Origin of the sequence: Cypionkella aquatica (assembly GCF_030161095.1) — a bacterium.
GTDB classification, from domain to species: Bacteria; Pseudomonadota; Alphaproteobacteria; order Rhodobacterales; family Rhodobacteraceae; genus Cypionkella; species Cypionkella aquatica.
In genome coordinates this window covers 1-54,912 of the sequence record NZ_BSPP01000013.1, presented here as the reverse complement: position 1 = coordinate 54,912, position 54,912 = coordinate 1, and the positions used below count along the sequence as shown (strand labels likewise).

General features: G+C 58.5%; 64 protein-coding genes and 1 tRNA gene (1 of these 65 only partly in view). 44 read left to right on the top strand and 21 right to left on the bottom strand.

Annotated features, from left to right (window positions below; genetic code table 11):
- The 12 genes from QQJ98_RS17630 to rpmD form a co-directional block, all read left to right on the top strand.
- Window positions 1–765, top strand: the 3' portion of a protein-coding gene (locus tag QQJ98_RS17630; RefSeq protein ID WP_284326659.1) for a trimethylamine methyltransferase family protein. It extends 768 nt beyond the left edge of the window; the window shows 765 of its 1,533 coding nt (coding positions 769–1,533); its start codon lies beyond the left edge, outside the window; it ends in the stop codon at window positions 763–765.
- A 372-nt stretch (window positions 766–1,137) separates the two neighbouring features.
- Window positions 1,138–1,341, top strand: coding sequence for a 50S ribosomal protein L29 (gene rpmC / locus QQJ98_RS17625; RefSeq protein ID WP_284326658.1), 204 nt, complete (start codon window positions 1,138–1,140; stop codon window positions 1,339–1,341).
- A gap of 10 nt (window positions 1,342–1,351) precedes the next feature.
- Window positions 1,352–1,585, top strand: a complete 234-nt coding sequence (rpsQ, locus tag QQJ98_RS17620; protein ID WP_284326657.1) for a 30S ribosomal protein S17 — start codon at window positions 1,352–1,354, stop codon at window positions 1,583–1,585.
- Window positions 1,586–1,654: 69 nt separating this feature from the next.
- Window positions 1,655–2,023 (top strand): 50S ribosomal protein L14, encoded by a 369-nt coding sequence (gene rplN, locus QQJ98_RS17615; protein WP_013066055.1) that lies wholly within the window; start codon window positions 1,655–1,657, stop codon window positions 2,021–2,023.
- Window positions 2,023–2,328, top strand: a complete 306-nt coding sequence (rplX, locus tag QQJ98_RS17610; protein ID WP_284326656.1) for a 50S ribosomal protein L24 — start codon at window positions 2,023–2,025, stop codon at window positions 2,326–2,328. Before rplN ends, rplX begins: the two co-directional genes overlap by 1 nt.
- Entirely contained in the window at window positions 2,328–2,888 is a 561-nt protein-coding gene (rplE, locus tag QQJ98_RS17605; protein ID WP_284326655.1) for a 50S ribosomal protein L5, read from the top strand. Before rplX ends, rplE begins: the two co-directional genes overlap by 1 nt.
- Window positions 2,889–2,907: 19 nt before the next feature.
- The gene (gene rpsN / locus QQJ98_RS17600; protein ID WP_284326654.1) at window positions 2,908–3,213 is read left to right on the top strand and encodes a 30S ribosomal protein S14; all 306 of its coding nucleotides are present in this window, start codon (window positions 2,908–2,910) and stop codon (window positions 3,211–3,213) included.
- 12 nt (window positions 3,214–3,225) lie between these two features.
- The gene (rpsH, locus tag QQJ98_RS17595; RefSeq protein WP_284326653.1) at window positions 3,226–3,624 is read left to right on the top strand and encodes a 30S ribosomal protein S8; all 399 of its coding nucleotides are present in this window, start codon (window positions 3,226–3,228) and stop codon (window positions 3,622–3,624) included.
- A gap of 10 nt (window positions 3,625–3,634) precedes the next feature.
- Window positions 3,635–4,168, top strand: coding sequence for a 50S ribosomal protein L6 (rplF, locus tag QQJ98_RS17590; RefSeq protein ID WP_284326652.1), 534 nt, complete (start codon window positions 3,635–3,637; stop codon window positions 4,166–4,168).
- Between the two features lie 11 nt (window positions 4,169–4,179).
- Window positions 4,180–4,539: a 50S ribosomal protein L18 gene (rplR, locus tag QQJ98_RS17585; protein WP_284326651.1), complete on the top strand. Its 360-nt coding sequence runs from the start codon at window positions 4,180–4,182 to the stop codon at window positions 4,537–4,539.
- A gap of 11 nt (window positions 4,540–4,550) precedes the next feature.
- Window positions 4,551–5,129 (top strand): 30S ribosomal protein S5, encoded by a 579-nt coding sequence (gene rpsE / locus QQJ98_RS17580; protein ID WP_284326650.1) that lies wholly within the window; start codon window positions 4,551–4,553, stop codon window positions 5,127–5,129.
- A 2-nt stretch (window positions 5,130–5,131) separates the two neighbouring features.
- Window positions 5,132–5,329 (top strand): 50S ribosomal protein L30, encoded by a 198-nt coding sequence (gene rpmD, locus QQJ98_RS17575; RefSeq protein WP_284326649.1) that lies wholly within the window; start codon window positions 5,132–5,134, stop codon window positions 5,327–5,329.
- A 336-nt stretch (window positions 5,330–5,665) separates the two neighbouring features.
- Here the strand turns inward: rpmD and QQJ98_RS17570 are convergent, their stop codons facing one another.
- On the bottom strand, window positions 5,666–6,169 hold the full coding sequence (locus QQJ98_RS17570) for a hypothetical protein (RefSeq protein WP_284326648.1): 504 nt from the start codon (window positions 6,167–6,169) through the stop codon (window positions 5,666–5,668).
- 426 nt (window positions 6,170–6,595) lie between these two features.
- On the opposite strand from QQJ98_RS17570, the gene rplO reads away from it, so the two are divergent.
- From rplO to QQJ98_RS17480, 18 genes are all read left to right on the top strand, one after another.
- On the top strand, window positions 6,596–7,090 hold the full coding sequence (gene rplO / locus QQJ98_RS17565) for a 50S ribosomal protein L15 (protein WP_284326647.1): 495 nt from the start codon (window positions 6,596–6,598) through the stop codon (window positions 7,088–7,090).
- 216 nt (window positions 7,091–7,306) lie between these two features.
- Entirely contained in the window at window positions 7,307–8,668 is a 1,362-nt protein-coding gene (gene secY, locus QQJ98_RS17560; RefSeq protein ID WP_284326646.1) for a preprotein translocase subunit SecY, read from the top strand.
- A 64-nt stretch (window positions 8,669–8,732) separates the two neighbouring features.
- Window positions 8,733–9,317: an adenylate kinase gene (locus QQJ98_RS17555; protein WP_284326645.1), complete on the top strand. Its 585-nt coding sequence runs from the start codon at window positions 8,733–8,735 to the stop codon at window positions 9,315–9,317.
- Window positions 9,318–9,503: 186 nt separating this feature from the next.
- Complete coding sequence (gene rpsM / locus QQJ98_RS17550; protein ID WP_284326644.1) at window positions 9,504–9,872, top strand: 30S ribosomal protein S13; 369 nt, start codon at window positions 9,504–9,506, stop codon at window positions 9,870–9,872.
- 15 nt (window positions 9,873–9,887) lie between these two features.
- Window positions 9,888–10,283, top strand: coding sequence for a 30S ribosomal protein S11 (rpsK, locus tag QQJ98_RS17545; RefSeq protein ID WP_284326643.1), 396 nt, complete (start codon window positions 9,888–9,890; stop codon window positions 10,281–10,283).
- Window positions 10,284–10,398: 115 nt separating this feature from the next.
- The gene (locus QQJ98_RS17540) at window positions 10,399–11,415 is read left to right on the top strand and encodes a DNA-directed RNA polymerase subunit alpha (RefSeq protein WP_284326642.1); all 1,017 of its coding nucleotides are present in this window, start codon (window positions 10,399–10,401) and stop codon (window positions 11,413–11,415) included.
- Between the two features lie 143 nt (window positions 11,416–11,558).
- A complete protein-coding gene (gene rplQ / locus QQJ98_RS17535; protein WP_284326641.1) occupies window positions 11,559–11,978 on the top strand; it encodes a 50S ribosomal protein L17 in 420 nt (139 codons plus the stop codon).
- 232 nt (window positions 11,979–12,210) lie between these two features.
- A complete protein-coding gene (locus QQJ98_RS17530) occupies window positions 12,211–12,822 on the top strand; it encodes an autoinducer binding domain-containing protein (RefSeq protein ID WP_284326640.1) in 612 nt (203 codons plus the stop codon).
- Between the two features lie 51 nt (window positions 12,823–12,873).
- On the top strand, window positions 12,874–13,464 hold the full coding sequence (locus QQJ98_RS17525; protein ID WP_284326639.1) for an acyl-homoserine-lactone synthase: 591 nt from the start codon (window positions 12,874–12,876) through the stop codon (window positions 13,462–13,464).
- A gap of 243 nt (window positions 13,465–13,707) precedes the next feature.
- A complete protein-coding gene (locus QQJ98_RS17520; protein ID WP_284326638.1) occupies window positions 13,708–14,250 on the top strand; it encodes a hypothetical protein in 543 nt (180 codons plus the stop codon).
- 157 nt (window positions 14,251–14,407) lie between these two features.
- The gene (locus tag QQJ98_RS17515) at window positions 14,408–15,721 is read left to right on the top strand and encodes a replication-associated recombination protein A (RefSeq protein WP_284326637.1); all 1,314 of its coding nucleotides are present in this window, start codon (window positions 14,408–14,410) and stop codon (window positions 15,719–15,721) included.
- 98 nt (window positions 15,722–15,819) lie between these two features.
- Window positions 15,820–16,167, top strand: coding sequence for a fluoride efflux transporter CrcB (gene crcB / locus QQJ98_RS17510; protein ID WP_284326636.1), 348 nt, complete (start codon window positions 15,820–15,822; stop codon window positions 16,165–16,167).
- Window positions 16,164–17,204 (top strand): RluA family pseudouridine synthase, encoded by a 1,041-nt coding sequence (locus QQJ98_RS17505; protein ID WP_284326635.1) that lies wholly within the window; start codon window positions 16,164–16,166, stop codon window positions 17,202–17,204. Before crcB ends, QQJ98_RS17505 begins: the two co-directional genes overlap by 4 nt.
- Window positions 17,201–17,908 carry an ATP12 family chaperone protein gene (locus tag QQJ98_RS17500; RefSeq protein WP_284326634.1) on the top strand — a complete coding sequence of 236 codons (708 nt, stop codon included), beginning with the start codon at window positions 17,201–17,203 and terminating at the stop codon, window positions 17,906–17,908. The genes QQJ98_RS17505 and QQJ98_RS17500 overlap by 4 nt, the downstream gene beginning before the upstream one ends.
- Window positions 17,909–18,140: 232 nt before the next feature.
- On the top strand, window positions 18,141–19,157 hold the full coding sequence (locus QQJ98_RS17495) for an amino acid ABC transporter substrate-binding protein (protein WP_284326633.1): 1,017 nt from the start codon (window positions 18,141–18,143) through the stop codon (window positions 19,155–19,157).
- Window positions 19,158–19,301: 144 nt separating this feature from the next.
- Entirely contained in the window at window positions 19,302–20,561 is a 1,260-nt protein-coding gene (locus QQJ98_RS17490) for an amino acid ABC transporter permease (protein ID WP_284326632.1), read from the top strand.
- Window position 20,562: 1 nt separating this feature from the next.
- Entirely contained in the window at window positions 20,563–22,002 is a 1,440-nt protein-coding gene (locus QQJ98_RS17485; protein WP_284326631.1) for an amino acid ABC transporter permease, read from the top strand.
- Between the two features lie 16 nt (window positions 22,003–22,018).
- A complete protein-coding gene (locus tag QQJ98_RS17480) occupies window positions 22,019–22,798 on the top strand; it encodes an amino acid ABC transporter ATP-binding protein (RefSeq protein ID WP_284326630.1) in 780 nt (259 codons plus the stop codon).
- Between the two features lie 191 nt (window positions 22,799–22,989).
- On the opposite strand, the gene QQJ98_RS17475 is transcribed toward QQJ98_RS17480, so the two are convergent.
- From QQJ98_RS17475 to argB, 3 genes are all read right to left on the bottom strand, one after another.
- Window positions 22,990–23,493 carry a SixA phosphatase family protein gene (locus QQJ98_RS17475; RefSeq protein ID WP_284326629.1) on the bottom strand — a complete coding sequence of 168 codons (504 nt, stop codon included), beginning with the start codon at window positions 23,491–23,493 and terminating at the stop codon, window positions 22,990–22,992.
- On the bottom strand, window positions 23,490–24,125 hold the full coding sequence (locus QQJ98_RS17470; protein WP_284326628.1) for a ferredoxin: 636 nt from the start codon (window positions 24,123–24,125) through the stop codon (window positions 23,490–23,492). The genes QQJ98_RS17475 and QQJ98_RS17470 overlap by 4 nt, the downstream gene beginning before the upstream one ends.
- 104 nt (window positions 24,126–24,229) lie before the next feature.
- A complete protein-coding gene (gene argB / locus QQJ98_RS17465; protein ID WP_284326627.1) occupies window positions 24,230–25,108 on the bottom strand; it encodes an acetylglutamate kinase in 879 nt (292 codons plus the stop codon).
- A 225-nt stretch (window positions 25,109–25,333) separates the two neighbouring features.
- Between argB and QQJ98_RS17460 the strand changes: the two genes are divergently transcribed.
- Complete coding sequence (locus QQJ98_RS17460; RefSeq protein WP_284326626.1) at window positions 25,334–26,065, top strand: SDR family NAD(P)-dependent oxidoreductase; 732 nt, start codon at window positions 25,334–25,336, stop codon at window positions 26,063–26,065.
- A gap of 153 nt (window positions 26,066–26,218) precedes the next feature.
- Here QQJ98_RS17460 and yihA read toward each other — a convergent pair whose 3' ends face one another.
- The 7 genes from yihA to rpmH all read right to left on the bottom strand — a co-directional run bounded on the left by yihA (window position 26,219) and on the right by rpmH (window position 32,129).
- Window positions 26,219–26,875: a ribosome biogenesis GTP-binding protein YihA/YsxC gene (gene yihA / locus QQJ98_RS17455; RefSeq protein ID WP_284326625.1), complete on the bottom strand. Its 657-nt coding sequence runs from the start codon at window positions 26,873–26,875 to the stop codon at window positions 26,219–26,221.
- Window positions 26,872–27,618: an MOSC domain-containing protein gene (locus tag QQJ98_RS17450; RefSeq protein WP_284326624.1), complete on the bottom strand. Its 747-nt coding sequence runs from the start codon at window positions 27,616–27,618 to the stop codon at window positions 26,872–26,874. Before QQJ98_RS17450 ends, yihA begins: the two co-directional genes overlap by 4 nt.
- Window positions 27,615–29,429 (bottom strand): membrane protein insertase YidC, encoded by a 1,815-nt coding sequence (gene yidC / locus QQJ98_RS17445; protein ID WP_284326623.1) that lies wholly within the window; start codon window positions 29,427–29,429, stop codon window positions 27,615–27,617. The genes QQJ98_RS17450 and yidC overlap by 4 nt, the downstream gene beginning before the upstream one ends.
- A gap of 137 nt (window positions 29,430–29,566) precedes the next feature.
- Window positions 29,567–31,054 (bottom strand): putative bifunctional diguanylate cyclase/phosphodiesterase, encoded by a 1,488-nt coding sequence (locus QQJ98_RS17440; RefSeq protein WP_431307835.1) that lies wholly within the window; start codon window positions 31,052–31,054, stop codon window positions 29,567–29,569.
- Window positions 31,055–31,269: 215 nt separating this feature from the next.
- Window positions 31,270–31,527 carry a membrane protein insertion efficiency factor YidD gene (gene yidD / locus QQJ98_RS17435; RefSeq protein ID WP_284326621.1) on the bottom strand — a complete coding sequence of 86 codons (258 nt, stop codon included), beginning with the start codon at window positions 31,525–31,527 and terminating at the stop codon, window positions 31,270–31,272.
- Complete coding sequence (gene rnpA, locus QQJ98_RS17430) at window positions 31,524–31,937, bottom strand: ribonuclease P protein component (RefSeq protein ID WP_284326620.1); 414 nt, start codon at window positions 31,935–31,937, stop codon at window positions 31,524–31,526. Before rnpA ends, yidD begins: the two co-directional genes overlap by 4 nt.
- Window positions 31,938–31,994: 57 nt before the next feature.
- Window positions 31,995–32,129 carry a 50S ribosomal protein L34 gene (gene rpmH / locus QQJ98_RS17425; RefSeq protein WP_008032609.1) on the bottom strand — a complete coding sequence of 45 codons (135 nt, stop codon included), beginning with the start codon at window positions 32,127–32,129 and terminating at the stop codon, window positions 31,995–31,997.
- A gap of 279 nt (window positions 32,130–32,408) precedes the next feature.
- Between rpmH and QQJ98_RS17420 the strand changes: the two genes are divergently transcribed.
- From QQJ98_RS17420 to QQJ98_RS17405, 4 genes are all read left to right on the top strand, one after another.
- On the top strand, window positions 32,409–33,140 hold the full coding sequence (locus QQJ98_RS17420; RefSeq protein WP_284326619.1) for a TVP38/TMEM64 family protein: 732 nt from the start codon (window positions 32,409–32,411) through the stop codon (window positions 33,138–33,140).
- Window position 33,141: 1 nt separating this feature from the next.
- The gene (locus QQJ98_RS17415; RefSeq protein WP_284326618.1) at window positions 33,142–34,551 is read left to right on the top strand and encodes a dihydrolipoyl dehydrogenase family protein; all 1,410 of its coding nucleotides are present in this window, start codon (window positions 33,142–33,144) and stop codon (window positions 34,549–34,551) included.
- An 84-nt stretch (window positions 34,552–34,635) separates the two neighbouring features.
- Complete coding sequence (locus QQJ98_RS17410) at window positions 34,636–36,039, top strand: sensor histidine kinase (RefSeq protein ID WP_284326617.1); 1,404 nt, start codon at window positions 34,636–34,638, stop codon at window positions 36,037–36,039.
- A 108-nt stretch (window positions 36,040–36,147) separates the two neighbouring features.
- Window positions 36,148–36,224: transfer RNA gene (locus tag QQJ98_RS17405), tRNA-Arg, on the top strand.
- A gap of 353 nt (window positions 36,225–36,577) precedes the next feature.
- Here QQJ98_RS17405 and QQJ98_RS17400 read toward each other — a convergent pair.
- Both QQJ98_RS17400 and QQJ98_RS17395 read right to left on the bottom strand, forming a co-directional pair.
- Entirely contained in the window at window positions 36,578–37,183 is a 606-nt protein-coding gene (locus QQJ98_RS17400; protein WP_284326616.1) for an alpha/beta hydrolase, read from the bottom strand.
- Window positions 37,184–37,211: 28 nt separating this feature from the next.
- Window positions 37,212–38,144 (bottom strand): ring-cleaving dioxygenase, encoded by a 933-nt coding sequence (locus QQJ98_RS17395; protein ID WP_284326615.1) that lies wholly within the window; start codon window positions 38,142–38,144, stop codon window positions 37,212–37,214.
- Between the two features lie 112 nt (window positions 38,145–38,256).
- Between QQJ98_RS17395 and QQJ98_RS17390 the strand changes: the two genes are divergently transcribed.
- A complete protein-coding gene (locus QQJ98_RS17390; protein ID WP_284326614.1) occupies window positions 38,257–39,174 on the top strand; it encodes a LysR family transcriptional regulator in 918 nt (305 codons plus the stop codon).
- Between the two features lie 29 nt (window positions 39,175–39,203).
- On the opposite strand, the gene QQJ98_RS17385 is transcribed toward QQJ98_RS17390, so the two are convergent.
- Entirely contained in the window at window positions 39,204–40,121 is a 918-nt protein-coding gene (locus QQJ98_RS17385; RefSeq protein WP_284326613.1) for a helix-turn-helix domain-containing protein, read from the bottom strand.
- Between the two features lie 363 nt (window positions 40,122–40,484).
- Between QQJ98_RS17385 and QQJ98_RS17380 the strand changes: the two genes are divergently transcribed.
- Window positions 40,485–41,321: a helix-turn-helix domain-containing protein gene (locus tag QQJ98_RS17380; RefSeq protein WP_284326612.1), complete on the top strand. Its 837-nt coding sequence runs from the start codon at window positions 40,485–40,487 to the stop codon at window positions 41,319–41,321.
- 23 nt (window positions 41,322–41,344) lie between these two features.
- Here the strand turns inward: QQJ98_RS17380 and QQJ98_RS17375 are convergent, their stop codons facing one another.
- The 7 genes from QQJ98_RS17375 to QQJ98_RS17345 all read right to left on the bottom strand — a co-directional run bounded on the left by QQJ98_RS17375 (window position 41,345) and on the right by QQJ98_RS17345 (window position 47,949).
- On the bottom strand, window positions 41,345–42,016 hold the full coding sequence (locus tag QQJ98_RS17375) for a YoaK family protein (protein ID WP_284326611.1): 672 nt from the start codon (window positions 42,014–42,016) through the stop codon (window positions 41,345–41,347).
- Between the two features lie 20 nt (window positions 42,017–42,036).
- The gene (locus QQJ98_RS17370) at window positions 42,037–43,647 is read right to left on the bottom strand and encodes an MFS transporter (protein WP_284326610.1); all 1,611 of its coding nucleotides are present in this window, start codon (window positions 43,645–43,647) and stop codon (window positions 42,037–42,039) included.
- 80 nt (window positions 43,648–43,727) lie between these two features.
- A complete protein-coding gene (locus tag QQJ98_RS17365) occupies window positions 43,728–44,549 on the bottom strand; it encodes an alpha/beta fold hydrolase (protein ID WP_284326609.1) in 822 nt (273 codons plus the stop codon).
- 26 nt (window positions 44,550–44,575) lie between these two features.
- Window positions 44,576–45,001 (bottom strand): DoxX family protein, encoded by a 426-nt coding sequence (locus QQJ98_RS17360; RefSeq protein WP_284326608.1) that lies wholly within the window; start codon window positions 44,999–45,001, stop codon window positions 44,576–44,578.
- Window positions 45,002–45,003: 2 nt separating this feature from the next.
- A complete protein-coding gene (locus tag QQJ98_RS17355; RefSeq protein WP_284326607.1) occupies window positions 45,004–46,881 on the bottom strand; it encodes an amidohydrolase in 1,878 nt (625 codons plus the stop codon).
- A gap of 98 nt (window positions 46,882–46,979) precedes the next feature.
- Window positions 46,980–47,240 (bottom strand): DUF1427 family protein, encoded by a 261-nt coding sequence (locus QQJ98_RS17350; protein WP_284326606.1) that lies wholly within the window; start codon window positions 47,238–47,240, stop codon window positions 46,980–46,982.
- 55 nt (window positions 47,241–47,295) lie between these two features.
- The gene (locus QQJ98_RS17345; protein WP_284326605.1) at window positions 47,296–47,949 is read right to left on the bottom strand and encodes a hydrolase; all 654 of its coding nucleotides are present in this window, start codon (window positions 47,947–47,949) and stop codon (window positions 47,296–47,298) included.
- 430 nt (window positions 47,950–48,379) lie between these two features.
- Between QQJ98_RS17345 and QQJ98_RS17340 the strand changes: the two genes are divergently transcribed.
- The 7 genes from QQJ98_RS17340 (at window position 48,380) to fusA (ending at window position 54,768) form a co-directional block, all read left to right on the top strand.
- Entirely contained in the window at window positions 48,380–49,120 is a 741-nt protein-coding gene (locus QQJ98_RS17340) for a glycosyltransferase family 2 protein (RefSeq protein ID WP_284326604.1), read from the top strand.
- Complete coding sequence (locus tag QQJ98_RS17335; RefSeq protein ID WP_284326603.1) at window positions 49,117–49,425, top strand: lipid-A-disaccharide synthase N-terminal domain-containing protein; 309 nt, start codon at window positions 49,117–49,119, stop codon at window positions 49,423–49,425. The genes QQJ98_RS17340 and QQJ98_RS17335 overlap by 4 nt, the downstream gene beginning before the upstream one ends.
- Window positions 49,412–50,824 (top strand): ArnT family glycosyltransferase, encoded by a 1,413-nt coding sequence (locus QQJ98_RS17330; RefSeq protein ID WP_284326602.1) that lies wholly within the window; start codon window positions 49,412–49,414, stop codon window positions 50,822–50,824. The genes QQJ98_RS17335 and QQJ98_RS17330 overlap by 14 nt, the downstream gene beginning before the upstream one ends.
- Before the next feature lie 4 nt (window positions 50,825–50,828).
- Window positions 50,829–51,500 (top strand): phosphatase PAP2 family protein, encoded by a 672-nt coding sequence (locus QQJ98_RS17325; RefSeq protein ID WP_284326601.1) that lies wholly within the window; start codon window positions 50,829–50,831, stop codon window positions 51,498–51,500.
- Window positions 51,501–51,780: 280 nt separating this feature from the next.
- Window positions 51,781–52,152, top strand: coding sequence for a 30S ribosomal protein S12 (gene rpsL, locus QQJ98_RS17320; protein ID WP_054008058.1), 372 nt, complete (start codon window positions 51,781–51,783; stop codon window positions 52,150–52,152).
- Window positions 52,153–52,164: 12 nt separating this feature from the next.
- Window positions 52,165–52,635 (top strand): 30S ribosomal protein S7, encoded by a 471-nt coding sequence (gene rpsG / locus QQJ98_RS17315; RefSeq protein WP_284326600.1) that lies wholly within the window; start codon window positions 52,165–52,167, stop codon window positions 52,633–52,635.
- Window positions 52,636–52,644: 9 nt separating this feature from the next.
- Complete coding sequence (gene fusA / locus QQJ98_RS17310) at window positions 52,645–54,768, top strand: elongation factor G (protein WP_284326599.1); 2,124 nt, start codon at window positions 52,645–52,647, stop codon at window positions 54,766–54,768.
- Window positions 54,769–54,912: the final 144 nt, after the last annotated feature.

Here is a 54,912-nt window from a genome sequence, read left to right as displayed (position 1 = left end):
GTGATCACGCCGTTCACGTTGGCAGGCGCGATGAGCCCGGTGACGCTCGCGGGCGCTTTGGTGATGCAGCACGCCGAGGCAATGGTGGGCATCGCTTTAACGCAAATCGTGCGGCCCGGCGTGGCGGTGATGTATGGCGGATTTACGTCGAACGTCGATATGCGGTCGGGTGCGCCTGCGTTCGGCACGCCGGAATATACCAAGGCGGCGCAAGCCTCGGGCCAGTTGGCGCGGCTGATCGGGGTGCCGTTCCGCTCTTCCAACGTCAATGCGGCCAATGAGGTCGATGCACAGGCGGCTTACGAGGCGCAGATGTCGCTCTGGGGCGCGATGATGGGCGGTGCGCATCTGATCGAACACGCGGCAGGCTGGCTGCATGGCGGTTTGACCGCGAGTTTTGAGAAGCTGATCGTCGATGCCGAGATGCTGCAGATGATGCAAGAGTATTTCAAACCGCTGGTGGTGGATGAGGCGACCTTGGCCTTTGACGCTATCCGCGAAGTTGGCTCTGGCGGGCATTTCTTCGGCGCGGATCACACCATGCGCCGCTACGAGCAGGCGTTCTACACGCCGCTGGTGTCAAATTGGGATAATCATACGACATGGCTGGGCAAAGGCGGAGTGCAGACGCGGGAACGCGCAAATGTCATCTGGAAACAAATGCTTGCAGAGTATGAACAGCCACCGCTTGATGCCGCCATCGACGACGCACTGGCGGATTTTGTGGCGCGGCGCAAACAAGAAGGCGGCGCTCCGATGAATTGAAGCCGCAACGCGGCACGTCTTTTGCGCCAATGAAGATGGTGTAGAATCTTGAGGTCGGTGACGACCCCATTCCAATTCGGCCATTTTGTGCATATCATTTCCGATGATACGCCGTGCGCGGGACGGCTTGCGGCTGCGTGACGCAAGATCACCGCAGGCAATGGCGACCTCATCCGTTCGACGCATGATCAGTCTAAAACTACCACACAAGCGGTGATCTCTCCCCTTGCCAACCCCTTCCCCCTAACCTATACGACCCCATCCACGGCTCCGAGGCGACTCGGAATCGGTGGTATTACATTGATCCACCGGGTTCAGCGTGACCTTGCCGCAAGGCATGGGCGCTCTGGTGATTGAAAAAGGAACAGGCGCATGACCGCCAAGGAACTTCTGGGCAAATCGCCCGAGCAGCTGCGTGAGAGCCTGATCGCTCTTAAGAAAGAAGCGTTTAACCTGCGCTTCCAGGCCGCGACCAACCAGCTTGAAAACACCTCGCGTATGCGTGCCGTCCGTCGGGAAGTGGCGCGTATCATGACCGTGTTGAACCAGAAAGCCGCAACCGCGGCTGCGAACTAAGGAGCGCACTATGCCTAAACGTATCCTGCAAGGCGTCGTGACTTCTGACAAGAACGAGCAGACCATCACCGTTCTGGTGGAACGCCGCTTCAAGCACCCGCTGTTTCACAAGACCGTGCGTAAGTCGAAGAAATACCGCGCGCATGATGAGAACAACACCTACAAGACCGGCGACTCGGTTCGCATTGAAGAATGTGCTCCGATCTCGAAGACCAAACGCTGGACGGTGGTCGTGGCTGCGTAAGCCACGATTTTCGTCTTTTTCTGAATACGAAACCCTGGGCAATGATGCCCAAAGGTCGGGAGAAACCAAATGATCCAGATGCAGACCAATCTGGATGTTGCTGATAACTCCGGCGCTCGCCGGGTTCAGTGCATCAAGGTTCTGGGCGGCTCGCATCGCCGCTATGCATCCGTGGGCGACATCATCGTGGTGTCGGTCAAGGAAGCAATTCCGAAAGGCCGTGTGAAAAAGGGCGACGTGCGTAAAGCCGTTGTTGTTCGCACTGCCAAAGAAGTTCGCCGTGAAGACGGCACCGCAATCCGTTTTGACCGCAACGCCGCTGTCATCCTGAACAATCAGGGTGAACCCGTCGGCACGCGTATCTTCGGGCCAGTGGTGCGTGAGCTCCGCGCGAAGAACTTCATGAAAATCATCTCGCTGGCTCCGGAGGTGCTCTGATGGCTGCTAAGCTTAAAAAGGGCGACACCGTCGTCATCCTGACCGGCAAGGACAAGGGCGCAAAGGGCGAGATTTCGTCCGTGAACCCGACCGCCAACAAAGCCGTGGTTGAGGGCGCCAACATGGCGATCCGTCACACCAAGCAATCGCAAACCTCGCAGGGTGGCCGTCTGGCGAAAGCTATGCCGATCGACTTGTCGAACCTCGCATTGCTCGACTCCAAAGGCAAAGCAACCCGCGTGGGCTTCCGTATGGAAGGCGACAAGAAAGTGCGCTTCGCCAAAACCACTGGGGAGGCGATCTGATGCTCGACCAAGCCACCTACAAGCCGCGTCTGAAGGCTGAATACCAAACCCGCATCCGTGCGGCGCTGATGGAAGAATTCGGCTACAAGAACGCGATGCAACTGCCCAAGCTCGACAAAATCGTGCTGAACATGGGCGTTGGTGAAGCCGTCAAGGACACCAAGAAGGTCAAGAAAGCCGCCGAAGAGATGACTCTCATCGCTGGTCAAAAGGCTGTTATCACCCACGCAAAGAACAGCATCGCTGGCTTCCGCGTCCGTGAAGAAATGCCGCTTGGCTGCAAAGTGACCCTGCGCGGCGACCGGATGTACGAATTCCTCGACCGTCTGATCACCATCGCACTGCCGCGCGTCCGCGACTTCCGCGGCGTGAAGCCGACGTCGTTTGACGGCCGTGGCAACTATGCCATGGGCCTGAAAGAGCAACTGGTGTTCCCGGAAATCGAATTCGACAAAGTCGATGAAGTGCTCGGCATGGACATCATCATCTGCACCACCGCTAAGACCGATGCGGAAGCGAAGGCACTGTTGAAGCAATTCAACATGCCCTTCACGTCCTGATCGCGCGAGGAACCTGACAATGGCAAAAAAATCCATGGTGAACCGCGAAGTGAAGCGCGAAAAGCTGGTGAAGCAACATGCTTCCAAGCGCGCAGCACTGAAAGCGGTGATCAACGACCAAGCGAAACCGGTGGATGAGCGCTTCAAAGCGACCATCAAACTGGCAGAGCTGCCCCGTAACTCGTCGGCTGTCCGTTTGCACAATCGTTGCCAACTGACCGGCCGTCCGCATGCGTATTATCGCAAGCTCAAACTCTCGCGCATCATGCTGCGTGATCTCGCCTCGTTCGGCCAGATCCCCGGCATGGTCAAGTCGAGCTGGTAAGGAGGTCGCCAAATGATGATGAACGATCCTATCGGCGACATGCTTACCCGTATCCGTAACGCGCAAATGCGTGGCAAATCGACCGTGTCGACCCCTGCCTCGAAACTGCGCGCTTGGGTTCTGGACGTGCTCGTAAGCGAAGGCTACATCCGCGGTTTCGAGCGCGCCACGACCGATAACGGTCAGGGCGAGCTGGTGATCAGCCTGAAGTACTTCGAAGGTGTGCCTGTGATCCGCGAAGTGAAGCGCGTATCCAAGCCCGGCCGTCGTGTGTACATGTCGGTCAAGGAAATTCCGTCGGTCCGTAACGGCCTCGGTATCTCCATCGTGTCCACGCCGAAAGGCGTGATGTCAGATGCAAATGCGCGCGCAGCCAATGTTGGCGGCGAAGTGCTTTGCACAGTGTTCTGAGGAGGGTGGCATGTCTCGTATCGGCAAAAAACCCGTAGACTTGGTCAAAGGCGTTTCGGCGACTCTGTCCGGTCAAACCATCGAAGTGAAAGGTCCGAAAGGCACCCGCAGCTTCACCGCAACCGACGACGTGACGCTCACGATCGACGAAGGCAGCGTGAAAGTGACACCGCGTGGCACTTCCAAGCGTGCACGTCAGCAGTGGGGCATGGCGCGGTCGATGGTTGAAAACCTGATCACTGGCGTCACGACCGGTTTCAAAAAAGAGCTTGAGATTCAAGGTGTGGGTTACCGCGCCGCGATGGCTGGCAATGTTTTGAAGCTGTCGCTCGGCTATAGCCATGAAGTCAACTTCGCTGTTCCCGCTGGTGTGACCGTCACATCGCCGAAGAACACTGAAATCGTTGTGGAAGGCATTGATCAACAGCTCGTTGGTCAAGTCGCTGCGAACATCCGCGAATGGCGCAAGCCCGAGCCCTATAAGGGCAAAGGCATCCGCTATAAGGGCGAGTTCGTGTTCCGCAAAGAAGGCAAGAAGAAGTAAGGGACACAATCATGGCAAACACCAAGAGAGACCTGTTCCTGAAGCGCCGTCAGCGCGTTCGGAACAAAATCAAAGCGACTTCGCATGGGCGCCTGCGCCTGTCCGTTCACCGCTCGAACAAAAACATCAGCGTGCAGCTGATCGACGATGTGAAGGGCGTCACCATCGCCTCCGCCTCCACGCTGGAGAAGGAATTCGGTGTGGTCGGCCAGAACAACGTCGAAGCAGCGACGAAAATCGGTTCGGCAATCGCCGAGCGGGCCAAAAAGGCCGGTGTTGAAGTGTGCTACTTCGACCGCGGCGGTTTCCTCTTTCACGGTAAGATCAAGGCTTTGGCCGACGCTGCCCGTGAAGGTGGATTGCAGTTCTGAGGAGTTGAAAAATGGCAGAACGTGAAAACCGTCGGGACAATCGTGGTGGCAATGATCGCCGCGATAACCGGCCGGAAGAAACCCCGGAATTCGCTGACCGTCTGGTCGCGATCAACCGGGTGTCGAAAACCGTCAAGGGCGGCAAACGCTTTGGCTTTGCTGCACTCGTCGTAGTTGGCGATCAGAAAGGCCGTGTCGGCTTCGGCAAGGGCAAGGCAAAGGAAGTTCCGGAAGCGATCCGCAAGGCGACCGAGCAGGCCAAGCGCCAGCTTATCCGCGTGCCGCTGAAAGACGCCCGCACTTTGCACCACGACATGGAAGGCCGTCATGGCGCCGGTAAAGTGGTGATGCGGACGGCTGTTGCCGGTACCGGGATCATCGCCGGTGGTCCGATGCGCGCTGTGTTCGAGATGTTGGGCCTGCAAGACGTGGTGGCAAAGTCCATCGGGTCGCAGAACCCCTACAACATGATCCGCGCCACCATCGACGGGCTGAAGTCGGAAACCTCTCCTCGTCAAGTCGCGGCACGCCGTGGCAAGAAAGTGGCAGAGATCCTGAACAAGCCTGCTGCTGAAGTTGTGGAGGCCTGATCATGACCGATACCAAGAAAACCATCGTGGTTAAGCAGGTGGCTTCGGCTGCCCGCCGCCCGGCGATCCAGACCGCGACCCTGAAAGGTCTTGGCCTGAACAAAATGAACCGCACCCGCGAACTGGAAGATACCCCTTCCGTGCGCGGCATGGTCAACAAGATCTCGCATCTTGTGCAGATCATCGAAGAGCGCGGTTAAGCATAAGCCAAAGGTGCGTGAGATCACGCACCCTGCGCTACTAAAAACGCCCCGCCGCAAGGTTGGGGCGTTTTGCATTTTCTGATGTCCGCTTCCATTTAGGACGACGCCAGCCGCTCTTGCCCGATTTGTCCCGCGACAAATCGGGCCTCGCCTGCCTGCCCATGGGCAGGCGCGTTACCGCGCCCACCCCAGACAGACGCGCCCCGATTTCCAAACGTGGGTCTCAGCCCACCACCGCTTGCTCGACGGCCTTCGACCTTACGAGCAACTGACTGGAAAACGCTGCCCCGCAGCATTTTCTTTCGGCTCGCGCCAAATGGCAGCGGTTCCGCGCTACTGCGTAAACCGAAACGCTTCACAAAACCGCACCAACCGCGCGTTGGCCTTGTCCTGCAAAGCCCAACCCCAAGCCTCATCCAGCACCGCCTGCGCAGCTTCAATTCGTTCGCCATCCCGCTCGCCATGCACCTTTGCATCACCGTGGAATAGGCTGCCCCGCACGTCTTGAATGACCAAAAAGAAATCTGAAACCGAATTTACCGCCCGCGCCTTCTTCCACGACACTTCCCGGTCCCGGTCCACCTTCAACAGCCGAGGTGGCGCGTTGAAAAGCACCTGAACCTCTGGCAACCCCCGGCAATGCGCCAGAAACCCATCGCCCAGATCAGCGGCAAACCCCGCCCAACCCGCCTCGGCCGAGGTGCCGGGCTTTTCATATTTCAGATACCCCGCCAGCTTCAGCGCATACTCAAACCGCGCAAAGGTCGCGACCAAGCTGCCCCATTCATTCTTGAACAGCAGCTTAATCCCCGCCCGATAATTGGTATCCACCGCCATCTGATAGCCCCCAGAGCAAAACAGCCCGCAGATACGCAGGATAAAGCCGTTCTGTCCAGACAGTGCCGCCTTGCCCGATCTGTTCCCAAACAAATCGGGGCGCGCCTGCCTGCCCCCGGCAGGCGCGAGTCCGCGCCAGCCAAGGCAGCCGCGCCCCGATTTCATACCCCACAGCTTGCGGCATCAGCCTCCTTGCTCAACGGCTTCCAGCCTTATGAGCAACGAACCGAAAAACGCTCTCCCAGAGCGTTTTCCTTCGGTTCGGCGCAAACCCCTCAGCGCATTGCTCTCTGGTAAGCCCCTTGATCCCCAACCCCATCCCCTCTATACGCCCGCAATGCCCCACCTATCGGCATAAGAATCATGAAACAGCCGCGTTGCCCTCCCCGTCGCAGGGAGAAGCTTTCCGGCATAGGAGTATGCGACATGAAATTGAATGAACTGCACGACAATCCCGGTGCAACCAAAAAGCAAAAGCGCGTGGCACGTGGTCCGGGTTCGGGCTCGGGTAAAACCGCTGGCCGCGGTATCAAGGGTCAGAAATCGCGTTCGGGCGTCGCTATTGGCGGCTACGAAGGCGGCCAGATGCCACTGTATCGCCGTCTGCCGAAGCGCGGCTTCAACAAGCCGAATCAGGATCGCTTTGCGGTGATCAACCTCGGCCTGATCGAGAAATTCATCGGCCTTGGCAAACTCGACGCGAAAGCTGAGATCACCGAGGATATGCTAGTTGACGCAGGCCTGACCGGCCACAAGCGCGACGGCATCCGTATCCTGAACAAAGGGTCGATCACCACTGCGGTCAAACTGAACGTGACCGGCGCTTCTGCTGCGGCTGTTGAAGCTGTGGCAGCCGCTGGCGGCACCCTGACCGTGGCACCTGTCTTGGAAGCTTTCACCAAAGCGGTCCGTAAAGCATAAAGCAGCGGGTCTGGTTCGGATAAAAACTGCCTTATCGAAAAACGCGTTCGAGCGAATACGAGAGGCAGCGATTTTCGATGCAATCCAAACCAGACACGCTTTAACGCCTTGTGAGCGGTTGCTAGTCCGCTTACATCGGCTTATGTTTCCCGCGCCGCCGACCGGAAACGGTTTGGCGGCGCTTCCCATATTGGGCTTACGCAGAAAGAACTGGGCATGGCTTCAGCTGCCGAACAGATGGCCGCGAACCTCAGCTGGGGTACGCTAGGCAAGGCGACGGATCTCCGTAGCCGGATTTTCTTCACCATTGGTCTCTTGATGGTCTATCGCCTTGGCACTTATGTGCCGGTTCCGGGCATTGATGGCACCCAGCTGCGCAACTTCATGGATGAAGCCGGGCAGGGCATCGGCGGTATGCTGTCGATGTTCACCGGTGGTGCGATCAAGCGCATGGGGATCTTTGCGCTGGGGATCATGCCGTATATCTCGGCCTCGATCATCATTCAGCTGTTGGCCTCTATGGTTCCGGCGCTGGAGCAGATGAAGAAAGAGGGCGACCAAGGCCGCAAGAAGATGAACCAGTGGACGCGCTACGGCACCGTCGCGCTGGCAGTTCTGCAGGGCTTCGGCATTGCCAAATCCATTGAGGCGGGCGGCCTTGCGCACAGCCCGGGCATGTATTTCGTGATTTCCTGCGTCGTCACGCTGGTCGCGGGCACGATGTTCCTGATGTGGCTGGGTGAACAGATCACCGCGCGCGGGATCGGCAACGGCACCTCGCTGATCATCTTCACCGGCATCGTCGCCGAAATTCCGCATGCTTTGGCGCAATTCTTCAGCCAGGGCCGGGCGGGGGTGATCTCTACCCCGGTGATCCTTGGAGTGTTGGTGATGGTCGTCGCCGTGATCGCCTTTGTGGTGTTCATGGAGCGCGCTTTGCGCAAAATCCACATCCAATATCCCCGCCGTCAGGTTGGCATGAAGGTCTATGATGGCGGTTCCAGCCATTTGCCGATCAAGGTCAACCCAGCGGGCGTGATTCCGGCGATCTTCGCCTCGTCCTTGCTGCTGCTGCCGACCACGATTGCGACATTCTCGGGTGCCAATACCGGCCCGGTGATGTCGACGATCCTTGCCTATTTCGGCCATGGTCAGCCGCTGTATCTGGCGTTCTTCGTCTTTATGATCGTGTTCTTCGCGTATTTCTACACCGCGAACGTGGCGTTCAAGACCGATGAAGTCGCTGAAAACCTGAAGAACCAGAACGGCTTTATCCCCGGCATCCGCCCGGGCAAAAAGACCGAAGAATATCTGGATTACGTCGTCAACCGGATCCTTGTGCTCGGGGCTGCCTATCTGACCGCCGTGTGCTTGCTGCCTGAAATCCTGATCAGCCAGTTTTCGATCCCGTTCTATTTCGGCGGCACCTCGGTGTTGATCGTGGTCTCGGTGACGATGGATACGATCAACCAGATTCAATCGCATCTGCTGGCGCATCAATACGAAGGCCTGATTGAAAAGTCGCAATTGCGCGGCAAAAAACGCAGCACCGCCAACCGTCCGCCTGCGCGGCGCTGAGTGGGGCTATGACTTCAGGCCCGGCGTGTTCCGCCGGGCCTTTTCTTTGACAGAAAGGTGCGACATGGCAAATATCATCCTCCTCGGCCCGCCCGGTGCAGGTAAGGGCACTCAAGCCAAGCGCTTGGTGGATGAACGCCAGATGGTGCAGCTTTCGACCGGCGACATGCTGCGCGAGGCCAAGACCTCGGGCACCGAAATGGGCCGCCGTGTTGCCGAAGTGATGGATAAGGGCCAGCTTGTCACCGATGATATCGTCATTGGCCTGATTGCCGAAAAGCTGGCCGGACCTAGCGCTGGTGGCTTCATCTTTGACGGGTTTCCACGCACTTTGCCGCAGGCCGATGCCTTGGCAGAGCTGCTGGCCAGCCACGGCCAAACCCTTGATGCGGTGATCGAGCTGGTGGTTGACGATGCAGCGCTGGTTGGCCGCATCACCCGCCGCGCCGAAGAGACCAAGGCCAAAGGCCAGCCAGTGCGCCGCGACGACACCCCCGAGGTGTTCGAGCTGCGCCTGCGCGAGTTCTACAAGAACACCGCGCCGCTGATCGGCTATTACTGGGCGAAAAAAGACCTGCGCCAAGTCGATGGTATGGCGGAAATGGACACGGTTGCAGCCGAGATTGCCAAAGTTCTTGACAAAGCGTGATTACTGCACCCGCTGGCCTTGACGCTCTGGGAAAAACCCCATAAAGCACGGCGTCCCGCAGCGGAATCGCTTGCGGGATTCCTTATTTGTTAAGGATTCGAATCGCCCTCCGGCTTCTGGCTTTGGGGCGGTGTTGTGAAAAAAGGTTCTGGCGTTACGGAACCGCAACCATGAAGGAATACACGTTTGGCACGTATTGCTGGCGTTAACATCCCGACCGCGAAACGGGTTCCGATCGCGCTCACCTATATCACCGGCGTTGGCCCGCATATCGCAGAGCAAATCTGCGAAAGCGTTGGCATCGACCGCGCCCGTCGCGTCAACCAGCTTTCGGATGCCGAAGTGCTGCAGATCCGCGAATACATCGACGCGAACGTCACGGTTGAAGGCGATCTGCGCCGCGAAACCTCGATGAACATCAAGCGTTTGATGGATCTGGGTTGCTACCGTGGTCTGCGTCATCGTAAGGGCCTGCCGGTCCGCGGTCAGCGCACCCACACGAACGCTCGCACCCGCAAGGGCCCCGCAAAAGCCATCGCTGGCAAGAAGAAATAAGGGGAGCGTTTAGATATGGCACGCGATACCAAATCGACCCGCACGAAGAAAAAAGAACGCAAGAACATCGCCGCTGGCGTGGTTCACGTGAACTCTTCGTTCAACAACACCAAAATCCTGATCTCCGACGTTCAGGGCAACGCGATTTCCTGGTCGTCTTCGGGCACCATGGGCTTCAAAGGCTCGCGGAAATCCACGCCTTACGCGGCTCAGATGGCTGCTGAAGATGCGGCCCGCAAAGCACAAGAGCATGGCATGAAGACTGTTGAAGTCGAAGTGCAAGGTCCGGGTTCGGGCCGCGAGTCTGCTCTGCGCGCACTGGCTGCTGTCGGCCTGAACGTCACTTCGATCCGTGACGTGACGCCGCTGGCACACAACGGCTGCCGTCCGCCGAAGCGCCGTCGCGTCTAAGACATCACTACAGGTCGGGTCGTGCGATGTCTGCACGGCCCGATTTCTGCATTTCTGAACCTCGGGCGTCCTTTGCTTTCGGACATGAGCAAAAGACAAGTATGGAGGCGGTCACATGATCCACAAAAATTGGCTTGAACTGATTAAACCGACGCAGTTGGTTGTAAAGCCGGGGGCCGATGCACAGCGCACCGCCACCGTCTACGCTGAACCGCTGGAGCGTGGTTTCGGTCTGACCCTTGGCAACGCGCTGCGCCGCGTGCTGATGTCGTCGCTGCAGGGTGGCGCTATCACCTCGGTGCAAATCGACAACGTGCTGCACGAGTTTTCCAGCGTGGCTGGCGTGCGCGAAGATGTCACCGACATCATCCTGAACCTCAAGGGTGTGTCGATCAAGATGGACGTTGATGGGCCGAAACGCCTGTCGATCTCGGCCAAAGGTCCGGGCGTTGTCACCGCTGGCGACATCTCGGAAACCAACGGCATCGAAATCCTGAACAAGGAACATGTCATCTGCCACCTCGACGATGGCGCAGATGTGTTCATGGAACTGACCGTCAACACCGGCAAAGGCTATGTTGCCGCTGACAAAAACCGCCCGGAAGATGCGCCGATTGGCCTGATTCCGATCGACGCGATCTATTCGCCGGTCAAGAAAGTGTCCTACGAAGTCACCCCGACCCGCGAAGGTCAGGTGCTGGACTATGATAAACTGACCATGCGCATCGAAACCGACGGCTCGCTGACGCCAGAAGACGCGGTGGCCTATGCCGCGCGTATTCTGCAAGACCAGCTGGCCGTGTTCGTCAACTTCGACGAGCCGGAAGCAGCTGGCAAAGGCGTCGAAGATGCTGGCCTCGAATTCAACCCGCTGCTGCTGAAGAAAGTAGACGAGTTGGAGCTTTCGGTGCGTTCGGCAAACTGCCTGAAGAACGACAACATCGTCTATATCGGCGATCTGATCCAGAAAACCGAAGCAGAAATGCTGCGCACCCCGAACTTCGGCCGCAAGTCCTTGAACGAAATCAAGGAAGTGCTGTCGGGCATGGGGCTGCATCTGGGCATGGAAGTCGAAGATTGGCCGCCGGAAAACATCGAAGATCTGGCCAAGCGTTTCGAAGACCAGTTCTAAGAAATTGTAGGGTGCGTGCTTGCACGCACCTTCAACCAAATGCCCGGACTGCCGGGGAAAATATGGGCAACAACGCCCCAAGGTGAGCGGGACCAATCGTAGGCCCTGCCGGACAAAGCAAAACACGCGAATAGGAGATTCCAATGCGTCACGCCTCTGGTTACCGTAAGCTAAACCGCACCCACGAACACCGCAAAGCGATGTTCGCCAACATGGCGGGTTCCTTGATCGAGCACGAGCAGATCAAAACCACCCTGCCGAAAGCCAAAGAACTGCGCCCGATCATCGAAAAGCTGATCACTCTGGCAAAGCGCGGCGACCTGCACGCCCGCCGTCAAGCGCATTCGCAGCTGAAGCAAGACATCCACACCGCGCGCCTGTTTGAAATTCTCGGGCCGCGTTACCAGGATCGTCAGGGCGGTTACGTCCGCGTGCTGAAAGCCGGCTTCCGCTATGGCGATATGGCTCCGATGGCGATCATCGAATTCGTTGATCGTGACCCGAACGCGAAAGGTGCAGCAGACCACGCCCGCACCGCCGCAGAAGACGCGTTCGAGGCGTAAGCCCACCGCGCATTCCCTTAGAAAACCCGCCCTAACCGGCGGGTTTTTTTATATCTGCCTTATCTTTACGTGACGTCAACGGAATGAAGAGCCCGGACTCTGCATCAGGGCTTTCAATTAAGTAAATTCTTGTAATTGATGGTAAACAGGAAACGCACTGTTGCCGATCCGGGTATAGTAGCCATCCCGCGAACTGCCTAAAGTTGTAAATGAATCGAGAGATCGAATAAACATGTCAGTAAAGCTAGGTATAGATGTCGAGTTACACCAACTTTCGCTTATGGCCCCGGCGGGTTACTTCGTCGGCCTCCATATTCGTTTCACCGCTCCTCTGGTCACCTACCAAACCTACGATCAGCGTTGGCTCGACTACTACACCGAAAAAGGCTACGTCCTGCGTGACCCAATGGTAGCCTGGGGCTTCAGTGCCACTGGCACCATCCGTTGGAGCGATCCCGCCCTGCCAGACCCGTTTGGCCTGTTCGTAGAGGCCGCAAGATACGGCCTGAACTATGGCGCCACAGTTGCCTGTGGCCCGGTCAAATCACGATCCATTGCCTCTTTTGCGCGGGCGGACCGCGAATTTGAGGACCATGAAATTGCAGCCATCGCCACCATCGTGCATCGGCTGCATGACGTGACAGAGCCACCCGAAGAGCTGACGAAGGCTCAGATAGAGGCTCTGCGCTGTATCGCTGGGGGGGACCGGTTTACTGCCGCTGCGGCGAAACTGGGCATATCAGAAAGCGCGCTTAAAGCCCGCGTAACATCGGCGCGCATCCGTTTGATGGCGCGCACCACAGCCGAAGCCATTCAACGCGCAAAGGATTATCGGCTGATCTGACAACCCCCTCCGCGATGTTCTGACTGCCATCTGAACATAATGGAGACCACCATGCTCACCACCACGCTTTCTTTTGCCAACCTCCACAACCATGGAGAGCTGTTCGCGAACATGCTTCGCGCCCGGCGTGAACTTTTTATTGTCCACAACAAGTGGGACCTGCCCGAGGCTTTGGGCATGGAATACGACCAGTACGACACTCCGGCCAGCCGCTGGGTGGTTGTGCATGACGATAATGGCCGCGTTATGGCAGGAAATCGTCTGACTCCGACCACCGCGAAATGCGGCATCTACAGCTACATGATCCGTGACGCACAGCGCGGTCTGCTCGATACGATCCCGGCCAACCTGCTGACGGATGAAGCCCCGGTCGGTGATCATATCTGGGAATCGAGCCGCCTGTTCGTCGCCCATGACGTGCCGTCCTCGATCCGCCGCCGCGTGCATGCCCAGCTGATCGCGCAGCTTGGCGAAACCGTCCGCAGCCTGAACGCCACCCACTGCCTGACCCTCTTGGCCGCCACCTGGCCCCGCTGGGCCGACCGTGTGGGTGTGAAGATGCGCGCGATGGGCCCGGTGATGGAGATCGACGCCATCGACAACCAAGTGGTCGAGATGGATTTCAGCCTGACCAAGCACTAAGGCGCAACCTGCGGCGGCCTATGGGGAGCAGGGCCGCCCGCAGACTCCGAAATCGCTCTATGAGGACAGCCACTTGTGCTTGTATGGCACCCGAAGGGTGGGCCATTGCACGATATGGTCGGCCGCCTTCTGGGTCTTTTCGATCAAATCTGTGTAACGGAGTGATCTTGATCACTCCAGAATGTTAAAAGAGCATCCAAAAAATGTTAGAGGAACGTCAAGCGCTACAGGAGGAACTTGATTTTGGATTTTTTCTCATGTGATGCTGGTCAGTGTGCCATGATTGCCAAACAATGTCCCGAGGGTGCCGTGGTCTTGGATAAAGAACAGGGTAGCACTGGGCGCATACTTTTTCGACCTACGCTCATGCTTGCAGGTCATGGTCTAGAGTTATTGCTCAAGGCATGCATGTACTGGAACGGAAAACCTCCAAAAACAAGTGGGCCGCAAGGACACGATATCCTTGCTCTCTGGAGCGAAGAAATTTGTGAACCAATCCGAGGCAATGTCTTTGCAAATGCCATAAAGGTCGCAACCGCCGCGCGCGAAACCCATGATTATCCTGACAATCCCCGCGATGAAGAGGTTCTACCGCTTATCGAAGAGTATGTTCTTGCGCTTGGTAATCTGCATGGCGTGCGCGGCTATCCGTTGCGGTATCCATCCTCGCGTGAGCACTTGGCGCCACGAACTCCGTTTCTCGTAAAATCGCTCCATGCCACTGCCGATGATTTTGTGAAACGGCCAAATGAGTTCAAATTGATACGTTTTCGGGGTGAAGATTGAGGCGATTGCACCTGAAAATCTCAGTGACTGCGCCAAAACTCCGCTTTTCGATCTGCTGTCCATAGGCGAATGGGCCGGTGTTCATAAGTTTTTATGGGCGCCGCTCTCACACGCAATCCGCCTTCCCCCGCCCCGCTTTGCCGCGTAAACTCCCCGCATGTCAGACCTTTTCGACACCCCCGGCAAACCGCAGCCAGAGGCACCGCGCCCCTTGGCCGATCGTCTGCGCCCGCGCGCGCTATCCGAGGTGATCGGACAATCCCACGTCCTCGGCCCCGATGGCCCCTTGGGCGCAATGCTGACCGCCAACAGCCTGTCCTCGCTGATCCTGTGGGGCCCGCCCGGCGTTGGCAAAACCACCATCGCCCGGCTGCTCGCCCACGAATCCGACCTCGCCTTCGTGCAAATCTCGGCGATTTTCACCGGCGTCCCCGATCTGCGCAAAGTGTTCGAGACCGCCAAGATCCGCCGCCAAAACGGTGGCAAAGGCACCCTGCTGTTCGTCGACGAAATCCACCGCTTCAACAAAGCCCAGCAAGACGGCTTCCTGCCCTATATGGAAGACGGCACCATCCTTCTGGTCGGGGCCACCACCGAAAACCCCAGCTTCGAGCTGAACGCCGCTCTGCTCTCCCGCGCGCAGGTCATCATCCTCGAACGCCTCAACCTGATCGATCTCGAACTTCTCGCCCAACGCGCCGAAAAAGACCTCAACCGCCAACTCCCCCTCAACGGCGACGCGCGTGAGGCGCTGATCGAGATGGCCGACGGCGATGGCCGCGCTTTGCTGAACCTGATCGAACAAATCGCCGCATGGAAACTCGACAAACCCCTCGACCGGGCGCAGCTTTCCACCCGCCTGATGCGCCGCGCCTCGAAATACGACAAATCGGGCGAAGAGCATTACAACCTGATCTCGGCCCTGCACAAATCGGTGCGCGGCTCTGATCCCGATGCGGCCCTCTACTGGTTTGCCCGCATGCTGGAAGGCGGCGAAGACCCGCGCTTTCTCGCCCGCCGCATCACCCGCATGGCGGTTGAAGACATTGGCCTCGCCGACCCGCAAGCGCAGGCCATCTGCCTCGAATCCTGGAACACATACGAGCGCTTAGGCTCCCCCGAAGGCGAACTGGCGCTGGCGCAAGCCCTCGTCTACCTCGCGCTCGCGCCCAAATCAAACGCGGTCTATACCGCCTACAAAGCCGCCCGCGCCGCCGCCCGCGAAACTGGCAGCGAACCACCGCCTTTGCACATCCGCAACGCCCCCACCAAACTGATGAAGGAAATCGGCTACGGTGCGGGCTACGCTTATGATCACGACGCTGAAGACAGTTTTTCGGGCCAAAACTACTTCCCCGACGCGATGAAGCGCCCGATCTATTACAATCCACCCGAACGCGGCTTTGAACGCGAGCTGAAAAAACGCATCGACTATTTCGTCAAACTGCGCAGCAAACGCAACGCGACCTGATCTGCACGTTTCAGACTGGCCTAAATATCCCGGGGGTTTCGGGGGCTGGCCCCCGTGCGCCAGTTGACAAACCGCGCCCTACGGATCAATGAAAACCCATGTTCTACACGCTGTCCCAAGTCGCCCTCGGCGGCGCCATTGGCTCTGTTTTGCGCCACCTGTGCATCTCGACCCTCGGCGCACCGATTGCCACGCTGCTCGTCAATGTCGCGGGCAGTTTTGTCATGGGCGTGCTTTACATCACTCTCAGCCGCAGCCTGTCGCCACTGGTGATGACGGGTATCCTCGGCGGCTTCACCACTTTCTCTGCCTTCTCTCTCGACACACTGAAACTCTGGCAATCCGGCCAGATCGCGCAGGCCGCGCTTTACACCGCCGCCTCCGTCACCCTTTCGCTTTCCGCCGTCGCCCTTGGCGCAGCCCTAGCCCGTGGAGCCCTCGCATGAGCGACGTTCAACTGATCACAGTAACCGACAATGATGGCGAACAACGCCTTGATCGCTGGTTCAAAAAGCGCTTTCCGCAAGTCACCCAAGGCCATGTCGAAAAGATGTGCCGCACCGGCCAAGTCCGTGTCGACAGCGCGCGCGCCAAGGCATCCGATCATGTCATGCCCGGCCAAACCATCCGCATCCCGCCGCTGCCAGATGCCGCAGCCCCAGTCCAGCGCCGCGCGGGCAGCTATTCCGCCGCCGATGAAAAGATGATCCAGAACGCGGTCTTGTGGAAGGATGAGCATATGATCATCCTCAACAAACCCCCCGGTCTGCCGTCGCAAGGTGGGTCTGGCCAAGGGGATCGCCATGTCGATGGCCTGACCGATGCGCTGAAATTCGGCTACAAAGATCGCCCAAAACTGGTGCACCGGCTTGATAAAGACACCTCGGGCCTGTTGATGCTCGCCCGCACCGACCGCGTGGCGCGGGCTTTGTCCGAAGCCCTGCGCCACCGTCTCACCCGTAAAATCTACTGGGCCGCCGTCGCAGGCGTGCCGCATCCGCGCCAAGGTTCGATCAAATACGGCTTGCAGAAATCCGGTGGCGGCAAGTATGGCGACGAAAAGATGATCTGTATTCATCCCGCCAAAATGGCCGATTACCCCGACGCCAAACGCGCGCAGACCGATTACTTTACGCTGTGGTTTTTGGGCTCGCGCCTGTCGTGGATGGCGCTGGAACCTGTCACCGGACGCACCCACCAGTTGCGCGCGCATATGGCCGAAATGGGCCATCCGATCTTGGGCGACAGCAAATACGGCCTCACGGGGACCGAAAATATGGGCGACGGTTGGGGGGCCAGCATCGGCGGCGACATCAGCCGCAAGCTGCATCTGCATGCCCGCATGCTGACCATCGAACACCCGATCCACAAGAAAATGATGACTTTCACCGCCCCCTTGCCCGAGCATATGGCCCGCACCTGGAAGACCCTCGATTGGGGCGAAAACGATGTGCCAGCCGATCCGTTCTCGGGTGCTGCATGAGTTCTTGGACGGCGAAACGCTTTTGGAAACAAGCCGTTGCGGAACCCTGCGACGGCGGTTTCACCGTCACCCTTGATGGCCGCGCGGTAAAGACTCCGGCCAAGCGCGCATTGGTTGTGCCGACGCTTGCGATGGCCGAGGTGATCGCCGCCGAATGGGATGCGCAATCTGGCCGGGTCAAACCCGAAACCATGCCCGCGACCCGCGCCGCCAATTCCGCCATCGACAATGTGGCCATTCAATTCGACGCCGTGGCCGCCGACCTCGCCCGCTATGGTGAAACCGATCTACTCTGCTACCGCGCGACCGGCCCGCAAGAATTGATCGACCGCCAGTCCGATGCCTGGGATCCGCTGCTGGAATGGTCCGCCGCCGCTCTGCGCGCGCCATTGATCGCCACTGCGGGCGTCATGCACATCCGCCAGCCCGAAACTTCGGTTGCCAAGCTTGCCGCGCAGGTCCGCGCTTTTACCCCGTTCCAGCTCGCCGCTGTCCACGATCTGATCGCCATCTCTGGCTCGCTGATCCTCGCCCTTGCCGTCACGCGGGGCCGTCTGTCGCTGGATCAATGCTGGGCGCTGAGCCGAATCGACGAGACATGGCAGAACGAACTTTGGGGCGTTGACGAAGATGCTGCCGCCTTAGAATCGCTTAAACTGCAGGCACTGGCCGAAGCGGCGCGATTCTTCGCATTGTGCGGGTAACAATCTTCTCTCTGGCTGCCCCTTCTTTGCGCAATCTGTCTGCCTGATTGCCCCAAAGCGTTATGATAGCGGTAAATTCCGCTATATTGGCAGTTTTGCTTGACCGATTGCAGGGCTATGTCCGAGTATGACCAGCACTGGCGACCGTGTTCGTCATGGGGAGCGTACCCGCATAAGATGCGGGACATATAACCTTCGCCCGAAAAACGGGCGGAAACAACAAGAGGTAAGAATGAAAAAATCCGTATTCTTCGGCGCACTCGCGGCCACCACCGTTCTGGCAGGGTCGGCTTTCGCTGGCACGCTGGATGATGTGAAAGCCCGCGGCGAGCTGATCTGCGGCGTGAACGTCGGTCTGACCGGCTTCGGCGCTCCGGATGCAACCGGCGCTTATGTCGGCTTCGACGTTGATCTGTGCAAAGCCGTAGCTGCTGCCGTTCTCGGCGATGCGGCCAAGGTCAAATACGTTCCCACCACTGGCGAGACCCGCTTCACCGCGCTGGCTTCCGGCGAAGTTGACGTGCTGATCCGTAACTCGACCTGGACCTTCTCGCGCGATACCGACCTCAAGTTCGATTTCGTCGCGGTGAACTACTATGATGGCCAAGGCTTCATGGTGAAGAAAGATCTCGGCGTGTCCTCGGCGAAAGAGCTTGATGGTGCGACCGTCTGTATCCAGACCGGCACCACGACCGAGCTGAACTTGGCCGACTTCTTCAAGTCGAACAACATCACCTACACCCCGGTCAACGTGGCAGACGATTCCGAAGCCCTGCGTCAGTATGATGCCGGCGCTTGTGACGCCTACACCACCGATGCTTCGGGTCTGGCTGCTTCGCGTGCCTCGCTGGCAAGCCCGGCTGATCACATCATCTTGCCGGAAATCATCTCGAAAGAGCCGCTCGGCCCGGTCGTGCGTCACGGCGACAACAACTGGGGCGATATCGTCCGTTGGACCTATTACGCGCTGCTGACCGCAGAAGAAAAAGGCGTGACCAAGGCCAACATCGACCAAGTCGCATCCTCGACCACCGACCCGGAAATCAAGCGTTTGCTTGGTCTTGAAGGCGACATGGGCGCGATGATGGGTCTCGACAAAGACTGGAGCCGTCGCGCAATCGCCGTTTCCGGCAACTATGGCGAAATCTTTGAAGCCCATATCGGCACCTCGACCCCGATCGGTCTGGCGCGCGGTCTGAACGCTTTGTGGACCCAAGGCGGCCTGCAATACGCACCGCCGATCCGCTGATCTAACCCACGGGCGCGGAGAAATCCGCGCCCGCTTCCAACTAAGATCATCGCTCACTTGATCCGGCACATCACCTGACCGCAGGGGGAACCGCCCCCAAACGACCGGCAAAAGTCCGGCAGCGGCAGGGCAGGGGGAATATATATGACGCTCGCCACAGAGCCGCCGAAAGCAAACTTTCGGCTGGGTATGTTGATTTACGACACCCGCTACCGTTCTTACACCATTCAGATCATCGTGTTGATCCTGTTCCTGCTGGGCGTCGCCTGGCTTGCCAACAACACCATCGAGAATCTGGCCGCCAAGGACAAAGACATCAACTTTGGCTTCCTTTGGAACCGCGCCGGTTACGATATCGATCAGCATTTGGTGCCTTACACCAATGATTCCACGCATTTTCAGGCCCTGCTGGTCGGTCTGTGCAACACGCTGCTGGTCGCGGTGATCGGCTGCTTTTTGTCCACCATTCTGGGCGTCACCATCGGTGTGCTGCGGCTGTCGAAAAACTGGCTGCTCTCGCGGATGATGACCGTCTATATCGAGCTGTTCCGCAACGTCCCCGTCGTGCTGTGGATCATCCTCGTCTACGCCGTTCTGTCCGAGACCCGGCCCGAACCCAAAGATTTCAAAATCGTCGATGGCACCTCAAAGGCCTCGATGATCCTGAACGATTCCTTCGCCATCACCAATCGCGGCACCAACGTGCCCTCGCCACTGCTGGAGCACCCGCTGCCCCGGATTGAACTCGGCGGCTACTCCCTGAATCTGTCGGTTCTGGCCTGCATTTTCGTGGTCGCAGCCTCGATCTGGATCAACCGCATCCTGCGTCGTCGCGCTGCCGCGACGCAGGAAGCCACCGGTATCCGCCCAACGACATGGTGGAAATCGCTGCTGATCCTGTTCGTGCCCATCATCGCCTTGCTGTTCGCGATGGGGCTGCATTGGGACTACCCGGCGTTCAAAGGCTTCAACTTCAAAGGCGGTCTGAATGTCGCCCATGCCTTCACCGCGCTGACCGTCGCCCTCACCCTCTATTACGCCTCGGTGATCGCAGAGACCGTGCGCGCGGGCATCCAGGCGATCTCGAAGGGCCAGTCAGAGGCCGCTGCCGCTTTGGGCCTCCGCCCCGGCCGCACGATGAATCTGGTGATCCTGCCGCAAGCTTTGCGCGTCATCATCCCGCCGCTGATCTCGCAATATCTGTCGCTGACCAAGGACACCTCGCTTGGCCTCGCCGTCAGCTACCTTGATCTGCGCGGCACCTTGGGTGGCATCACCCTGAACCAAACCGGGCGCGAGCTAGAGTGTATGACCCTGATGATGTTGATTTATCTGATCATCAGCCTGATCATCTCGTCGGTGATGAACGCCTATAACGCCTCTGTCAAATTGAAGGAGCGTTAAGATGTCACTGCTCTATATCCGCAAAGACATGCTCGGCCCATCCGCCCCCCCGGCCTCGCAAACCGGCGCGATCCGCTGGCTGCGTGAGAATTTGTTCTCTGGCCCGGTCAACTCGATCCTGACCTTGCTTGCGATCTATGTGCTGTACGCGCTGATTTCGCTGTCATGGCCGTGGCTTGCCAATGGCGTCTGGACTGCAAGTTCGCTGCAAGAATGTCGCAGCATCGTGGCTGCCAGCGCCGGTCCTGATGCGGGCGGTGCCTGCTGGGCGATGATCCACGAGCGTTGGCACCAGTTCATCTTTGGCTTCTACCCGCCAGATCTGTGGTGGCGCCCCATCTTGGCCTTTGGCCTGCTGTTCGTCGCCCTTGCGCCTGTGCTTTACGCCGACAATAAATCTGCAATGTCAAAGCTTTGCGGTCTGATCGGCGTGCTGGCGGTGCTTTGCCTGATCGGCGCGGATGGCTTCTCGTTCCACACCGTTCTGGCCATCGCTTTGTTTGCGGGCCTCACCGCCTTCGCCGCCACCAAACCGCGCGCACTGCTGACCGTCACAATCTTGTTCCCGTTCATCGCACTTTGGTTGCTCTGGGGTGGCTCGATCTGGGGGCCGATCACCGCCCTTCTCGGCTTCATGGTGATGGCGATGATCTACAGCCTGATCGCGCCAAAACTCGGCCCGGTGATGGGGGCAAGCCTTGGCTTTATCGCCGCCTGCTTGTGGTGGCTGTTCCTGCAATCCTATGTCTCCGAGGCGTGGCAAGCCCTGCTGCCGCTGGAGCTGACCTATGTGACCTCTGACAAATTCGGCGGCTTCCTGCTTGCTTTCGTGATTGGCGTCGCCTCCATTTCGATCTCGCTTCCCCTCGGCATCCTGCTCGCCTTGGGCCGTCGCTCGGATATGATGCTGATCAAAACGCTGTCGGTCGGCTTCATCGAATTTGTCCGCGGCGTGCCGCTGATCACCATGCTGTTCACCGCGTCTTTGCTGCTGCAATACTTCCTGCCGCCGCAAACAAAGTTCGACCTGATCCTGCGCGTGGTCATCCTCGTCACCATCTTCTCGGCCGCCTATAATGCCGAAGTGGTGCGCGGTGGCCTCGCCGCCTTGCCGCGCGGCCAGTACGAGGCCGCCGATGCCTTGGGTCTGGATTACTGGCAGGCGCAGCGGCTGATCATCATGCCGCAAGCGCTGAAAATCTCGATCCCCGGCATCGTGTCGACCTTCATCGGCCTGTTCAAAGACACCACGCTTGTGTCTTTCGTGGGCCTCGCCGACCCGTTGCGCGGCATCACCACCATCGTGCGCGCCGACATCAACTGGAAAGGCATCTACTGGGAGCCTTACATTTTCGTCGGCGGCATCTTCTTTATCGTCTGCTTCGGCATGTCCCGGTACTCGATGTATCTGGAGAACAAGCTGAAGACTGATCACCGCTAAATCAAGGACTTACATCATGGCAGAACCCGCAATCGACCGCAGCAAGATGCAAATCTCTGATGAGGTGGCAATCCAAATCACCGGCATGAACAAGTGGTACGGCACCTTCCATGTGCTGCGCGACATCAACATGACCGTCAACAAAGGCGAACGTATCGTCATCTGCGGCCCTTCAGGCTCCGGTAAATCCACCCTGATCCGCTGCATCAACCGGCTGGAAGAACACCAGCAGGGCCAGATCATCGTTGATGGCACCGAGCTGACATCCGACCTGAAGAACATCGACAAGGTGCGCTCCGAGGTTGGCATGGTGTTCCAGCACTTCAACCTGTTCCCGCATCTGACCATCCTCGAAAACCTGACCTTGGCCCCTATCTGGGTCCGCAAGGTTCCGAAGAAAGAGGCGGAAGAGGTGGCAATGCACTATCTCGGCAAGGTGAAAATCCCCGAGCAGGCGCATAAATACCCAGGCCAGTTGTCGGGCGGCCAACAGCAGCGCGTCGCCATCGCGCGCTCGCTCTGCATGAAGCCCCGCATCATGCTGTTCGACGAGCCAACCTCGGCCCTCGACCCCGAGATGATCAAAGAGGTGCTCGACACCATGATCTCCCTCGCTGAAGAAGGCATGACCATGCTTTGCGTCACCCACGAAATGGGTTTCGCGCAGGCTGTGGCGAACCGGGTGATCTTCATGGACCAAGGCCAGATCGTCGAGCAAAACGAGCCGCGCGAGTTCTTCAACAACCCGCAATCCGAGCGTACCAAGCTGTTCCTGTCGCAGATTCTGGGGCATTGAAAACAGTGCGTACAAGCACAAACCCTACCCACCCGTAGGGTGCGTGATTTCACGCACCGTGCTTCTGGCACAAACAAACAAACAAAAAAGGCGCCCCTCCCTGGGCGCCTTTTTAGTTAAGAAAGCATGAACAAGGGGGTTATAACCTCTTGAAATCATTCAAACGGCACGCTTGTCCACGCGCGGACAGATCAAACCACCATCTCGCGCGGGATAACAAAATCCACCGTCACACCCTGACCAAACGCGATCTCATCCCAAGATTCCACCGCGAAATCCACCACCAAAGTCGCCCCGGTCGGATAGCGTCCAAACTCCGCATTGAACGGCGCTTTGGCCACCAATTTCTCGGCAAACTCGGCGATCCCCGGATTGTGTCCGATCATCATCACCACATCCGCCTGCGCGTGCTTTAACACCGCCAGCATCACATCCACCCCGGCGTGATAAAGTGCGGGCTTCAACTCCATCAACGGCGTCGCAGGCAGCGCCGGCGCAATCCCCGACCAAGTCTGCCGCGTCCGCACCGCATCCGAGCACAGAACCTTCGCGGGCACATACCCGCGCGAGGCCAGCCACTGCCCCAGATCCGCCGCAGCCGCCTTGCCGCGTTCATTCAAGGGCCGGTCATGGTCCGGCGTCAACGGGTCGTCCCAAGCAGATTTCGCATGGCGTGTCAGGATCAGTCGCTTCATTTGTGGAACGTCCCCATATGATAGGCAGAATGTTCAGCCAGTCTTGCATAGCCAACCGACACCGGGCAAGCCCGACGCACGGCACAGCCCAAATTCATGCAATCCGCGCCGACAGGCTGGTTCAGAAACGCGTGGCAGGCAGGCACATCATAGCCCGCCGCATCCAACGCCCCCGCCGGGCAAGCCGACACACAGGGCCGCGCGCAGGCCTCACAAGGCGAGATCGCCACCGGAACCTCGACCCGCTGTTTCAACGCCAAAGCGCCGCGAAAGCTGACCATCAACCCCTGTTCGGCCTGCACCAACAGCTTCACCGGGCTGTCCCACACACGCCCAGTCCGCAAAGCCCAGCGATAAAACGGATGATACGGCGCGCCACCAAACGGAAACAGCGCCTTCGCGCCCAGATCGCACGCCATCCGCCCAATCACCCGCCGCGACCAGCGATCAACCGGATCGACCCCGCCCCATTCCGGCTGCGCCCGCAGATGAGCCCAATATCCCGGCTCTGCAGGGCCCAGCAACAGTACCGAGCGTGTCCCCGCAGGCAGTTCCGCCTCATCTTCACAGGTAAACCCGCCCAGCACGGTCAGAAAATGCCGCGCCGCCATTGCCTCGATCTCAGCCAGCATGCGCAGCCCCCGCATTTGATCTTTGGCAAATACTCACGCCGGACTCAGCTGCGGCAAGCCGAAAAGAGCCTCCGGCGGGAATATTTAGGCCAGTATGAACGCCCCTAGCGCTTCACCCGAGGCGTCACGCGCGGCACCGTTGATCGGATCTGGCTGCCAGCGCCATGGTCAGTGAACAACTCCAGCAGGCAGGCATTGGGAATCCGGCCATCCAGAATCGTCACCGCCCGGGTGCCCGCCTCAATCGCCATCAGCGCGGTTTCGGTTTTCGGGATCATCCCGCCCGAAATCACGCCCGAGGCGGTCATCGCCCGGATTTCATCCGGCGTGATCTGCGTCATCACCTGCCCAGACGCATCCTTCACGCCCGGCACATCGGTTAACAGCAGCAAACGATCTGCCTGCAACGCACCCGCAATCGCGCCCGCTGCCGTGTCGCCGTTGACGTTGAACGTCTCGTTATCAGCCATCCCGGTTGCGACCGGGGCCACCACCGGAATGATCCCGGCCTTATACAAATCGCGCAAAACCTGCACATTCATCTCAACCGGGCGGCCAACAAAGCCCAGTTCCGGGTCATCGGCGACGCAAACCATCAGGTCGTCGTCCTTGCCGGAAATCCCCACCGCGCGCCCGCCCGCATCCATGATCGCCTGGACGATGCGCTTGTTGACCAGCCCCGACAGCACCATCTCGACCACCTGCACCGTCGCCTTATCGGTCACCCTCTTGCCGCGCACGAATTCGGATTTGATGCCCAGCTTGGTCAGCATGTCGTTGATCATCGGCCCGCCGCCATGCACCACAACCGGGTTCACGCCCACCTGCCGCATCAGCACCACGTCGCGGGCAAATTCCGCCATCGCGGCATCGTCGCCCATCGCATTGCCGCCAAATTTCACCACCACAACCGCATCTTCAAAGCGTTGCAGATAGGGCAGGGCCTCGGAAAGCATCTTCGCTGTCGAGATTGCGTCACTCATCGTCAATGTCTGCTTTTGCATGGGGGAGCCTTTGGTTTTTTGCCTGATACCGCCTTTACGCCCCCCTGCCAAGCAAAGCTTTTGTGTCTGCCTATCGGTTAAAAAGCTGGTTGCAGCAGCGCGCTAAGTCTTTGAAATGACTAAGGCGCAGCAGGTCGCCTCAGCGTGATCCTCTTGCAATTGCCACCCAATGCCCTAGCTTGACCCCAAGCCAAGGAGTGCATGATGTCCGAGCAGAAAACCCTCGTCCTGACCGGAGCAAGCCGGGGAATCGGCCATGCCACCGTAAAGCGCTTTGGCGGTGAAGGTTGGCGGGTCCTGACCTGCTCGCGCCATCCCTTTGATCCGCGCTGTCCGTGGCCGGGGGGCGAGGATAACCATATTCAGATCGACCTTGCAGATCCCAACAAAACCATCGCCGCGATGGAAATGATCAAGGCCAAGTTGAACGGCAAGCTGCACGCTTTGGTGAATAATGCCGGGATTTCGCCGAAGGGCGAGGGCGGTAAGCGCCTGAATACATTGGAAACTGATCTGCGGACATGGGGGCAAGTCTTTCACGTCAACTTTTTTGCCTCGGTGATCCTTGCGCGTGGCTTGCAAGCTGAACTCGCTGCGGCGAAAGGCTCGGTTGTCAACGTGACCTCAATTGCCGGCAGCCGGGTGCATCCTTTTGCGGGTGCAGCCTATTCGACCTCAAAGGCCGCTCTGGCTGCGCTGACCCGCGAAATGGCGCATGATTTCGGGCCCTTGGGCGTGCGGGTGAATGCGATTGCACCCGGAGAGGTTGAGACAGCGATCCTCTCGCCCGGCACCGACAAGATTGTCGAGCAGTTGCCGATGCGTCGTTTGGGTCAAACGAAAGAGGTCGCGGATGCGATCTGGTTTTTGTGCTCGGAGCAATCGAGCTACATTTCCGGCACCGAGATTCAGATCAACGGCGGCCAGCACGTCTAAGCCGATTCGCATGGTTTGGTTAATGCGGCGCGCTGGTGCCAGTGACGGACAAAGCTATGGCCGCTATCTGGCCCATTCCTGTATCATTTCTGGGTCTTTAACTTTTCGTTAAACCCCAGAATTAACACAGCGATCTCAGCCCCTTAGCGCTGCTTAAACCAGCGTCGCGATGATGGTGCGCAAAGTCTCAATCCCGTCGCCCTTTTCCGAACTCGTGACCACCAATTCCGGGTAAGCCGCCGGATGTTTCGCCAGCGCAGCTTTGACCTGCTCGATATTGGCATCGCGCTCGGCGGTCGAAACCTTGTCCATCTTGGTCATTACCACCTGAAACGTCACAGCAGAGCGGTCGAGAAGGTCCATGATCTCTTCATCCACCGCTTTCACGCCGTGCCGGGTGTCGATCAAAACAAACGCCCGCCGCAGGGTTTGTCGCCCCGCAAGGTAGCTTTTCAGCAGCGCCTGCCATTTGGCCACGATCGGCTTTGGCGCTTCAGCATAGCCATAGCCGGGCAAATCGACCAAAAAGCGGTTCATCTCACCCAAGGCGAAATAGTTGATTTCCTGGGTCCGCCCCGGCGTGTTCGATGCGCGTGCAAGGTTTTTGCGCCCCGTTAAGGCATTGATCAAGCTGGATTTTCCAACGTTGGACCGACCGGCAAAGCAAACCTCAAGCCGATCCGGTTCCGGCAAGCCAGACATCGCCACCACGCCTTTTACGAAATCAACCGGGCCTGCGAACAGCAAGCGGCCTGCTTCGCGCGATGCGAAATCCGGTTCGGGCGTCAAGGTAAACTGCAGGCTCGTCATGCCAATCTCCATTCATCACCGACCGCAATCGGCCCGCTTTCTACAACCACGCCGTATAGGCCAAAATCCTGATGGCCAAAATGCGTGTTCAACGCGTTCAGGGTTGGTGCATTGACCTTGCCGGTCTCTGGATCAACCGTGGTGGCACTGCACCGCTCAATGCGTTCTTCAATCTTAAGCACCGCACCACCAATGGCTAAGTGCTTGCCAATCCAATCTAATTCCGCCCAAGGCTCGGCGCCGTCCAGCCAAAGATTGCCGCGCCAACGGTCCCTTGACAACGGCTGTCCCATTTTGGACGAAAGGTCTGCCAAAGAGGCTGTCGACAAAATCGAAAGCGCGGGCAGGGGCGTATCAGTCATTCCGCGCCCAGCCTTTACAATTGCGACCGGTTGGGCGCGATCTGGTGGATTCAGCGGGGTCACCCACTCCAAAAAACGGGGCAAATCGGCGGGATCATCGGGGCGAAACGTCATCTCGCCGCGATCTGGATGGTGCAAAGTGACGGTTGCCGTCGCTTCATCCAAGCTTGAAGTGATCGCCATCAGTGCCGGAGCCTTGGCGCCGCGTGCAAAATTTACGCAGCGATTCCAACCCTCTACCAGCTTGGCTGCGTCATGCGCCACCGCCCAATGACGATCCCATGCCAGACACTCCCCCGCCAAAAGACGAACGGACGCGAGTGTTTCGCGTCCGTGTCCCTTGATCGGGTGCCGGCAGATTTGTGCCAGCAGAGCGGTCATTTTTTGGCGACCTCAACCGGCTTTTTCTTGGAGAAACCCGATTTGATATTGCCGAAAAGGTCCGGTTTGTGGCCGTGGCTGCGCATAATCAGATACTGTTGCGCGAAGGTGATGGTGTTGTTGGTGATCCAGTACACCACCAAACCGCTGGCAAAACCGCCCAACATGAACATGAACACGAAGGGCATCCAAGCGAACAATTGCTGCTGCACCGGGTCGGCGGGTGCCGGGTTCAGTTTCTGTTGCAGCCACATCGTGATCCCCAGCAAGATCGGCAAGACCCCGATAAAGATGGTCGCAAGCAGGGTGTGCGGCGCTGGGGCATCCCAAGGCAAAGCCCCGAACAGGTTGAAAATAGACGACGAATCCGGCGCAGACAGGTCTTTGATCCAGCCAAAGAAAGGCGCTTGCCGCAGTTCGATGGTGACGAAAATCACCTTATACAGCGAGAAGAAAATCGGGATCTGAATGAAGATCGGCAAACAGCCCGCCGCCGGATTGACCTTACGCTCTTTGTAAAGCGCCATCATATCCTTTTGCAGCTTTTGCTTATCGTCGCCTGCACGCTCTTTCAGGACTTCCATCTCGGGCTGCAGCTCTTTCATCCGCGCCATAGAGACATAGGACTTGTAGGCCAGGGGCAGCACCAACAGCTTGAGAATAAAAGTCAATCCGATGATTGCCAGACCCATGTTTCCGATCAGGCCGTGCAGCCAGTGCAGCACCGAGAAGATCGGTTTGGTCAGGAAGTAGAACCAGCCCCAATCGATGGAGTCGATGAATCCGGGGATGCCAGCCTTGTCCTGATAGTCGCGAATGGCCTCCCATTCTTTGGCGCCAGCGAACATCCGGGTCGAGGTCTCGATCTTTGCCCCCGGCCCGACGGTCATCAGCGGCTGGCGCACTTCGGCTTGGTAAATGTCCGAACCGGGGACGTATTTTGCTACGGCTGTGTAGGGCTTGCCCTGTTCCGGGATCAGCGTCGTCATCCAATAGTGGTCGGTAAAGCCAATCCAGCCATCGGTTGCGGCTTCGCTAACTTCGGCCGGATAGCCTTCTTTTTCATTCGGGGTCAGCGAGGCGAATTTGCTGTAGTTCAACTCTTCAAGGCTGCCATCTGTCCGGCGCACCAGACCTTCATGCACCACATAGATGTTCTGCAATTTTGGCAGACCATGACGCGCAACGATGCCGTAGGAATACAAGCTGGCCGCAGTGGCCCCGGTGTTTTCGACCGAATCCGTCACGGTGAACATATAGTCGTCATCGACAGCGATGGTGCGCAGGAATTTCAGACCTTTGGCATTTTCCCAACGCAGGGTCACCGGTTTACCAGGGACCAAGGTGCCGCCCGAGGCGATTTGCCATGCGGTTTTTGCGCCCGGAACGTCATCCGCGGTCAAACCCGCACCCGGGGCCCAGCCAAACACCGCATAATAGGGCGTGCCTTCGCCCACAGGGCTCAGCAGCTTGACCGTGGGAGAGCCGGGCTCGATGGTTTCGTGGTAGGTTTTCAGCGACAGATCGTCAAACCGCCCACCAAGCATCGAGATCGCGCCGGATAGCTTCGGCGTATCAATCGTCAGGCGCGGAGACTCGGGCAAAGGTTCGGTCGAAGCGACAGCTCCTGCGGGCGCGGTTGTTCCCGGATCGGGGGTCGCTGCGGCGTCATCTGACACTGCCGTCAGCGGCGCTTGGGTTTCGGCGGGAAACCATTGCGGAAAAAGCATCGGGCCTGCGACGAACCAGCCAAGGATCACCAGAAAGCTAAGCACGGTTGCGAGGATGAGATTCTTGTTTTGATCGTCCATCGGGACAAGCACCATTCCTGTTCAGGGTCAGGCGTGGTTCAACGATAGGGTGCGGCAAAGGTCAAGCGGTTTTCCCTTTTTACCGGCCTTGCCAGCCGGATTGCAGCGCAATTCCGACTGCGCGCGGCGATTTGGCCCTAGCGTGCGCGCGAGCCGATACGGGGGATCGTCTTTAGCTTGGCTTGATGCCGGTCGATCCATGCCATGGTTTCATCCACCGGCATCGGGCGAGCGATGCCGAAGCCTTGCACATCTGCACAACCCAGTTGCGCCAGCATCGCATGTTCGCCGGGGGTTTCGACGCCTTCGGCCAAGGTTTCCAGCCCAAGCCGCTCGGCCATCGACAGGATAGCCGCGACCATTTTTTGCTGCTCACGGTCCTCGTCAAGCTTGGTCACAAAGCTGCGGTCAATCTTGATCCTGCGCACGGCGAAGCGGCGGATCGAAGTGATCGAAGCATTTCCGGTGCCGAAATCATCCAGATCAATGCCGCAACCCAAGGCAGCCAGTGCGGCGATGTTGGCCACGATGATGTCATTGTCGGTTTGGGCCACAACATTTTCAAGCACTTCAATTGACAGGCGTTTGGGGGCTAGATTGAAGCGATCAAGTTCCCATTTCAGCTTTTCGGCGAGGCGCGGGTTGCGCAATTCTGCCGATGAGAAGTTCACGGCCACTGTGGGGACGTTCAGACCAGCCCGGTCCCAGCGCACAAGTGCGGTCAGGGCATGGTACAATATCACCTCGCCCAAACGTTCGCTCAAGCCGGCGTCTTCGATCATGGGTAGAAATTCTGCGGGGGGAATCAAGCCCTTGTCAGGATGATACCAACGGGCAAGGGCTTCAAATCCGCTGATAGCACCAGTGTGCGTCGAGATTTGCGGTTGAAAGTGCGGCTTAATCTGACCCTCATCCAATGCTTCTTCCAGCTCTTCGCGCAAAGCGTCGCGGTCGGCGCGGGTTGCTGCCATGTCGATCGAATAACTGCGAATAGCATTGGGGCCATGGCGAAGGGCATCGTCTGCAGCGATCTGGGCTGCGTTCAACAGGCTTGCACCAGTTGCTTCGGGCGCGCGCTGGCCAAGGCAAAATCCAATCGAACAAGTCGCGTAAATCCGCGTTGCGTTCAGGCTGATTGGGGCGGACAAAGCCGATTGCAGCCTTGCTGCGACTTGCACCACGGTTTCTATGTCCAAGCGACGTACTGCCGCCAAAGCGACGGCAAATCCGCCACCTTCCAGTCGCGCGACCACATCACCCGAGCGCAGTACCGAGCAGATCCGCTCTGCCGCGCGGCCCAGAACCTCTGTCTGTGCTGCGCGGCCGTGTTGGTCGATCCATCGTTTGGAATCGTCAAATTGCAGAACCAAACAGGCGGTGGTGCGGTCACTGACATGTGATTCGCGCAGAATACTGTCGACGCTGGCCAGAATATCCGCGCGCAGTGACAAGCCATCCAGAACTTGGGGCAGCGGCGATGGCCGATCAACCCGTCGTACCGCCCCAGAAATTGCAAATAACAGCGGTGCGCCAAGCGCCATCAGGATCAGTTCACGTTCTCCTCCCAGCCAAAAGGCTGCGAGGGTCAGCGCGGGCAGGAACACAAATATCTCTGACCTGTGCATCGCATCGCCGATGCGACGAAGCCCTTGCAAGAGCGCGGTTAACACATGTGAACCCATTGGCCTGGCCCTGTTCCTGATCCGGAGCAGAGACACCCCGACCAGCCAAAGCTAAAGCGAATTGCGTATGCGGAAGGTTAATCTTCGCGGGGAAGTTGCAAAGCATTTTCACTAAATGCTCCACGATCTTTTAACGCTGTGGCGTGCTGAAGCAGCGATCAATCGTGGCGGCGTTGGGCGTCAAACTCGGGGTCGGAACCGGGCACGGGATCGTAGCCGTGGCCGCCCCAAGGATGGCAGCGGCAGATGCGATGCACCATAAGGTAGCCGCCTTTTACGCCGCCATGCCGTTCAAGGGCCGCCATCGCATAGGCCGAACAGGTTGGTTGGAAGCGGCAGCCGTGACCGACCCAAGGCGATAGAACCAATCGATATGCGCGCACAGGCAGCGCCAGTATGCGCGCCAGCGGCGTCACGACCTGACTCGGTGAACCGAGGCTAGCGCATTGGCCAGATCAACCAGCATGTCTTTGTAATCACGCGAAACTGTGGCTTCGGGCTTGGCGACCAAAACATAATCCCAGCCGGGCTGCGCCTGCGTTGGCAGCAGCGCACGCGCAAGTGCTCGCATCCGCCGCTTGGCTCGATTGCGCGCCACGGCATTGCCGATTTTCTTCGAGGCGGTAAAGCCGATCCGCACGGTTTGGCTTGCATCACCCCGCGCACGACCCTGCAGCAGAAAACTGCCAGTGCCCTGCCTGCGCCCCTGTGCGGTGCGCAAATAATCAGGGCGGTTTTTCATGGTTTCGACGCAAACAGAAACCGCCGGAGGAGCTTCGGAGGCTTCGGCTGTTACGCCAATATCCGATACCTTCGGCGGTGTCATGGTTACTCCTGTATCTGACCCGATAAGGTCAGTCAGAAATCCAACTGCAGTCAGCTCTTAAGCCGACAGCTTCTTGCGGCCCTTGGCGCGGCGGGCTGCCAGCACAAGGCGGCCACCTTTGGTTGCCATACGGGCGCGGAAGCCGTGACGGCGGGCGCGAACCAGGTTCGACGGTTGAAAAGTGCGCTTCATCGCGGTCTCCATCAGACAGGCACGGCGAACCCGAAGATTCGACGGCGTAAACTTGAAGCCCGGTCTTTAGGGGGGACGCGGCATTAAGTCAACGCAAGCTGTGCGAGATTTCTGCAACATTTGCTGATCTTGCCGCAACCGTCGCCGCAAACTGTTACAAACCGTCAAACTGTTACAAAACAGATGCCATAGATCGCCGATTTACCCGTGGCGTTCAAGCTGGCGTGAGATCGCTGGCATGGGCGGGGCAATCTGCGCATCTTGGCGTAAAGGAAGAGCATGACCCGAACCGCCCGACTGATCCCGATTCTGCTGATTCTCTGCGCCGCAGTCGCGGGGGCAGTTTTTCTGCGTGATTGGCTGTCGTTTGAGGCATTGGCGCAAAACCGGGCGCGTCTGCTCGCCTATCGTGACGGCCATTTTCTGCTGGCAAGCCTTGGTTTCATTGCGGTCTATATCCTGATCGTTGGCCTAAGCCTGCCGGGCGCGACCATTGCGACATTGACCGGTGGCTTTCTGTTTGGGCTGTTTCCGGGTACGCTATATAGTGTCTTTGCGGCGGGTACGGGCGCCGTCGGCATTTTTCTGGCCGCCCGCGCTGGGTTCGGCGCGACTTTGGCGGGGCGGTTGCAGGGCGGTTCAGGCTCGCGGTTGCAGACGGCGCTACGCGAGAATCAATGGTCGGCGTTGTTTATCATGCGCTTGGTGCCGGCATTGCCGTTTGTGCTGGCCAATTTGTTGCCGGCGATGGTGGGCGTGCGTCTGCTGCCGTTTGTGGTAACGACATTTCTGGGCATTATTCCGGGAACCTTGGTGTTCACCTCGGTCGGAGCAGGGCTGGCTAAAGTGTTCGCCCGTGGCGAGCGCCCTGATCTGAGCGTGATCTTCAGTGCGCCGGTTTTGTTGCCCCTGCTGAGTCTTGCGGCTTTGGCGGCTTTGCCTATCATTTTGAAAAAGCGTAAGAAAGACCACTGTGTGCAGACAGAACCCAGCATCAAGAAGGGCCAGTGATATGGAGCGGATTTCGACGGATCTCTGCATCATCGGCGCGGGCTCGGGTGGTTTGTCGGTTGCGGCGGGGGCGGCGCAGATGGGGGCAAAGGTCGTGCTGATCGAAGGCGGCACGATGGGCGGCGATTGCCTGAACTATGGTTGCGTGCCGTCAAAGGCGCTGCTTGCGGCTGGGCGGGCGGCACACAGCATCCGCCACGGTGCGCCGGGGATAGCCGGGGGCGAGCCGATTGTTGATTTTGCCGCCGTGAAAGCTCAGATATCCACCGTGATCGCGCAGATCGCGCCGATGGACAGTCAAGCCCGGTTTGAGGCCTTTGGCGTGCAGGTGATCCGCGCCTATGCCCGCTTCATCAACCCGCGCGAGGTAGAAGCCGCGGGCAAAATCATCCGCGCGAGGCGTTTTGTGATCGCCACTGGCTCGCATCCAACGATCCCGCAACTGCCGGGGCTAGAGGCGATCCCCTATCTGACCAATGAGACGATTTTTGCGCAGACAGAGCGGCCCGAGCATCTGCTGATCTTGGGCGGCGGCCCGGTTGCGGTCGAAATGGCGCAGGCGCATCGCAGGCTTGGCTGTGCCGTGACGGTGATCGCACGCAGCCGGGTGTTGGGGCGTGACGACGCTGATGCTGTGGCGGTTGTGTTGGCCCAACTGCGGGCCGAAGGCGTCACCCTTCTGGAGCAGCGAGACATTGCCCGGCTGCGGCCTACGCCGACAGGTGTCGAAGCCGTGCTCAGCGATGGCACCACGCTGAACGGCTCGCATCTTTTGGTCGCAACCGGGCGCGCACCTGCGATCTCCCGACTGGATTTACCAGCGGCTAAAGTAGCTTATACCGAAAAAGGCGTGACGGTTGGTGCCAATTTGCGCAGCAGCAATCGGCGGATCTATGCGGTGGGCGATGTGGCAGGTGGTCTGCAGTTTACGCATGTTGCCGGCGCGCATGCCGGTGTGGTGATCCGGCAAGTGTTGTTTGGCCTGCCTGCCAAACAAGCGCGCGTGGTGCCGATGGTGACCTATAGCGACCCTGAACTTGCGCAGATTGGCCTGACCGAAGCGCAAGCGCGCGCCTTATATCCCGGTGTGCAGGTGCTGCGGCAAGAGTTCTTGCACAATGACCGCGCCGTAACCGACGGCAAAACCGACGGCTTTCTTAAACTGATGCTGCTGAAAGGGCGGCCGGTCGGTGTCACTATTGTTGGTGCAGGCGCCGGAGAATTGATCGGGCTTTGGGCCTTGGCAGTATCGGCCGGGCTGAAGGTCGGGGCCATTGCCGGAATGATCGCGCCTTATCCGACACGAGGCGAGATTTCCAAGCGCGCAGCGGGGGCCTATTTCTCTCCGAAACTCTTTGATAACATGGCCGTGAAGCGGGTGGTGCGGCTGGTGCAGCGCTTTCTGCCGTAAGCTTGGGTTTGTTGCCGGGCAGGGGGCGTCTGCCAACAGACCTGCGAGGATATTTGTGCAAAGAGGATGATCAAAGGCGTGTCAGTGAGGCGGGGCGGATTTGTAAACACCCTGTCGGGGCGGTTTCTGGCCTTGACCGTGGCCTTTGTCATGCTTGCCGAAGTGCTGATCTTTGTGCCCTCGATCGCGCGGTTTCGGGCCGATTTCCTGACGCTGCGGCTGGAGAAAGCTCAGATCGCCTCGTTGGCCCAGCTGGCCGCCGAAGATATGGTGACGCCCGCGCTTGAGAAAGAACTGCTGGCCAATGCCGAGGTCTATAACGTCGTTCTGCGCCGTGATGAGGTGCGCCAGCTGGTGCTGTCCTCGCCGCTTCCCAAGCCGATCTCGAACACGTTTGATCTGCGCGAGGCAGGCCCGTGGGAGCTGATCCGCGACGCATTCAGCTGTCTGCTGGAACCGGATGACCAGATCATCCGTGTGATCGGCTATCCGGTGCAATCGGCCGGGCTTCTGATTGAAATCACAATGGACTCCAAGCCCTTGCGCAGCGCGATGCTAGATTATGGCGGGCGTATTCTGCTGCTGTCGGCGCTGATCTCGGGGGTGACGGCATTCTTTCTGTTTCTGGCCGTGCAGCGCTTGATCGTGGCCCCGATCCGCCGCGTGGTGAACCACATGACCGCCTATGCCGAAGCGCCGGAAGACGGTCGCCGGGTGATCGAGCCGACAGCATCCGTGGTTGAGTTGCGCGATGCCGAAGAGGCGATGCATGCGATGCAGACGCAGTTGACTGGCTCGCTGCGGCAGAAAGAGCGGCTGGCGCAGTTAGGCGGGGCTGTTGCCAAGATCAGCCACGATCTGCGCAATATCCTGACCACGGCGCAGTTGTTCGCGGATCGGATCGAAGGCAGCGCTGATCCGATGGTGGCGCGTGCTGCGCCCAAATTGGTCGGCTCGATTGCGCGCGCGGTGGCATTGTGCGAATCGACCTTGGCTTTTGGCAAGGCAGAAGAAGCCGCCCCGCAGCTGCGTGAAGTGGCTTTGGCGGCCTTGGCGGAAGATGTCGCCGAGGGTGAAGGTTTGGCTGGGGAAGGCACCGTAACCTGTCTGATCGAGGTGCCAGAGGCGCTGCGGATCTATGCTGATTATGACCAGTTGTTCCGCGTGCTGTCCAACTTGGTGCGCAATGCGCGCCAAGCGATTGACGCTACGGGCACCGAAGGCAGTATCGAGATTTCGGCGGGGGAAACCGGTGCCGAATGGTGGATCAGGGTCGGCGATACCGGCCCGGGTCTGCCGGAAAAGGCGCGCGAGCATTTGTTCGAGGCGTTTCAGGGCGGCGCACGCAAAGGTGGCATCGGCCTGGGTCTGGCGATCGCCGCCGAGTTGATCCGCGGCCACGGCGGGCGGCTGGAGCTGGCCCGCAGCGACGCGGACGGCACCGAATTTGTCATTCACCTGCCGAAGTCCATTGAAGCCAACACCTGATCGGTGCTTGCCGCAAGTTTCTGCGAAAGATTGCGCATCAAGTTGCAAACAGTTGCGAATTCGCCCTTGCAATGCCCGGCAGGGGGGGCTAAACGCAGCCGCAAGAGTGGATCCATAGCTCAGCTGGATAGAGCATCAGACTACGAATCTGAGGGTCGGGCGTTCGAATCGCTCTGGGTCCACCAAAGATTTCAAGGGGTTAGCTGAAACGCTAGCCCCTTATTCTTTTGGCCAATAGGCGTATTGTAGGCAAACTAGGTGCATCCGGGCGAATTTCCTTGTCCACGAAGTATGCCTCAATCCTCAGTAGATTGGCTTCATGCCTTCCTTTAGTGGCGGGGTGGTGTCGTCAAAGAAGGATTCGATAGACCGCGAAAGACCGTTGTAACTCTTTACCGCTTCAGCCTTGGTAAACTAGCTTTGAACGTGCTTACCGTCGCAAGTTGACTTCGAAACCAGACAGCAGAAACTGAGCCAAGCAGGTGTCTAGGAAATCAGGGGCACTTCATTCCCTAGACATGCTGTCCCTTGAGTCACGTTAGGCGGTGAGAAGGTGTTTGAGCGCCAGCAGTTCGGGCTGGCGCAGATCGTGGCCACCGTCGTGGATATCCGTGCTGACCGAGGCGCCCTGCGCGCTGAACCAGTCAATCAGCGCGGCACTCAGCGGCCACGGGCAAATCGGGTCGCGCCGTCCTGCGGTAATGAGGACGCGGCGGCCCGACAGGCCGTCAACCGGGCTGGGCTGCCAAGGGATCAACGGATGCAGCAACCCGATGCGATCAAACAAATCTGGCCGCGTCATCGCAACCGAGGCAAGGATATTCGCCCCGTTGGAATAGCCAAAGCCGTAGATTGGCGTGTCCGGGTGCTGTGCTTTATGGGCTGCGACGAACCCCGCCATCGCTTTGGTGCGCAGCGCAAGATCATCCATGTCATAGACGCCTTCCCCCGTGCGGCGGAAAAAACGGGTGGCCCCATGCTCGGACACATCCCCCCGGGGCGAGACGATGCCCGCCTCGGGATGGATTTGCTGTGCCAATCCAAAGAATTGGTTCTCATCGCCGCCAGTGCCATGAAAGGCGAAGATCAACGGCGCTCCAGGGGCGGGCGATTTGGTCAAAGCGTGATAGGTCTGGTCGCGCATAGCAGTCTCCATCCTTCAAAATCGTGCGTTAAGATGCGAGCGTCGGCAGCAGTTTTTCGATCTGCGCCCGATGCGGCTCATAGCGGCCCGGTAATTTCAGCGCCTGCCCAAGGTGGGCGGTATCTTCGTCTCGATCAAAGCCGGGCTCGTTGGTGGCGATCTCAAACAGCACACCGCCGGGGGTACGAAAGTAGATCGCCCAGAAGTAATCCCTGTCGATCACCGGGGTGACTTGATAGCCGGTGTCCAGCAAAGCGCGACGCACTTCTAGTTGGGCGGCACGATCTTCGACTGCAAAGGCGATATGGTGGACCGAGCCCGCGCCTTGTCCTGCCGTGTGTGATTGCGGCAATTCTTCAAGGTCGATTGTATCGGCAGCATTGCCCCCCTCAATTTTGTAGCGGGTGACATTGCCTGCGGTTTCGTCCTTTTGATACCCCATGAAGGTCAGAAGTTCGCCCGTTGCTGCTGCATCCCGCAGCAGCATCCGCGCACCATGAAAGCCGAGAATTCCTGCGTCTTGCGGCACATCTGCCCTGGTCCAAGGCGTACGGCCCTTCAAATCGCTTTCCACCAGCGCAAAGCCATCCCCGTCAGGACCGTTGAACCCCAGACGTTGCTCACCCAGAAAGCCGCCATCGGCCAGCCCGGTCACGCCCTGCGCTGCGAGGCGATCTTTCCAATAGCCGAGTGTGCCCGTCGGCACGGCGAACTCGGTCACACCAACTTCGCCAGTTCCGCGGCGACCCTTTGGCATCTGACCAAAGGGGAAATATGTCATCACCGAACCCGGAGTGCCAACTTCATCGCCATAATACAGATGATAGACCTCTGGCGCGTCAAAGTTCACGGTCTTTTTGACCCGACGCAACCCCAAAGTGCTGGTGAAGAACGTATTGTTCTCATTGGCATCTGCGGCCATCGACGTCACATGGTGAAGGCCCTTGATTTGTTTGATCATCTGAACACCCTTGGGTTATCGTTGCTTGTTAACGCCAAGATAGGGCGCATGATCGTTATCAAGAATAGAAAGCTTGTTGCATTTACTATTGTCGATAATGCAATAATGACAGATGCAAGATATCAAGCCGATCCGCGTGTTCCTGAAGGTTGCCGAATTGCGCAGCTTTGCCGCGGCTGCACGCAGCCTGATGATGACGCCCGCGTCAGTCACCCGCGTCGTCGCCAGACTTGAGGAAGATTTGCGCCAACAACTGTTTGTGCGCACGACGCGGCAAGTTGCTTTGACCAACGCCGGCGCACTTGTAGCCGCGCGTTATGGCTCGGTTGTCGATGATTTTGATCGCGTGACGCAAGAGATTACCCAAGCTGTGCTGCCAGATCGCGGGCGATTGGCCATCAACGCTCCGATGTCGCTGGGCCTGCAACTGCTGCCAGCGCTGATCAGTAACTTCCGACTGGCCTATCCGAACATTTCTGTTGAGGTGAAGTTAACCGATACGCTGATTGATATCGTTGAGGAAAACTGTGATCTGGCCATTCGGATCTCTGGCCCACCCAGCGACAAATCGACGATCTGGCGCAAAATCTGTGAGGTGCCTAGATTTGCCGTTGCAGCGCCAAGCCTTTGGAACCGCATATCGCGCCCCGAAACGCCCGACGACCTGCCTAAGGGCTATTGCATGTCTTACGCGTCAGACGGCAGAGCAGAGACTTGGATTTTCCGCAAAGACGGGGCAAAGCGCAGCATCTCTGCGGGAACCGCCATCGTATCAAACAATGGGGACTTTCTGTACTCACTGGCAAAATTTTCCAATGGAATAGCAGTCTTACCGGGTTTCATCGTGCATGATGGCATTGCCAGCGGCGCGGTCGAAAATATTCTTCCAGACTGGCAAGTGCCGCCTTTATGGCTGACACTTTTCTATCCGCCCTATGCGGTTCTTCCGCCGTTGGTTGCGACATTCACCGATTTCTTCGAGGCACACATGCGTGAAGTGTCAGCACTTAGATTTCCTGTGAAAGACTGACACGCGCCAAAAGCAATTCGCCGTGACTGTCACAGCATCGCATCGCGGCGCCAAGCGCCCGGAGTGGTGCCGACCACACTGGCGAATACTCGGGTGAAATGGCTTTGATCGTTAAAGCCACACTGAACGGCCACTTCGGCAAGCGAGGTGATGGCAGGCGCACGGAGCAGATCGCAAGCGCGACGGATACGTGCGCTGACCAGCCATTGATAGGGCGTCTGGCCAGTGGTGTCGCGGAAAGCGCGGATAAAATAACCCCGTGACAAGTTGCAAGCCTCGGCCACCTTCGCGATCGATACATCGCCATCCAGATCGTCGAGCAAGATTGCTTTTGCCAGATTTTCATGCGCGCGCGACAACCTGCGGGATTTTGGCACGCCGCCTGCTGGACGATTGCCATATTGTTGCACAATATACGTGCCAATCGCGGTGGCCATTTGATCCAGAAACAAGGCGCTGGCTTCGGCTGGGCGTTCAAACGCTGGGATCAGAGCGCGGCTTAGATTGCCCAGCACTGGGTCTTTGGTCGCGATCTGATGGTTTAGCGAAGACACACCGGCCACATCAGCCTCTTCAGCGATGCGCTGCAGGGATTGGGGCGCGATTTCGAGCAGAAGAAACTCGAAAGGGCCGATCAGATCGGCGCGGTAGCTATCATTGAAGTCTCTGATATAGATCGCATTTTCTTCAAAATCGTGATACTCGGCATGGTGCTCCCGAAACACCTGACGGCGATGGTTGCCTTGCAGGGCGATGCCAATCAAAAGCCCTCGATCACTTGGTGGCGTTGCGACTTGGCGCAGTTGCTGATCTGTGCTGGCCTTACGGAAAAACTGTATATTGCCCCCCGCCAATGCCTGATCTTGGCTGAGATTGGCTGTTGGACAGCCATGTGCATCGCTTGTCACTTTGAAGGCGCCAGCGAAATGCGGAGGAGAGACGGTCATTGCGCGGTTCCTGATTGTCTCGGATCTTGGCAGTGATCGTATCGCAGAGCGCGAGTTCGGGCCAGCATTAGCGACTGATCGCATGCGGTGAAATTTTCATGGCTCGACCTACGCAGAAATTCGTCGGAATGAGTCGCATTATCAGGTTGCCTTGCACAAAATTTCCTCAATTGGATGAAAGTCCTGACATGCCAAATGCTATGCTGCGGCACCGGCTTTGTGCGCGGCGATAAGGCTGGTCAAGTGCGATGCGGTCCTGCATGTTGTATACGGGGACGGACGTTGCTGACGGGTGGAACGGGTTTGAAAAATCAGGCAGACTCTAGCGGACGCATTGCGGCTTGCTTTGGTGAAAGCTCTGCTGTGACACTATCGACAACGCCCCTTGCTTCGGCAGAAATCACCATCACCCATATGAATTTTGGGGTCGGCCCATCCGGCCGAACGGTGGTTTTGCCATCCAGTGACGGGTTTTTGTTGTTGCTCTACCTTGCCGATACCTGCCACAGCGATCTTTGGCCAAACCGACCAACCTCTGCCAAGCGGCTTTGCCGCAAGGGCTCAATATGCCTGATCAGCTTGCGCAACGGTGCGTCGATCCAGATTCACAGTGATTTTCACGCTCTGGCCTTCCATATGCCAAGTCGTCTTTTGGACGAGTTATGCCTTGAGGCCGACGAGTTGCCAGTGGCTGATCTGCTCACTTGCCGCGCGGTGAAGGATGACGTGGTTTGGAATCTGAGCGCGGCACTTTTGCCAATCCTCGACGCACCCAAGTCGGTGCATCGGGCCTTGTTGCAGCAGGTCGGCCTCGCCCTAAGCGCGCATATCGCGCACCGCTATGGCTGTCTGCCGGATGGTGACGGAGTGGTTTTGTCGTCAGCACTGCGCCAAAAGCGGGCGAAAGACTTTATGGTCGCGAATTTTGAAAGGCTTGTAGGTTTGCACGATATCGCAGCCGCTAGCGGGATTGCGGTCAAAGATCTGACAGATGATTTTGCCGAGACCGGTGCAGGGGCACTGCATTGGCTGACGCAATACCGGGTCGGGCGCAGCAAAACCTACTTGAAAGAGACTGGCATGACGCTGGCCGAAGTGTCTCAGCGCTGCGGTTTCACCAGCGCGCAAGACTTCGTTGAAGAGTTTACCGAAGTGATCGGTGTTCCGCCCGTAATCTGGCGCACACGCGAAAGACATTGATGCTGCACAATGTCCGTCCGACGCTATTCGGCCACGCGCGCATGCAACCCGAGCACCACGAGTGCCAACACTGGTGGCACGGAAAACGCCCAATTTCCCAAGGCGATGTAAGCGAGTGCGGCGAGGCCGCAGCCCAAAGCAAAGGCGAAAACGCTTACAGCCATTCGACCCAGTCGGGCTTTCGCCGTCCCGCGCGCTTCGCCCACAGCGCCATGTAGCAGATCGGCGATGTCGATCATGATCTGGGTGGTTGTACCGGTCATCAAGGTGGTCGGCGGCGCATTGGCCAGATGGATGCGGTGAATAGCGTTCTGGATCGCCATCGCACTGACCAGCACCATGCCTGTGACGATCGCAACTCCGCTGTCGGCAGTGGCAAATGGACCATAAATCAGCGCTAACATGGCCGCCAGCACCAGTAGACCCAGTTTCACCACCAACATGCTGGCCAGAACCTGCAATCCGATCCTGGGCAGCAGCCCGCTTAAAAGCCGCGTGACCACCACCACGGCGCAGAACACTGGAAGCGCCAGCAGTTTGGCCGCAAGACCCGAGGTGCCATGCAGCAGCGTCGCGGCAATAGTGACAAAGTTACCCGTAACATGCGCAGTGAACAGGCCCTGCGAGGCAAGAAAACCTATGGTGTCAACGTAGCCTCCGTTCAGGCTGAGCAGTGGCGGCAGGGTCAGTTTCATGGCGCGGCCTTCTGTTTAGATCAGGATTTTGCAGGGCGTCGGTGCCGGCGATCAATGGTCAGGAAATGCCGCACCACGGGGCGATCTGGCCCCGTATGATAGCGCAGGGTTTCGTTTTGCAGATCGGCGTCGGCGTTTGACACCCGCTTGTGCTGGCGCAGATGTTCGGCCCAGGATTCGACCATGAACCACTCAACTATCTTCTGTGGATCAGCAGAATCTTCGGTGGCACCCCAACCATAAGCGCCATCCTTGCGGCGCTCCTGTGACAGACGTTCCAACGCATGCAGAAAAGCCGCACGATGCTCCTTGGCGACATTGTATTCGATCAGGATCAGCACAGGACCGCGATCATGCGCGACAGGCTCGGCCACCAAAGGCTCGGGCCAGTGGTTTGACGCAATCAGATCTGCCTCACCACTTGGCAGCTTTACTCGGTGCAGCAGGATGGCGACAATGGCCAGACCCGCAGCGGCGATGAGCAGAGCGGTCGGGATGCCAAGCTCTTGCGCGACAGCCCCCCAAGCAAGGCTGCCCGCTGTCATCGCGCCATTGAAAACGGTCAGATAAACCGCCAAAGTCCGGCCCCGCACCCAATTCGGCAAGATCGCCTGCGCCGCGCCGTTGAACGTCGTGAGCGCGGTGATCCAAGCGGCGCCCAGCAAAAGCAGCAAGGCCAAAGCGACGGCATTCGGCGGTGCCGCAGCCAGCCCCGCCATCACACACGCGGTGATGATCGCAGCCCCCAGCAGCAGGCCATCGGCATCAAACCTTGCCCGCAAGCCCGGCATCACCAGCGCGCCCACAATGGCCCCAGCCCCCACCGCGCCCAGCAACACACCGTAAAATGTCGCATCGCCCCCCAGCAGATTGCGCGCCACCAGCGGCAGCAAAGCCCAGATCGCACTGGCAAACGCAAAGAAGATCGCCGCCCGCAACAGCACGATGTGCAAAGGTCGGCTGGCCATCGTGTAGCGCAGCCCCGCTCGGAACGCGCCGAAGAATTTCTCGGACAGCGCGTCATCCGCATCTTTGGGTCGAGGCCACCACAGCAGCGCCGCGATGATAAAGACATAGCTGATCACATCGGCGCTATAGGTCAGCGCCGCGCCAACCGCTGCCAGCAGGATACCCCCCGCCGCAGGACCAATCGAGCGCGCGATGTTGATGCCAAGCGAATTCAGCGCGACGGCACTTTTCACCTCGGTGCGTGGCACCAGTTCTGGCACGATGGCTTGCCACGTCGGCCCCATCAGCGCCGCACCAATGCCACCCAAAAAGGTCAAGCCCACCAGCAGATTGATCGTCAGCATGTCGTAGTAGGACAGGATCATCAAAGCCGTGCTGACACAGGCCAGCAGCAGTTGAATTCCGATCAGAAACTTACGGCGATCCAGAACATCCGACAATACTCCCGCCGGAATCGCCAGCAGAAAGATCGGCAAAGTTGCCGCCGCTTGGATCATCGACACCGCAGCGGGCGAGGCCGACAGGTCAGTGACAAGCCACGAGCTTGCAACATCGCGCATGAAACTGCCGGTGTTGCCCAGCACCGTCGCCCCCCAGATCACCGCAAAAACCGGATAGCGCAGTGGGGCGAAACTGCTGGCGGGCTTTGGATATTTCGTCATCGGTGTGCCTCTGGCGACAGAAGCGCCGTGAAAGATTTGCATGGACAAGGCCGGTAGGTCGCACCTGCCGGCCCATCGGTTCAGGCTGTGATGAACGCCAATACATCAGCGTTGAACTTCGCCGCCTCTGTCTGCGCCAAACCATGCGGTGCGCCGGGATAGATTTTCAGCTCGGCGCCTTTGACGATCTTGGCGGATTTCAGCGCCGACGCCGCAATCGGCACGATTTGATCGTCATCGCCGTGGATGATCAGGGTCGGCTTGTCGATCTTTTTCAGACCTTCGGTGTAGTCGACTTCCGAGAATTCGTGCACGCAATCATAGTGCGCCTTGATGCTGCCCTCCATCCCGGCCAGCCAGAAGCTGCCACGCAGCCCTTCGTTGTCGGTCGCACCCGCGCGGTTGAAGCCAAAGAACGGCACTGAGAGATTTTTGAAGAACTGCGAGCGATCCTCGGCGGTGCCTTTGCGGATGCCGTCGAACACCTCCATCGGCGTGCCCTCTGGATTGGCTTCGGTTTTCAGCATCAAAGGCGGCACAGCGCCGACCAACACCATCTTGGCGACACGGGCGGTGCCGTGACGGCCAACGTAATGTGTGATCTCGCCGCCCCCGGTCGAATGGCCGATCAGGATGGCATCTTTCAGATCAAGCGCCTCGATCACCTCCGCCAGATCATCGGCATATTGATCCATGTTGTTGCCATCCCAAGGCTGATCCGATTTGCCATGACCGCGGCGATCATGCGCAATCACCCGGTAGCCTTTTGAGGCGAAGAACAGCATTTGCCCGTCCCAAGCATCGCCAGACAGCGGCCAGCCATGCGAGAATACAATCGGCTGGCCTGTGCCCCAATCTTTGTACGCGATACGGGTGCCGTCTTTGGTGGTGACAAAATTCATCGTTTTCTTCCTTGTTGGGTCAAGAGTTAAATTGGTGATTGCGCCCGCACGTCCATCAGCGCGATCAGGATAAAACCCCCGATCAGGCCCAGATGCTCGAAGAAAGCATTGGTTGCCATCATCCTGTCCATGCCCGCAGGCATTTCCCAAAATCGCAGGGCAACAAAGGTCGCAAGCAGAGTAAACCCCGCCAGCCCAAGCGCGCCCAGCCAGCGGTAAAACCCGGTCAGAATCATGGCGCAGGCGGTCAACTCAAACCCGATCACTGCCACCGCGAACAAGGTCGCGGGTTTCAGGCCGAAATGCGTCATCTCGGCAATCGCGCTGTTGAAATTCAACAATTTCATCAGGCTACCCTGCAGATAGGCGGCGCAGAGGCCAAGCAATGCCATCCAATGCGCGACACGCGTGGTCAAAATGGGGGCGATCAGACCCATCAAACGCTGCTCCATGCTCATACCGCCCAGCAAGCGCAACCAAGCGCGCCCCAAAAGCCCTTGAGATCGGAAATCGGCAAAGTGCTGGACCAAGCATCGGCATGGGCGTGACCGTGGACGTTGCAATCATTGGCACAGCCACAGCTTGCCGCAGCCCTGCGCTGCAACGAATTTTTGCCCGCGCCCTGCGGCTCTCCCCATGCCGCATAGCCACCATAGCTGCGCACCGGCGACCAGTCGGGCATCGCAGGCGGCAGCGGGTTTTCGTCCAAGTGCTTGAAATCGCCCGACGCCCACACGACTTTGCCACCCACCATGGTCAGATCTGCGCTGATGTGGGTGATTTCATCCTCGGGGCAGGCAAAGAAATCGCGGTCCGGGATCACCAGATCGGCGAATTGGCCAACCTCGATCCGCCCCTTCTTGCCTTCTTCGTTCGAGAACCAAGTGACGTTTTCGGTCCACATCCGCAAAGCGGTTTCGCGGTCCAGACAGTTGCGCTGCGGGTAGATCCGCATGCCCCCGACCGTGCGCCCGGTGATCATCCATGACAGCGAAACCCACGGGTTGTAGGACGCCACCCGCGTCGCGTCAGTCCCCGCCGAAACCTTCGCGCCCATATCCAGCATCTTGGCAATCGGTGGCGTCGCTTCGGCTGCCCCCATGCCATAGCGTTCCACAAAATACTCACCCTGAAACGCCATCCGATGCTGTACCGCGATGCCGCCGCCCAATGCTGCGATGCGATCAATCGAACGATCCGAGATCGTCTCGGCATGGTCAAAGAACCAGTTCAACCCGGACAGCGGGGTATCTTTGTTCACCTTTTCAAACACATCAAGCGAGCGGGAAATCGTCTCGTCATAGGTCGCGTGCATCCGCCACGGCCAGCGGTTCTCGGCCAGTATCCTCACCACACCTTCCAGATCATCTTCCATGTTATCAGGCATATCCGGGCGCGGCTCGCGGAAATCTTCAAAATCGGCGGCGGAAAAAACTAGCATTTCACCCGCACCATTGTGGCGGAAATAGTCGTCGCCCTGTTTGTATTTTGAAGTTTGCGTCCAGTTCAGGAAATCAGCTTTCTCTGCGGCTGGCTTCTGGGTGAACAGATTATACGCCAGCCGGATGGTCATCTGACCCTCGTCCGACAGCTTCTGTATCACCGAGTAATCCTCGGGGTAGTTCTGAAACCCACCGCCCGCATCAATCGCGCCCGTCACGCCCAAACGGTTCAACTCACGCATGAAATGACGGGTGGAGTTGAGCTGAAAATCGAAGGGCAGCTTTGGCCCTTTCGCCAAGGTCGCGTACAAAATCGCTGCATTCGGCTTGGCCAGCAGCATCCCCGTCGGATTGCCCGCCGCATCGCGGCTGATCTGGCCACCATGCGGCTCTGGCGTGGTTTTGTCATAGCCCACCGCGCGCAAGGCCGCCCCGTTCAGCAAAGCGCGGTCGTAAAGATGCAGCAGAAATACCGGAGTATCCGGGGCCACTGCGTTGATTTCCTCAATGGTCGGCAGGCGCTTTTCGGCAAACTGATGCTCGGTAAAGCCGCCCACCACCCGCACCCATTGCGGCGGTGGCGTGATCGCGACCTGCCGTTTCAGCATGTCCATCGCATCGGCTAAAGACCGCACGCCGTCCCAGCGCAACTCCATGTTGAAATTCAGGCCACCCCGTATGATATGCAGATGGTTGTCGATCAAGCCGGGCAGCACGCGGCGACCCTGCAGGTTGACAATCTTGGTGGCTTCGCCTTGCAGTGCCATAACCTCGGCGTCACTTCCCACCGCAACGAAATTGCCATCCCTGATCGCGACGGCTGTGGCAGTTGGATTGGCGCGGTCCAAAGTGGTGAAGCGGCCATTATACAGGATAAGATCGGTGATCATCGTGGAGTCTTTCGATAGGGATTGCGCCAAAGCAGGCCCGAAAAGCCCCGGTAAAGCGAGGTTTGAGGCAGCACCCAGAAATATACGGCGCGTGGGCATCAACTTGGCTTATGCGCGGGCGGGTTTTCAGCCTTTGGCATATGGCCAAACACATGCGGTTTGATTTGGTGCAGCCATGAAGCCTCGACAGATTGCTTTGCCAGCATGTGCCGCAGAAGTGGCGGAATTTGCTCGCCTAGCAAAATGCCCAACAAGCCGACCAAAGCAATAACGGGTGGCGCAGGCGAGCGAACGTTCAGCAAACCATAGATCGCGCCGACCAACAGGCCGACCGCCAGAGACAACAGGTAAATTTTCATCGGAAGTTCCTAAACGCCAAACCGGGCGCGGCACCAAAGCGCCGGGCCCAATGCCTTATCCTTCGTGCGCGTTGAACATCGTCTTGGCATAGGTCACGCCAAGCCCGTAAGCGCCGCCGAATTTCTTCGCAAAGCCGGTGGTCATGTCATAGGTCTCGGCTCGCGCCCAATCCCGCTGCAATTCCAGCAGGTATTGCAGCGCAGTCATCGGTCGCGCCCCAGCTTGGATCATCCGCGCCACAGCCCGCTCATGCGCCTCATCCGAGACATCGCCACAAGCGTCACTGATGAAGTAAACCTCAAACCCCTGATCCAGCGCCGAAAGCGCCGGGCCAACGATGCAAACACCGGTCCAAAGTCCCGCCAACACGATACGGTCTTTGCCAATCCGGTTGACCTCGGCGATCACCGCCGCATCTTCCCAAGTGTTCATTGAGGTGCGATCCAGCAGCGCCTGACCGGGGAGGGCCGAGGTGATTTCGTCAAACATCGGGCCAGAGAACGACTTTTCGGCCACCGTTGTCAGAATTGTCGAAACCCCAAACCCAGCCGCCGCATTAGCGATCAGCGCCGCGTTGTTGCGCAAATTGATCGCATCAATGGATTTGGTGGCAAAGGCCATTTGTGACTGAAAATCAATCAGGATCAGCGTGTGGTCTTTCGGGGAAAGCAATTGTGAACCCGGCGTCGGAGTGGCAGCAATGGACATTTTTTTCCTTCGGACTGGCGCAGCGGTGTGCTGCAAAATCTGTCCGCATGGTTGCCTAGTTCATGCCGCGCGTATTGTAGGAAAGGCGGCTGAATAGCAGGATATGCACCTCGATTGGCATTGCCGTACAACACTGCGACGGATGCCTTCCAACTGTGGCCCTCACGTTGCGAGGGCGACGAGACCCTCGACCTGCTCAACGCGCGCAAGAAGACAATCACCGATATGCCGCAAACCGCTTAGTTTGACATACGGCCGTCGAGGCTGTCTCTTACTAAAGCCACACAACCCTCACTGCAGCGCCGCCACGCGGATCAAGCCGCGTTACTCCGGGCGGCGCTTCTGGGCGGAAATCATCAGTGACGGTTTGCAAGGTTCAACACGCTGGCCTATAGAACAGCAAAGCGCAGGCCTTGCAGGCAGGATTCCGATGACCCGTATTTCCGTAGTGATCCCCGCCAAGAACGAGGCCGAGAATATCGTGGCCCTTGTTGAAGGCATCGACCGCGCTTTGGCCCTGCTGGCTCCGTTTGAGATAATAGTCGTCGATGATTGCTCCACCGACAACTCTGTGGCGGTGCTGCAAGCCCGTGCTACCACGATGCCGCATCTGCGGATCGTGCGGCATGATCGTTCGGGGGGGCAAAGTGCGGCGGTGCAATCGGGCGTAAAGTCCGCAACCGCGCCGGTGATCTGCACTTTGGACGGCGACGGTCAGAACCCGCCAGAAGAATTGCCGAAACTGGTCGCCCCGATCCTTAACGACACCACGGGCCGCATCGGACTGGTGGCAGGGCAAAGGGTCGGGCGGCAAGATACTTGGTCAAAGAAATGGGCCTCGAAATTCGCCAATGGGTTGCGCGGATGGATATTGCAGGATGGCACGCGGGATACCGGTTGCGGGCTGAAGGCGTTTCAACGGCAGGCCTTTCTTGACCTGCCGTATTTCGACCACATGCACCGCTATCTGCCCGCTTTGTTCAACCGTGATGGCTGGCAGGTGGCGCATGTTGACGTGTCGCATCGCCCGCGTGGGGCAGGGCGCTCGAATTACTCCAACATCCAACGGGCCCTGGTTGGCATCGTTGATCTGGCAGGGGTGGCTTGGCTGCTGCGGCGACGCAAAAAGGCGCGCGTTCTGCCGGACACCGTGCAGGGTGACGCCAAATGATGCATGATCTGCTGACCAAGCTGGGCGCAAGTTCGGCCTCGGATATCATCTGGCTGACAGTGGGTCTGCTGGGCCAACTGATGTTCACCGGGCGGTTCATCGTGCAATGGATCGCGTCTGAACGTGCGGGTAAATCGGTGATGCCGGTCGCGTTCTGGTATTTCTCGATTATCGGCGGGCTGATCGTGCTGGCTTACGGCGTTCATAAGCTGGATCTGGTGATCATCCTTGGTCAGCTGCCGGGCGTGGTGGTCTATAGCCGGAATTTGTGGCTGATCCATAAGGGCAAAAATGCGGAGTTCTAAGACAGAGGGCTGGCTGCGCCCGGCGCTTGGGATCGTCGCTTTGATCACTCTGCTGCGCTGGCTGCTGTTGGCGTTTGATCGCACCGATCTTTATCTTGACGAGTCGCAATACTGGCTTTGGGGCCAGCATTTCGCCTTTGGCTATTACTCGAAACCACCGCTGATCGGCTGGCTGATCGGGGCTGTCACCACCTTGGCGGGCAGCGACAGCACGTTTTGGGTGCGTATGCCGGGAGCATTTCTGCATGGCGCAACCGCGCTTATCCTTGGCGCATTGGCGGCGCGCATGTATGGCCGCCGTGCCGCGATCCTGACCGCCGCCGCCTACGCAACCGTGCCTTTCGCCGCTTTGGGCAGCCTGCTGATTTCGACCGATACCGTGATGGCGCCGTTTTTCGCCGCAGCGCTTTATGCGCATCATCGCTTGGCTGAAAGCCGCGCGCCGAAGTTTGCGATTTATGCTGGGGCTGCGATTGGGGCGGCGTTCATGGCGAAATATGCCGCGATCTATTTTCTGATCGGGGTGGCTTTGGCGGCTTTGCGCCCTGAAGGCAGGATCGGCTGGCGCAATGCTGGCTTGATGCTGCTGGCTTTTGCCGTGGTGGTCTCGGGCAACCTGATCTGGAATGTCGCGCATCAGTTCACCACGCTATCGCACACGGTCGATAACGTCGGCTGGGTGCGGCAAGACAACCCGCTTGCCGCGCTGAATTTTGCCAGCGCTGCCGAATTTATCCTGAGCCAATTCGCCGTTGCTGGCCCGGTGATCTTTGCCGCGCTGATGCTGGTGATCCGCAAACTGCCGATGCAAGCCGCTTTCGTGATCCCGCCGTTGGCCGTGGTGACGGTGCAGGCACTATTGGGCACAGCACAAGCAAACTGGGCAGTGGCTGCGTATTTCGCAGGGATTCCCCTCGCCATCGGATTGCTGCAAACCCGCCCGCGCTGGCTGGCGGCATCTTTCGTGATCAACGCCGTGTTCTGCATCACCCTGCCACTGCTGACGATCTTCACAACCATCCAATGGCAAGGCGCGCCGTTGATCGAGCGTCAGTTGGGCCGCGCCGCGATGAGCCGTCAGATCATCGCCATCGCTGCATCCCAAGGCAAGCCGCCGATCTTGGCCGACAATCGCTCTGTGCTGGCGGATCTGTTCTACACTGGGCGCGCTGAGGGGCTGACGATCTATGCGCCCCGTCCAGACGGTCGCCCCGACAACCATTATGAACAAAGCTATCCTTTGCCCGAAAACCTAAGCGGCCCGTTGCTTTGGGTGCGCAAAACTGCGCCCGCCTGTGCGTCCCAGACTTTTGCGCTGGACCCCACGGGCGGGGCTTATCGCAAATCCGGGCTGGTGGCTTATCTGGTGTCTGCGGAATGTGCCAATGCGCAGCAGTAAAGGGATGCCTAGCAACAAGGTCATCGCCGCACTGGTCGGCCTGATCGGGCTTACGTTGGTCATCTTCGGGGTTTGGCCGGGGATCGACCTTGCCACATCGGCCTACTTCCACGACGCCAACGGCTTTCCCGTCAGGCAAAATCCGGTGATCGAGTTCCTGCGCAATTCGGTCTGGAACGCGACCCTTGTGATGCCGCTGATCGCGTTGATGCTGCTTGTGCTTGCCTCTTGGCGCAAAACCTCGGGCTGGTTTTGGGGCTATGTTCTGGCGGTGTTTCTGATCGGACCGGGGCTTGTGGTGAACCTTGGCTTCAAATCGCATTGGGGCCGCGCCCGTCCAAGCAACATCTCCGAATTTGGGGGGACGGCGCAGTTCAGCCCGGCGTGGCAGATCAGCGATCAATGCGCCAAAAATTGCTCTTTCGTCTCGGGTGAGGGGGCAGGGGCCACCGCCTTGACCATCACCTTGCTGGTTATTCTGTATCGCTTCCGCCACCGGCTCAGCCCGGCTTTGTACCGCGCGGGCCAAGCGGCCAGCGTGCTGATGCTGGCCTTTGTCGGTTGGCAACGCGTCGCTGCGGGCGGACATTTTCTGTCGGATGTGCTGCTGTCGATGCTGGTGGTCAGCCTGATCGCCGCTATCCTTGCGCGGCTTTTGCTGAACCGCGCAGCATAGCGCCACTAGCCCCTGCGGCTGTTGACAACCCCGACGACTCTCTCTATCAGCCGCGCTATCCAAGGCTCCCTCTCTATTTTGGGCTTTAGGATTCTATGCTTGATGTGGTCATGATCCGGGTTCACCCCTCGATCCTCTGGAATTCCACCGCGCCGCCCCTCTGGGGGAGACCGCGGTTTTATCTTTTTGTGATCTGCACAAAAAGGCGTCGAGAAGCAGTGCCCCGCACACCGGGGCGAGTATTGACAGCCCCTTGATTGGGGTAACACGAGGTAGCTGAATGCCGACTATTCAACAGCTCATCCGCAAACCGCGGGAGCCTAACGTCCGCAAGTCCAAGTCGCAGCACTTGGAATCTTGCCCGCAGAAACGTGGCGTTTGTACGCGCGTTTACACCACCACTCCGAAAAAGCCGAACTCGGCTATGCGGAAAGTCGCCAAAGTGCGTCTGACCAACTCGTTCGAAGTGATCTGCTATATCCCCGGTGAAAAGCACAACCTTCAGGAACACTCCGTGGTTCTGATCCGCGGCGGTCGTATCAAGGATTTGCCCGGCGTGCGCTACCACATCCTTCGCGGTGTTCTCGATACGCAAGGCGTCAAAGAGCGTCGCCAGCGTCGTTCGAAATACGGCGCTAAGCGTCCGAAGTGAGGAGATAAATAGATGTCACGTCGTCACGCCGCTGAAAAACGCGAGATTCTGCCTGATGCCAAGTATGGCGATCGGGTTCTGACCAAATTCATGAACAACCTGATGCTCGACGGCAAAAAGTCGGTCGCAGAAGGCATCGTTTATGGCGCGCTGGAGCGGGTTCAGTCCCGTCTGAAGCGTCAGCCGATCGAGTGCTTCCACGAAGCGCTGGAAAACGTCAAACCTTCCGTCGAAGTGCGTTCGCGCCGCGTCGGTGGTGCAACCTACCAGGTTCCGGTTGAAGTCCGCACCGAGCGCCGCGAAGCGCTTGCTATCCGTTGGCTGATCATCGCTGCGCGTAAGCGTAACGAAAACACCATGGAAGAGCGTCTGGCTGCAGAATTGTCGGATGCTGTGAACAACCGTGGTACGGCTGTTAAGAAACGCGAAGATACCCACAAGATGGCAGATGCGAACAAAGCATTCAGCCACTACCGCTGGTAAGGGGTTATCATGGCACGCGAATATCCGCTGGAACGCTACCGCAATTTCGGCATCATCGCTCACATCGACGCGGGTAAAACCACGACGACCGAGCGTATTCTTTACTACACAGGCAAGTCCCACAAAATCGGCGAAGTCCATGACGGCGCCGCAACGATGGACTGGATGGAGCAAGAGCAAGAGCGTGGCATCACGATCACCTCTGCTGCCACCACCACGTTCTGGGAACGCACCATTGATCCGGGTCTGGAGCACGCACGTGCTGACAAGTTCCGTTTCAACATCATCGACACTCCCGGACACGTTGACTTCACCATTGAAGTTGAGCGTTCGCTGGCAGTTCTCGATGGCGCAGTCGTCCTTTTGGACGGCAACGCAGGTGTAGAGCCGCAGACCGAAACCGTTTGGCGTCAAGCCGACCGGTATAAAGTTCCGCGCATTGTTTTCGTCAACAAGATGGACAAAACCGGCGCTGACTTCTTCAACTGCGTCAAGATGATCAAAGACCGTACCGGCGCGAATGCGATGCCGATCGTTCTGCCGATCGGCGCGGAAGACAAGCTGGAAGGCATCATCGACCTCGTGACGATGGAAGAGTGGGTTTATCAGGGTGAAGACCTTGGCGCCTCTTGGGTCCGTCAACCGATCCGGGCTGAATTGAAAGATTCGGCTGATGAATGGCGTCTGAACCTGCTGGAAAACGCAGTGGGTCAAGACGATGCGGCGATGGAAGCCTATCTTGAAGGCAACGAGCCTGATGAAGCCACTCTGCGCGCGCTGATCCGTAAGGGTACGCTCGCCATCGACTTCATTCCGGTTATGGCTGGTTCCGCGTTCAAAAACAAAGGCGTGCAGCCTCTGTTGAACGCCGTGATCGACTATCTGCCGACGCCTCTGGATGTTCCTCCCTACCTCGGCTTCAAACCGGGCGACGAGTCGGAAACCCGTAACATTGCCCGTTCGGCTTCGGACGAGCAGCCGTTCTCTGCACTGGCGTTCAAGATCATGAACGACCCCTTCGTGGGCTCGCTCACCTTTACCCGCATCTACTCGGGCACCCTTGCCAAGGGTGACGCGATGCTGAATGCGACCAAAGAGCGTAAAGAGCGCGTTGGCCGTATGATGATGATGCACGCCATCGACCGTGAAGAAATCTCGGAAGCGTTCGCAGGCGATATCATCGCGCTTGGCGGCCTGAAAGAGACAACCACGGGCGACACTTTGTGCGATCCGGCAAACCCGGTTGTTCTGGAAACCATGACCTTCCCAGTCCCGGTTATCGAGATCGCCGTCGAGCCGAAAACCAAAGCTGACCAAGAGAAAATGGGCATCGCTTTGGCGCGTCTGGCTGCTGAAGACCCGTCGTTCCGGGTGGAAACTGACCTCGAATCCGGTCAGACCATCATGAAGGGCATGGGCGAACTTCACCTCGACATTCTCGTGGACCGTATGCGCCGCGAATTCAAAGTCGAGGCGAATATCGGTGCGCCGCAGGTGGCTTACCGCGAGACCATCTCGCGCGAGCATGAGATCGACTACACGCACAAGAAACAGACCGGTGGTACCGGCCAATTTGCGCGCGTGAAACTGGTGATCTCGCCGACGGAACCGGGCGAAGGCTATTCGTTCGAGGCCAAGGTTGTGGGTGGTTCGGTGCCGAAGGAATATATCCCCGGCGTTGAAAAAGGCATCAAGTCGGTGATGGACTCCGGTCCGCTCGCAGGCTTCCCGGTGATCGACTTCAAAGTGTCGCTGATCGACGGGGCTTACCACGACGTTGACTCCAGCGTTCTGGCGTTTGAAATCGCGTCGCGTGCAGCAATGCGTGAAGGCCTGAAGAAAGCCGGCGCGAAGCTGCTGGAACCGATCATGAAAGTCGAAGTCGTCACCCCGGAAGAATACACCGGCGGCGTCATCGGCGACTTGACCTCGCGTCGGGGCATGATCAACGGCCAAGACAGCCGCGGCAACGCGAACGTCATCGCCGCTATGGTGCCTTTGGCGAACATGTTCGGCTACATCAACACGCTGCGTTCCATGACCTCGGGTCGTGCAACCTTCGCGATGTCCTTCGACCACTACGATGCCGTTCCGCAGAACATCTCGGACGAGATCCAGAAGAAATACGCATAACCGGTGTGGCGGGGGTAAGCCCCGCCCTACCACTCGTAGGGTGGGGTTTCGCCCCACCGCACCCGATCTAATCAGGAGGCCATCATGGCAAAGGCAAAGTTTGAACGGAACAAACCGCACGTCAACATCGGCACGATTGGCCAC

Coding starts and splice junctions, on each gene's coding strand:
- rpmC (WP_284326658.1), top strand. CDS start 1,138: ATGACCGCCAAGGAACTTCTGGGCAAATCGCCCGAGCAGCTGCGTGAG.
- rpsQ (WP_284326657.1), top strand. CDS start 1,352: ATGCCTAAACGTATCCTGCAAGGCGTCGTGACTTCTGACAAGAACGAG.
- rplN (WP_013066055.1), top strand. CDS start 1,655: ATGATCCAGATGCAGACCAATCTGGATGTTGCTGATAACTCCGGCGCT.
- rplX (WP_284326656.1), top strand. CDS start 2,023: ATGGCTGCTAAGCTTAAAAAGGGCGACACCGTCGTCATCCTGACCGGC.
- rplE (WP_284326655.1), top strand. CDS start 2,328: ATGCTCGACCAAGCCACCTACAAGCCGCGTCTGAAGGCTGAATACCAA.
- rpsN (WP_284326654.1), top strand. CDS start 2,908: ATGGCAAAAAAATCCATGGTGAACCGCGAAGTGAAGCGCGAAAAGCTG.
- rpsH (WP_284326653.1), top strand. CDS start 3,226: ATGATGATGAACGATCCTATCGGCGACATGCTTACCCGTATCCGTAAC.
- rplF (WP_284326652.1), top strand. CDS start 3,635: ATGTCTCGTATCGGCAAAAAACCCGTAGACTTGGTCAAAGGCGTTTCG.
- rplR (WP_284326651.1), top strand. CDS start 4,180: ATGGCAAACACCAAGAGAGACCTGTTCCTGAAGCGCCGTCAGCGCGTT.
- rpsE (WP_284326650.1), top strand. CDS start 4,551: ATGGCAGAACGTGAAAACCGTCGGGACAATCGTGGTGGCAATGATCGC.
- rpmD (WP_284326649.1), top strand. CDS start 5,132: ATGACCGATACCAAGAAAACCATCGTGGTTAAGCAGGTGGCTTCGGCT.
- QQJ98_RS17570 (WP_284326648.1), bottom strand. CDS start 6,169: ATGGCGGTGGATACCAATTATCGGGCGGGGATTAAGCTGCTGTTCAAG.
- rplO (WP_284326647.1), top strand. CDS start 6,596: ATGAAATTGAATGAACTGCACGACAATCCCGGTGCAACCAAAAAGCAA.
- secY (WP_284326646.1), top strand. CDS start 7,307: ATGGCTTCAGCTGCCGAACAGATGGCCGCGAACCTCAGCTGGGGTACG.
- QQJ98_RS17555 (WP_284326645.1), top strand. CDS start 8,733: ATGGCAAATATCATCCTCCTCGGCCCGCCCGGTGCAGGTAAGGGCACT.
- rpsK (WP_284326643.1), top strand. CDS start 9,888: ATGGCACGCGATACCAAATCGACCCGCACGAAGAAAAAAGAACGCAAG.
- QQJ98_RS17540 (WP_284326642.1), top strand. CDS start 10,399: ATGATCCACAAAAATTGGCTTGAACTGATTAAACCGACGCAGTTGGTT.
- rplQ (WP_284326641.1), top strand. CDS start 11,559: ATGCGTCACGCCTCTGGTTACCGTAAGCTAAACCGCACCCACGAACAC.
- QQJ98_RS17530 (WP_284326640.1), top strand. CDS start 12,211: ATGTCAGTAAAGCTAGGTATAGATGTCGAGTTACACCAACTTTCGCTT.
- QQJ98_RS17525 (WP_284326639.1), top strand. CDS start 12,874: ATGCTCACCACCACGCTTTCTTTTGCCAACCTCCACAACCATGGAGAG.
- QQJ98_RS17515 (WP_284326637.1), top strand. CDS start 14,408: ATGTCAGACCTTTTCGACACCCCCGGCAAACCGCAGCCAGAGGCACCG.
- crcB (WP_284326636.1), top strand. CDS start 15,820: ATGTTCTACACGCTGTCCCAAGTCGCCCTCGGCGGCGCCATTGGCTCT.
- QQJ98_RS17505 (WP_284326635.1), top strand. CDS start 16,164: ATGAGCGACGTTCAACTGATCACAGTAACCGACAATGATGGCGAACAA.
- QQJ98_RS17500 (WP_284326634.1), top strand. CDS start 17,201: ATGAGTTCTTGGACGGCGAAACGCTTTTGGAAACAAGCCGTTGCGGAA.
- QQJ98_RS17495 (WP_284326633.1), top strand. CDS start 18,141: ATGAAAAAATCCGTATTCTTCGGCGCACTCGCGGCCACCACCGTTCTG.
- QQJ98_RS17490 (WP_284326632.1), top strand. CDS start 19,302: ATGACGCTCGCCACAGAGCCGCCGAAAGCAAACTTTCGGCTGGGTATG.
- QQJ98_RS17485 (WP_284326631.1), top strand. CDS start 20,563: ATGTCACTGCTCTATATCCGCAAAGACATGCTCGGCCCATCCGCCCCC.
- QQJ98_RS17480 (WP_284326630.1), top strand. CDS start 22,019: ATGGCAGAACCCGCAATCGACCGCAGCAAGATGCAAATCTCTGATGAG.
- QQJ98_RS17475 (WP_284326629.1), bottom strand. CDS start 23,493: ATGAAGCGACTGATCCTGACACGCCATGCGAAATCTGCTTGGGACGAC.
- QQJ98_RS17470 (WP_284326628.1), bottom strand. CDS start 24,125: ATGCTGGCTGAGATCGAGGCAATGGCGGCGCGGCATTTTCTGACCGTG.
- argB (WP_284326627.1), bottom strand. CDS start 25,108: ATGAGTGACGCAATCTCGACAGCGAAGATGCTTTCCGAGGCCCTGCCC.
- QQJ98_RS17460 (WP_284326626.1), top strand. CDS start 25,334: ATGTCCGAGCAGAAAACCCTCGTCCTGACCGGAGCAAGCCGGGGAATC.
- yihA (WP_284326625.1), bottom strand. CDS start 26,875: ATGACGAGCCTGCAGTTTACCTTGACGCCCGAACCGGATTTCGCATCG.
- QQJ98_RS17450 (WP_284326624.1), bottom strand. CDS start 27,618: ATGACCGCTCTGCTGGCACAAATCTGCCGGCACCCGATCAAGGGACAC.
- yidC (WP_284326623.1), bottom strand. CDS start 29,429: ATGGACGATCAAAACAAGAATCTCATCCTCGCAACCGTGCTTAGCTTT.
- QQJ98_RS17440 (WP_431307835.1), bottom strand. CDS start 31,054: ATGCACAGGTCAGAGATATTTGTGTTCCTGCCCGCGCTGACCCTCGCA.
- rnpA (WP_284326620.1), bottom strand. CDS start 31,937: ATGACACCGCCGAAGGTATCGGATATTGGCGTAACAGCCGAAGCCTCC.
- rpmH (WP_008032609.1), bottom strand. CDS start 32,129: ATGAAGCGCACTTTTCAACCGTCGAACCTGGTTCGCGCCCGCCGTCAC.
- QQJ98_RS17420 (WP_284326619.1), top strand. CDS start 32,409: ATGACCCGAACCGCCCGACTGATCCCGATTCTGCTGATTCTCTGCGCC.
- QQJ98_RS17415 (WP_284326618.1), top strand. CDS start 33,142: ATGGAGCGGATTTCGACGGATCTCTGCATCATCGGCGCGGGCTCGGGT.
- QQJ98_RS17400 (WP_284326616.1), bottom strand. CDS start 37,183: ATGCGCGACCAGACCTATCACGCTTTGACCAAATCGCCCGCCCCTGGA.
- QQJ98_RS17395 (WP_284326615.1), bottom strand. CDS start 38,144: ATGATCAAACAAATCAAGGGCCTTCACCATGTGACGTCGATGGCCGCA.
- QQJ98_RS17390 (WP_284326614.1), top strand. CDS start 38,257: ATGCAAGATATCAAGCCGATCCGCGTGTTCCTGAAGGTTGCCGAATTG.
- QQJ98_RS17385 (WP_284326613.1), bottom strand. CDS start 40,121: ATGACCGTCTCTCCTCCGCATTTCGCTGGCGCCTTCAAAGTGACAAGC.
- QQJ98_RS17375 (WP_284326611.1), bottom strand. CDS start 42,016: ATGAAACTGACCCTGCCGCCACTGCTCAGCCTGAACGGAGGCTACGTT.
- QQJ98_RS17370 (WP_284326610.1), bottom strand. CDS start 43,647: ATGACGAAATATCCAAAGCCCGCCAGCAGTTTCGCCCCACTGCGCTAT.
- QQJ98_RS17365 (WP_284326609.1), bottom strand. CDS start 44,549: ATGAATTTTGTCACCACCAAAGACGGCACCCGTATCGCGTACAAAGAT.
- QQJ98_RS17360 (WP_284326608.1), bottom strand. CDS start 45,001: ATGGAGCAGCGTTTGATGGGTCTGATCGCCCCCATTTTGACCACGCGT.
- QQJ98_RS17355 (WP_284326607.1), bottom strand. CDS start 46,881: ATGATCACCGATCTTATCCTGTATAATGGCCGCTTCACCACTTTGGAC.
- QQJ98_RS17350 (WP_284326606.1), bottom strand. CDS start 47,240: ATGAAAATTTACCTGTTGTCTCTGGCGGTCGGCCTGTTGGTCGGCGCG.
- QQJ98_RS17345 (WP_284326605.1), bottom strand. CDS start 47,949: ATGTCCATTGCTGCCACTCCGACGCCGGGTTCACAATTGCTTTCCCCG.
- QQJ98_RS17340 (WP_284326604.1), top strand. CDS start 48,380: ATGACCCGTATTTCCGTAGTGATCCCCGCCAAGAACGAGGCCGAGAAT.
- QQJ98_RS17335 (WP_284326603.1), top strand. CDS start 49,117: ATGATGCATGATCTGCTGACCAAGCTGGGCGCAAGTTCGGCCTCGGAT.
- QQJ98_RS17330 (WP_284326602.1), top strand. CDS start 49,412: ATGCGGAGTTCTAAGACAGAGGGCTGGCTGCGCCCGGCGCTTGGGATC.
- QQJ98_RS17325 (WP_284326601.1), top strand. CDS start 50,829: ATGCCTAGCAACAAGGTCATCGCCGCACTGGTCGGCCTGATCGGGCTT.
- rpsL (WP_054008058.1), top strand. CDS start 51,781: ATGCCGACTATTCAACAGCTCATCCGCAAACCGCGGGAGCCTAACGTC.
- rpsG (WP_284326600.1), top strand. CDS start 52,165: ATGTCACGTCGTCACGCCGCTGAAAAACGCGAGATTCTGCCTGATGCC.
- fusA (WP_284326599.1), top strand. CDS start 52,645: ATGGCACGCGAATATCCGCTGGAACGCTACCGCAATTTCGGCATCATC.